Origin of the sequence: Nostoc sp. LPT (genome assembly GCF_017115165.1) — a bacterium.
In the GTDB taxonomy this organism is placed as follows: Bacteria; Cyanobacteriota; Cyanobacteriia; order Cyanobacteriales; family Nostocaceae; genus Nostoc.
The window spans coordinates 57672-115342 of the sequence record NZ_JABXKF010000130.1 but is presented as its reverse complement, the minus strand read 5'-3'; the positions used below and the strand labels follow the sequence as shown (position 1 = coordinate 115342).

At 40.5% G+C, this 57671-nt stretch carries 49 protein-coding genes (1 of these 49 only partly in view); 28 read left to right on the top strand and 21 right to left on the bottom strand.

The window, feature by feature from the left end; genetic code table 11:
* Positions 1-2689, bottom strand: the 5' end (the start) of a protein-coding gene (locus HWQ58_RS24335; RefSeq protein ID WP_292868283.1) for a non-ribosomal peptide synthetase. Its footprint begins 3266 nt before the window's first position; the window shows 2689 of its 5955 coding nt (coding positions 1-2689); the start codon lies at positions 2687-2689; its stop codon lies off the left edge, out of view.
* Between the two features lie 2072 nt (positions 2690-4761).
* Between HWQ58_RS24335 and HWQ58_RS24330 the strand changes: the two genes are divergently transcribed.
* The 6 genes from HWQ58_RS24330 to HWQ58_RS24305 all read left to right on the top strand — a co-directional run bounded on the left by HWQ58_RS24330 (position 4762) and on the right by HWQ58_RS24305 (position 14614).
* Complete coding sequence (locus HWQ58_RS24330) at positions 4762-6204, top strand: sugar transferase (protein ID WP_292868280.1); 1443 nt, start codon at positions 4762-4764, stop codon at positions 6202-6204.
* A gap of 239 nt (positions 6205-6443) precedes the next feature.
* Positions 6444-7871 (top strand): oligosaccharide flippase family protein, encoded by a 1428-nt coding sequence (locus HWQ58_RS24325; protein WP_292868277.1) that lies wholly within the window; start codon positions 6444-6446, stop codon positions 7869-7871.
* A 67-nt stretch (positions 7872-7938) separates the two neighbouring features.
* Entirely contained in the window at positions 7939-9042 is a 1104-nt protein-coding gene (locus HWQ58_RS24320; protein WP_292868274.1) for a glycosyltransferase family 4 protein, read from the top strand.
* A 52-nt stretch (positions 9043-9094) separates the two neighbouring features.
* The gene (locus HWQ58_RS24315) at positions 9095-10267 is read left to right on the top strand and encodes an O-antigen ligase family protein (protein WP_292868271.1); all 1173 of its coding nucleotides are present in this window, start codon (positions 9095-9097) and stop codon (positions 10265-10267) included.
* 287 nt (positions 10268-10554) lie between these two features.
* Positions 10555-11751 (top strand): glycosyltransferase family 4 protein, encoded by a 1197-nt coding sequence (locus HWQ58_RS24310; protein ID WP_292868268.1) that lies wholly within the window; start codon positions 10555-10557, stop codon positions 11749-11751.
* A gap of 634 nt (positions 11752-12385) precedes the next feature.
* Entirely contained in the window at positions 12386-14614 is a 2229-nt protein-coding gene (locus tag HWQ58_RS24305; RefSeq protein ID WP_292868265.1) for a polysaccharide biosynthesis tyrosine autokinase, read from the top strand.
* 772 nt (positions 14615-15386) lie between these two features.
* On the opposite strand, the gene HWQ58_RS24300 is transcribed toward HWQ58_RS24305, so the two are convergent.
* From HWQ58_RS24300 to fabI, 6 genes are all read right to left on the bottom strand, one after another.
* Positions 15387-16772, bottom strand: a complete 1386-nt coding sequence (locus HWQ58_RS24300; RefSeq protein ID WP_292868262.1) for a right-handed parallel beta-helix repeat-containing protein — start codon at positions 16770-16772, stop codon at positions 15387-15389.
* Between the two features lie 831 nt (positions 16773-17603).
* A complete protein-coding gene (locus HWQ58_RS24295) occupies positions 17604-19073 on the bottom strand; it encodes an SLBB domain-containing protein (RefSeq protein ID WP_292868259.1) in 1470 nt (489 codons plus the stop codon).
* A 497-nt stretch (positions 19074-19570) separates the two neighbouring features.
* On the bottom strand, positions 19571-20554 hold the full coding sequence (locus tag HWQ58_RS24290; RefSeq protein ID WP_292785359.1) for an ABC transporter ATP-binding protein: 984 nt from the start codon (positions 20552-20554) through the stop codon (positions 19571-19573).
* A 42-nt stretch (positions 20555-20596) separates the two neighbouring features.
* Positions 20597-20737, bottom strand: coding sequence for a hypothetical protein (locus HWQ58_RS24285; protein ID WP_292868256.1), 141 nt, complete (start codon positions 20735-20737; stop codon positions 20597-20599).
* A complete protein-coding gene (gene hisB / locus HWQ58_RS24280; protein WP_292868253.1) occupies positions 20734-21375 on the bottom strand; it encodes an imidazoleglycerol-phosphate dehydratase HisB in 642 nt (213 codons plus the stop codon). Before hisB ends, HWQ58_RS24285 begins: the two co-directional genes overlap by 4 nt.
* 74 nt (positions 21376-21449) lie before the next feature.
* Positions 21450-22226, bottom strand: a complete 777-nt coding sequence (gene fabI / locus HWQ58_RS24275) for an enoyl-ACP reductase FabI (protein ID WP_292868250.1) — start codon at positions 22224-22226, stop codon at positions 21450-21452.
* 379 nt (positions 22227-22605) lie between these two features.
* Here fabI and ntcA point away from each other — a divergent pair, with 379 nt between their 5' ends.
* The 3 genes from ntcA to ruvX all read left to right on the top strand — a co-directional run bounded on the left by ntcA (position 22606) and on the right by ruvX (position 25519).
* The gene (gene ntcA, locus HWQ58_RS24270; RefSeq protein ID WP_094347373.1) at positions 22606-23277 is read left to right on the top strand and encodes a global nitrogen regulator NtcA; all 672 of its coding nucleotides are present in this window, start codon (positions 22606-22608) and stop codon (positions 23275-23277) included.
* Positions 23278-23445: 168 nt separating this feature from the next.
* A complete protein-coding gene (locus tag HWQ58_RS24265) occupies positions 23446-24936 on the top strand; it encodes a DUF3084 domain-containing protein (protein ID WP_292868247.1) in 1491 nt (496 codons plus the stop codon).
* A 130-nt stretch (positions 24937-25066) separates the two neighbouring features.
* Positions 25067-25519 carry a Holliday junction resolvase RuvX gene (ruvX, locus tag HWQ58_RS24260; RefSeq protein WP_292868244.1) on the top strand — a complete coding sequence of 151 codons (453 nt, stop codon included), beginning with the start codon at positions 25067-25069 and terminating at the stop codon, positions 25517-25519.
* Positions 25520-25578: 59 nt separating this feature from the next.
* Here ruvX and HWQ58_RS24255 read toward each other — a convergent pair whose 3' ends face one another.
* Positions 25579-25842, bottom strand: a complete 264-nt coding sequence (locus tag HWQ58_RS24255; protein WP_069070640.1) for a DUF3146 family protein — start codon at positions 25840-25842, stop codon at positions 25579-25581.
* Between the two features lie 886 nt (positions 25843-26728).
* On the opposite strand from HWQ58_RS24255, the gene HWQ58_RS24250 reads away from it, so the two are divergent.
* The 5 genes from HWQ58_RS24250 to HWQ58_RS24230 all read left to right on the top strand — a co-directional run bounded on the left by HWQ58_RS24250 (position 26729) and on the right by HWQ58_RS24230 (position 29813).
* Positions 26729-26929, top strand: coding sequence for a heavy-metal-associated domain-containing protein (locus HWQ58_RS24250; protein WP_104908368.1), 201 nt, complete (start codon positions 26729-26731; stop codon positions 26927-26929).
* Positions 26930-27350: 421 nt separating this feature from the next.
* Entirely contained in the window at positions 27351-28217 is an 867-nt protein-coding gene (locus HWQ58_RS24245; RefSeq protein ID WP_292868238.1) for an aldo/keto reductase, read from the top strand.
* A gap of 171 nt (positions 28218-28388) precedes the next feature.
* The gene (locus HWQ58_RS24240) at positions 28389-28928 is read left to right on the top strand and encodes a GNAT family protein (RefSeq protein ID WP_292868235.1); all 540 of its coding nucleotides are present in this window, start codon (positions 28389-28391) and stop codon (positions 28926-28928) included.
* 83 nt (positions 28929-29011) lie between these two features.
* A complete protein-coding gene (locus tag HWQ58_RS24235; RefSeq protein ID WP_292868232.1) occupies positions 29012-29146 on the top strand; it encodes a hypothetical protein in 135 nt (44 codons plus the stop codon).
* A 175-nt stretch (positions 29147-29321) separates the two neighbouring features.
* Positions 29322-29813: a hypothetical protein gene (locus tag HWQ58_RS24230; RefSeq protein ID WP_292868482.1), complete on the top strand. Its 492-nt coding sequence runs from the start codon at positions 29322-29324 to the stop codon at positions 29811-29813.
* 48 nt (positions 29814-29861) lie between these two features.
* On the opposite strand, the gene HWQ58_RS24225 is transcribed toward HWQ58_RS24230, so the two are convergent.
* Positions 29862-30560: a Crp/Fnr family transcriptional regulator gene (locus HWQ58_RS24225; protein ID WP_292868229.1), complete on the bottom strand. Its 699-nt coding sequence runs from the start codon at positions 30558-30560 to the stop codon at positions 29862-29864.
* A 2-nt stretch (positions 30561-30562) separates the two neighbouring features.
* On the bottom strand, positions 30563-31966 hold the full coding sequence (locus HWQ58_RS24220) for an amidase (protein WP_292868226.1): 1404 nt from the start codon (positions 31964-31966) through the stop codon (positions 30563-30565).
* A 203-nt stretch (positions 31967-32169) separates the two neighbouring features.
* On the opposite strand from HWQ58_RS24220, the gene HWQ58_RS24215 reads away from it, so the two are divergent.
* Positions 32170-33507 carry a hypothetical protein gene (locus HWQ58_RS24215; RefSeq protein ID WP_292868223.1) on the top strand — a complete coding sequence of 446 codons (1338 nt, stop codon included), beginning with the start codon at positions 32170-32172 and terminating at the stop codon, positions 33505-33507.
* A gap of 123 nt (positions 33508-33630) precedes the next feature.
* On the opposite strand, the gene map is transcribed toward HWQ58_RS24215, so the two are convergent.
* From map to HWQ58_RS24190, 5 genes are all read right to left on the bottom strand, one after another.
* Positions 33631-34458, bottom strand: coding sequence for a type I methionyl aminopeptidase (gene map, locus HWQ58_RS24210; protein ID WP_292868220.1), 828 nt, complete (start codon positions 34456-34458; stop codon positions 33631-33633).
* A gap of 646 nt (positions 34459-35104) precedes the next feature.
* Complete coding sequence (locus HWQ58_RS24205) at positions 35105-37042, bottom strand: pitrilysin family protein (protein WP_292868217.1); 1938 nt, start codon at positions 37040-37042, stop codon at positions 35105-35107.
* Entirely contained in the window at positions 36955-37923 is a 969-nt protein-coding gene (locus tag HWQ58_RS24200) for a pitrilysin family protein (RefSeq protein ID WP_292868214.1), read from the bottom strand. Before HWQ58_RS24200 ends, HWQ58_RS24205 begins: the two co-directional genes overlap by 88 nt.
* Before the next feature lie 187 nt (positions 37924-38110).
* Positions 38111-38554 carry a VOC family protein gene (locus HWQ58_RS24195; RefSeq protein ID WP_292868211.1) on the bottom strand — a complete coding sequence of 148 codons (444 nt, stop codon included), beginning with the start codon at positions 38552-38554 and terminating at the stop codon, positions 38111-38113.
* Positions 38555-38702: 148 nt separating this feature from the next.
* Positions 38703-39215 carry a TIGR02652 family protein gene (locus HWQ58_RS24190; protein ID WP_292868208.1) on the bottom strand — a complete coding sequence of 171 codons (513 nt, stop codon included), beginning with the start codon at positions 39213-39215 and terminating at the stop codon, positions 38703-38705.
* Between the two features lie 239 nt (positions 39216-39454).
* On the opposite strand from HWQ58_RS24190, the gene HWQ58_RS24185 reads away from it, so the two are divergent.
* The 3 genes from HWQ58_RS24185 to HWQ58_RS24175 all read left to right on the top strand — a co-directional run bounded on the left by HWQ58_RS24185 (position 39455) and on the right by HWQ58_RS24175 (position 41823).
* A complete protein-coding gene (locus tag HWQ58_RS24185) occupies positions 39455-39982 on the top strand; it encodes a gamma carbonic anhydrase family protein (RefSeq protein WP_292868205.1) in 528 nt (175 codons plus the stop codon).
* Between the two features lie 294 nt (positions 39983-40276).
* Positions 40277-40402, top strand: coding sequence for a photosystem II protein Y (locus tag HWQ58_RS24180; protein ID WP_292868203.1), 126 nt, complete (start codon positions 40277-40279; stop codon positions 40400-40402).
* An 83-nt stretch (positions 40403-40485) separates the two neighbouring features.
* Entirely contained in the window at positions 40486-41823 is a 1338-nt protein-coding gene (locus HWQ58_RS24175) for a folylpolyglutamate synthase/dihydrofolate synthase family protein (protein WP_292868200.1), read from the top strand.
* Between the two features lie 69 nt (positions 41824-41892).
* Here HWQ58_RS24175 and HWQ58_RS24170 read toward each other — a convergent pair whose 3' ends face one another.
* Positions 41893-43191, bottom strand: a complete 1299-nt coding sequence (locus tag HWQ58_RS24170; RefSeq protein WP_292868197.1) for a sugar ABC transporter substrate-binding protein — start codon at positions 43189-43191, stop codon at positions 41893-41895.
* Between the two features lie 152 nt (positions 43192-43343).
* On the opposite strand from HWQ58_RS24170, the gene HWQ58_RS24165 reads away from it, so the two are divergent.
* The 6 genes from HWQ58_RS24165 to HWQ58_RS24140 all read left to right on the top strand — a co-directional run bounded on the left by HWQ58_RS24165 (position 43344) and on the right by HWQ58_RS24140 (position 49672).
* Positions 43344-44450, top strand: a complete 1107-nt coding sequence (locus tag HWQ58_RS24165; protein WP_292868194.1) for a type IV pilus biogenesis protein PilM — start codon at positions 43344-43346, stop codon at positions 44448-44450.
* A gap of 4 nt (positions 44451-44454) precedes the next feature.
* Entirely contained in the window at positions 44455-45231 is a 777-nt protein-coding gene (locus tag HWQ58_RS24160; protein WP_292868191.1) for a PilN domain-containing protein, read from the top strand.
* Positions 45228-45992: a pilus assembly protein PilO gene (locus HWQ58_RS24155; protein ID WP_292868188.1), complete on the top strand. Its 765-nt coding sequence runs from the start codon at positions 45228-45230 to the stop codon at positions 45990-45992. The genes HWQ58_RS24160 and HWQ58_RS24155 overlap by 4 nt, the downstream gene beginning before the upstream one ends.
* A gap of 279 nt (positions 45993-46271) precedes the next feature.
* On the top strand, positions 46272-48425 hold the full coding sequence (locus HWQ58_RS24150; protein ID WP_292868185.1) for an AMIN domain-containing protein: 2154 nt from the start codon (positions 46272-46274) through the stop codon (positions 48423-48425).
* A gap of 159 nt (positions 48426-48584) precedes the next feature.
* Positions 48585-48827, top strand: coding sequence for a hypothetical protein (locus tag HWQ58_RS24145; RefSeq protein WP_292868182.1), 243 nt, complete (start codon positions 48585-48587; stop codon positions 48825-48827).
* A gap of 269 nt (positions 48828-49096) precedes the next feature.
* Positions 49097-49672 carry a Uma2 family endonuclease gene (locus HWQ58_RS24140; RefSeq protein WP_292868179.1) on the top strand — a complete coding sequence of 192 codons (576 nt, stop codon included), beginning with the start codon at positions 49097-49099 and terminating at the stop codon, positions 49670-49672.
* A 260-nt stretch (positions 49673-49932) separates the two neighbouring features.
* Here the strand turns inward: HWQ58_RS24140 and HWQ58_RS24135 are convergent, their stop codons facing one another.
* A complete protein-coding gene (locus HWQ58_RS24135; protein ID WP_366838529.1) occupies positions 49933-50097 on the bottom strand; it encodes a hypothetical protein in 165 nt (54 codons plus the stop codon).
* A 315-nt stretch (positions 50098-50412) separates the two neighbouring features.
* Between HWQ58_RS24135 and HWQ58_RS24130 the strand changes: the two genes are divergently transcribed.
* Positions 50413-51054 carry a Uma2 family endonuclease gene (locus HWQ58_RS24130; RefSeq protein WP_292868176.1) on the top strand — a complete coding sequence of 214 codons (642 nt, stop codon included), beginning with the start codon at positions 50413-50415 and terminating at the stop codon, positions 51052-51054.
* Positions 51055-51121: 67 nt separating this feature from the next.
* Here HWQ58_RS24130 and HWQ58_RS24125 read toward each other — a convergent pair whose 3' ends face one another.
* Complete coding sequence (locus HWQ58_RS24125) at positions 51122-51295, bottom strand: hypothetical protein (protein ID WP_292868173.1); 174 nt, start codon at positions 51293-51295, stop codon at positions 51122-51124.
* Positions 51296-51752: 457 nt separating this feature from the next.
* Here HWQ58_RS24125 and HWQ58_RS24120 point away from each other — a divergent pair, with 457 nt between their 5' ends.
* The 3 genes from HWQ58_RS24120 (at position 51753) to HWQ58_RS24110 (ending at position 54778) form a co-directional block, all read left to right on the top strand.
* Positions 51753-52037 carry an HU family DNA-binding protein gene (locus HWQ58_RS24120; RefSeq protein WP_010998076.1) on the top strand — a complete coding sequence of 95 codons (285 nt, stop codon included), beginning with the start codon at positions 51753-51755 and terminating at the stop codon, positions 52035-52037.
* Positions 52038-52063: 26 nt separating this feature from the next.
* Positions 52064-53182 carry a threonine-phosphate decarboxylase CobD gene (cobD, locus tag HWQ58_RS24115; protein WP_292868170.1) on the top strand — a complete coding sequence of 373 codons (1119 nt, stop codon included), beginning with the start codon at positions 52064-52066 and terminating at the stop codon, positions 53180-53182.
* 144 nt (positions 53183-53326) lie between these two features.
* Positions 53327-54778, top strand: coding sequence for an NAD(P)/FAD-dependent oxidoreductase (locus HWQ58_RS24110; RefSeq protein WP_292868167.1), 1452 nt, complete (start codon positions 53327-53329; stop codon positions 54776-54778).
* Between the two features lie 482 nt (positions 54779-55260).
* Here HWQ58_RS24110 and HWQ58_RS24105 read toward each other — a convergent pair whose 3' ends face one another.
* The 3 genes from HWQ58_RS24105 to HWQ58_RS24095 form a co-directional block, all read right to left on the bottom strand.
* On the bottom strand, positions 55261-55584 hold the full coding sequence (locus tag HWQ58_RS24105) for a DUF6464 family protein (protein ID WP_292868164.1): 324 nt from the start codon (positions 55582-55584) through the stop codon (positions 55261-55263).
* Between the two features lie 225 nt (positions 55585-55809).
* Positions 55810-56304 carry a hypothetical protein gene (locus HWQ58_RS24100; RefSeq protein WP_292868161.1) on the bottom strand — a complete coding sequence of 165 codons (495 nt, stop codon included), beginning with the start codon at positions 56302-56304 and terminating at the stop codon, positions 55810-55812.
* 62 nt (positions 56305-56366) lie between these two features.
* Positions 56367-56576: a hypothetical protein gene (locus HWQ58_RS24095; RefSeq protein WP_292868158.1), complete on the bottom strand. Its 210-nt coding sequence runs from the start codon at positions 56574-56576 to the stop codon at positions 56367-56369.
* Positions 56577-57671: the final 1095 nt, after the last annotated feature.

Sequence of the window (57671 nt, the reverse complement as noted above, 5' to 3'; positions counted from 1 at the left end):
AGACCGTCAGCAATGTCATGAATAGAGTGACACCCTCCTGATGCGAGAGTTCTGTGAGTGATGCACTCAAAGTCTGTGGTAGCATCAGAGATTGGGCTGCTCCTTGGTAAGTTTGCACTGGTGACCGTGGTCGGTCTGTAGGCAATTCCAGTACAGTATTAGCACCTGCTAATTGGGTTTTCCAATAGTTAATTTGCCTGGAAAGTACTTCACCTGATAGCCATTGGTGCTGCCACACAGCAAAATCGGCATACTGAATGGGTAATTTTGCCAAGGGAGAAGGCTTACTGCTTAAAAAGGCTTCATAGAGCGCTGTTAACTGCTGCCAGAGAATACCGATTGACCAGCCATCCGAGGCGATGTGGTGCATCATTAACAAGAGTATATGCTCCTGTTCGTCTACTTGGAGCAAAGTAGCTCGCAACATCAAGTCAGATTCTAAGTTGAAGGGGCGTTGCACCTCTTGATTGAGGAAAAATTCTACTTGATCTTTTGTTACCTTAATGATTTTAAGTTCCACTGGCCGAGGCGTGCCAATTACTTGTATGGGGCTACCATCAGATGATGTAATAAAGTTGGTTCGTAATGCCTCATGATGGACAATGATCGCATCTAGTGACTGTTGCAATACACCCAGATTTAACTTGCCCGTTAAGCGCTGTGCATTGGAGACGATATACGCTGGGCTATTGGGTTCCAACTGCTCCAAAAACCAGACTCGCTGTTGGGCAAAGGATAAAGGGGCTGATTCTCGGTTGGCTATTTGGAGAATGGTCTGATTTTGGGGATCGTTTTCTGGAGTTTGGTTTTGAGCGACCGCTTGAGCTAAAGTAGCGATCGTGGGATGCTCAAATAATAGTTGCAACGGTATTTCTATCTGAAAAGCTTGGCGAACCCTAGACATCACTTGAGTCGCCAGCAGTGAATGACCTCCCAATTCAAAAAAATTGTCGTCGATGCCTATTTGTTCGAGACGCAAAACTTTTGCCCAAATGCCAGCTAAGACTTCTTCTATGGAATTCTGAGGTGGAACAAAGTTAGTTGACAGCCTAATATCAGATGTATCCGGTGCAGGTAAGGCGCGGCGGTCTATCTTACCGTTGGGATTTAATGGTAGAATGTCCAAAAATACAAAGAAACCAGGCACCATGTATTCAGGCAACCGAGTTTCCAAAAAGTGACGCAATTCAGCCTGACTAGGAATTTGCTCTGGATTAGCAACAATATATGCCACGAGTCGCTTGTCCCCAAGCACATCCTCTCTGGCTATGACTAGAGTCTGCGTCAGTGCCTGATGTTGAGCTAATATGGCTTCAATTTCTCCTAATTCAATTCGGAAGCCACGTATTTTAACTTGGTCGTCAATCCGACCAAGGAACTCGATATTACCGTCGCTCAAATAACGTGCCAAGTCCCCAGTTTTGTAAAGTCGTGCCCCAGGTTCAGAGCTAAAAGGGTTAAAAATAAACTTCTCTGTGGTCAATTCTGGACGCTTAAGATAGCCTCGCGCTAGACCAATACCGCCAATGTGCAGTTCACCTGATTCACCAATAGGCACTGGCTGCAAATTTTCATCAAGGATGTGAATCTCTGCATTGGTAATTGGACGACCAATGGGAGCAATAGCATAATTAGTCTCGCGCTGGCAAGTCCAGAAAGTGGTATCAATGGAAGCTTCTGTCGGCCCATAACAATTATGTAAAACATTGTTCAAATTCAGTTTGGCAAAGAAGCGTTCTATAAGTTCGCCAGGTAAAGCTTCACCACCACAGGTAATGTGTCTGATGAATCGGCAATTCTCAATTCCCCTCTCTTCCAATAAGACACGCAGTATGGAAGGCACTAAAGCCAGAACTGTGATTTGCTGCTCAGTAATCACTTTCACAAGGTAGGCTGTGTCTTGATGTCCACCAGGGCGAGCTATGAACAATTGCCCCCCAAAGCACAATGGCCAAAATATCTGCCATACTGAGGGATCGAAGCTAAAAGAAATAGTCAGTAAAACTTTGTCTGCGTGAGTTAATCCAAAAGTTGTTTGCTTCCAGTGGAGTTGATTGCAGATACCACGGTGAGGAATTGTTACACCCTTGGGTTGTCCTGTAGAGCCAGATGTATAGATTACGTAGATGAGATTATCAGTGGTTGTCTCATTTACAGGATTTTCTTGAATGTTTTGAATATTCCCTTGCCAGTTTGAATCCAGACAAACCACTTGCGCCTGATGCGGTGGTAGGTTCTTGACCAATTTTTCTTGGGTTAACAATACTGGTGTCTGAGTGTCTTCCAAAATGAAGGCCAAGCGTTCTGAAGGATATGCTGGATCTAAAGGCACATAAGCGCCTCCAGCTTTGAGGATTCCCAGCAGTCCTACAATCATCTCTAAGGAGCGCTCCAGGCAAATACCCACCAGAACTTCTGGGCCAACGCCTAAAGCACGTAGGTAGTGCGCTAGTTGATTCGCCCGTTGGTTTAGCTGCTGATAAGTAAGTTGTGTATTTTCACATACCACCGCAATTGCTTGGGGCGATCGCTCTACTTGCATCTCAAACATTTGATGAATGCACAGATCCTGATGATGAACTACTTGGGTGTCATTCCATTCCTGTAAAACTTGAGTGCCTATGATGGGAGTTAAGGTATCTAACGGAATATTTTTCTTATATTCTGAAGTTTGGCTATTTATCTGCATTTTTTATTTATCGGCTCCATCAGGAAATCCAATTTTTTAAATTATTATTTATTGTTATATATGTACAAATCCTATGTGAGGCTACAAATTAACGCCTTGAGGCTATGAGTATGGGAATACAAAAACAAAGCCTCTTTAGCTGTAAAATGGCAAAATGCCACTATTCTAATAAAATGTTGTCGCTTCTGCTCCTAGTATCCAGGCTAGTTATTATATAATATTTCTATGTAAAAAAAGATGTTTTTATACATTTATATAATCAATTGATTATCGCGTATAATAATTTATTTCTCCATTTGTACTCAATTTATTAACTGTTAACTAAAGATGAAAAATGTAGGCAACAATAATTTGCTTACTTTACCTTTCATTAAAAAACAATTTTTTTTGAGAGTGTATAATTGAATATACAATATCTAAAAATACTCTATACTTTTTTACGAAAGTTTGCCTAATGGGAAAATCATCATTACAGAATCTTCATTGTATTTATTGATATGTAAAAATAGTGTAAAGCTACCATCGGATTTGCTAAAAGACTTAAGTAAGCTCAACTCGGTGTAAAAAATTGTCATTAGAATCAAGAAGGGGCAAAGAGAAGTTTAATCGTTGACTTCCGACGTTGGAGCACTTTGCCCCAAGTCTCAAAAGTTCAAAAAGGCAAAAAGCTGAAAAAAATAGGATTTTAGCCTCATTCATCTTTATTTATCCTTTTTTACTTATTGTTCTTCCATGAGTTTAGGTTGAAAGGTTGATTTTTCGTTAACTGAGATGACAAAAAATCATTAATTTTCACCAAGATTGACGAAAGACCGTTATGCCGACTCAGTGAAACCATTATCAGCACGGTTTCATCTCACTATATAAAGCATACATAAAGTAAAAGTCTTGCACATAGAATTAACATTCCAAGAAGTGTGATATAAAATACATTAAAATCCTTGCTTTTTCTTAGAGGGAAAACTTATTCAAGGTTTTTGGCTATAAATAATTACTTGCAGCAAGTCAAATGTTAATTTTTTGACGGTGATATGACCGTGCCTAAACCCTCAATTTTTAATAGACAAGAATTAGAGCGGTCTAAAATCTAAATCTAGGATATATCAAAAAATTGACTCTCTCAGGAGGTGAAAATGTTTAGAATGAAGATACTGTAAGACTTACAGATATTAGACATACATTATTGAACTTAAGTTTACTTGTTAATAATTATCATTAATTGATTACTAATTCTTTTAAATGTACCCATGAAACTGACCCAAGTTAAATCACAATATTGGTTTATGTAAATTTTTGTAACGTTAATCAACTTTTTGATGCATTTCGTTATATGTTAATTGTGTAATTTTTGTTAATAAGTAATTATGCGTAAAGAAACAAAGAAGCTTTTAATCAAAACTAAAATAGTATAAGCAAACATGCTAAAGTAATTTATAAAGAAAGAGATGTAACTATATCTCTGTTATAAAGTATAAAGCGTACATCTGCGATGCGATACCTATTTTGTCACTCTAGGGAGAAAAGTACATTATGTCTATCCTAAATTTTAAGCAAAATTATAGGTTATGCGATCGCTATCTATAATTTGTTTATTTAAATAGCCTTGTTGCTAAAGTCCCTAAAAACTAAAGATTCTTCTCTGGTAAAATTGGCAAAAGAGGGTTAATTCTGCTAATACAGTCCAATTATTTTGTACACGTACATTAAAAATACTAATATTGTTTACCTGACCAAGTTGATTGTTAATGTCAGGAATGTTATTTAAACATACTAAGTTATTTACCAACAAATCCTTATCCCCTTTGCTTTAGCATCAAAGCTAGAAATTTCCGTACGAAACAGGATGGATGTTATCATGTCAACAAAAGTTAAGTCTAGAGTAGTAGTTACACTTAAATAAATTCTGGAATATGCTTTTAATAAAGAACTTATAAGTTAGTCTGAAAAAAAGTTCAATAGTAGGTTATAAAGACCAACTTTCTTTGAAATAAAAACGTGAGCGTGAGTTAGGATATCCCGATTATATAGTAGGTTTTCATAAATTTTTTAACGATACCAGGCATTACTAAACTATGAGTAATCAAAGCATTGCAACAAATAAATTGAGTGAAGTATCTTTAGATTTACGTGCATCTGCATTTGTCAGGGTACGCAAGGGTTCGTGGTGGCTAAGATTAACAACATTGTTTTTAGTAGATTATACTTTGTTGTCCTTAGCTTGGGTTTTTGCTGGATATCAATCTTCTTCTGAACATCTTTCTTGGTATGTACCGAGTCAATATTTCCCGATTTTAATAACTATTGGAATTCAAATCGGATCGCTAGCTCTCCAAGGTATTTATCGAGAAGGTCAAAAACGCTATGACTATTGGAATATTATCAAATCGTTAACTTTTGCTCATGGATTAATACTCCTTGTTTGTTCTTTGTATAAGCCAGTTGTTGATATCACAAGCTCCAGATTGATATTATTATCTTGGTTGCTAAGTATATTATTTATTTGCACTGGTAGATATGCTGTAAATGTTACTCTTGAGTATTTGCGTAAGCAGAAAAAAATCGTTCGTTCTTCTGTATTCATTATTTGCGATCCTCAAGAGCGCGAACAGATTGCTAGCTTTATAAAAAAAGAAAAGCATTATATTGTCTCTGGAACGGCAAATGCTAACTCATTAGACAGATATAAACGTCAACAAACATTGAGTCAACTTAATGAATTAGGTGTAACAGAAGTTTTTATATCTTGGGATGCTCTAAAAAATAGAATGTTTTTGTGCTGGTTATTTCAAGCATCTGGGATTCAAGTACATATCTTACCGATGGAATTAAAACCAATTTATAGAAACATAGAATTTAATAAGATAGGGGGAATGCCTTGTCTGAGTTTGGATTGCCCGATAATTACAGGTAAAGATTTTTGGATAAAGCGTATTTGTGATTTTTGTTTGGCGACTTTGTTTGTAATGTTATCATTCCCGATTTATATAGCTATAGCTATAGCTATAAAACTTGACTCTTCTGGGACAGTATTTTACAGGCAAACTCGTATAGGTTTACATGGACAACAGTTTAAAGTATGGAAATTCAGAACTATGCGGTCTGATGCAGAAACATTACAGAAGGAATTAGAAGCTTTAAATGAAACAAAAGATGGAATTATCTTTAAAATAAAAGACGACCCTCGTATTACCCGGGTTGGAAAGTTTCTCCGTCGTTACAGCTTAGATGAATTGCCTCAACTTTTTAATGTTATCCTTGGAGAAATGAGTATAGTAGGTCCTCGCCCTTTACCTACTAGAGACGTTGATAAGTTTTCTGAACATCATTTTATTCGACATGAAGTTTTGCCTGGTATTACAGGTCTTTGGCAAGTATCAGGTCGATCTGATATTTTAGATTTTGAACAAGTGATTCATCTGGATATGAGCTACATCGAAAATTGGTCACTTGCTTTAGACTTTGAAATTCTCCTTAAAACAGTTATGGTGGTTTTGAAAAAAGATGGTGCTTACTAAAAAAGAAAATCATAGCTGTACAGGTTCATGATTACAGAATCTAAGTTACGTATCGATAAAAGTATTGCAGTGCAGTCTACAGTTTAGTTGATAGCGGATTAAATTTAGATTTTTCTACCTTGCTGATTAGTTACCTGTTTGAGGAGGATCTAAAAAACTTCTTTTATTTATAAGGATCTATCCAAAAAAATCATGGTGACTCAAAATGAATAAATTAAGCTGAATTAAGAATTACAAGAATGGTAGAAAAGTTCAAATTCATAAGTAATTCCCTTTCAATGATACTCAATCGGTTAGCACAAAGCATTACAGCATTTGTATTAACCGCTTCTATTGCTCGTACTTTAGGAACTGAGGCTTTAGGGCAGTATCTACTCGCATATAGCTACTATTTGATCTTTGTGGGCATTGCCTCACAAGGGCTAAAGACATTATTTACTAGAGAACTAGCTCGTGAGCCACAAAAAACACCAGTCTATCTAATGAGTGGTACGTGGCTACAGTTAATATTTAGTTTCTTTAGTTATGCGGCATTGGTAATTGTAGTGTTTTTGCTTCCCTATAGTTCCAAGACCTCGACTGTTTGTTACATAATGGGCTTAACGATCGTTCCTTTTGCGCTTTCTAATATCACAGAGGCAATTTTTCAAGCTAAAGAAAAAATGCATCTGATAGCGATCGCTACAGTACCGATTTATATCCTACGCCTAATAATAATGATTTGGGCGATGCAACTAAAATATGGAATTGAATATTTGGGGGCGATTCAATTTTTTTCAGAAATACTAATTTTGATAATTCAATGGATTTTTATCATCCCTTTAGTAAAAATACAATGGCAGATTGATAGAAGTTTTGTCTTTAATACAATTAAAGAGGCGCGGACATTTTTTGCTATTGAAGCAATGGCTGTAGTTAGTGGCAGAATTCAAATATTGATTCTTTCATTATTAGGAAATGAACTTTTAGTAGGTCTATTTGGCGGAATAGCACAGTTACTACAACCCTTTTTGATTATTGCTAATAGTATAATTTTAGCAATATTTCCAAGATTTTCAAAGGCAGTAGAGCAAGGACGGGACAAGCAGAGGCAGATAGCTGAACATATTATCGAAATTTTATTAATCATTGCATTGCCGTTATACCTTGGAATCTTATTGTTTGGCAAAGATTTATTAGTTTTTATCTATAATACTAGCTTTGCTGAAGCAAATATAGCTCTTAGTTTAGCCGCTGCATCACTCCTTTTCTTGCCGTTTACACGCTCACTGAGTTATTTACTTGTAGCCAATGGTTTCGAGATAGTGAACCTACGTGAAGTAGTTATTACCACTACATTAGGGAGTTTGGGAGGTGTGGTATTAGTTTCGCACTATCAGTTAATAGGTGCAGCTTTAATAGCATTATTAATGACTATTTTTGGTTTTATCCAGTATATATATTTCACCTATACTCGCTTATTTTCATTAAATTTATGGCGAATATTGTGCCGTCCGTTAATAATAACCATTGTGATGCTACCTATATTAATATTATTACAAAAACTTAACTTAGATTTTATATTTACTCTAATCATTGCAACTTGTGCCTATTCTTTATTTGTGATTTATTTAGGTATTGGTGCATTTGGCGGGTTTCGTTTTTTATGGCTAAAATTTTTAAAATAGTAGTAATTGTTGAAGATAGATTTTTACCATTAACTCATCAAAATTGAGCGAGAATATAATTTTAATTATGATTAAAGTTGCTTTATTACATTTTTGCTTTGAAGATTACACTATTGAATTAGCAAACAATTTGGTTAAATATGTTGATTTAACGCTTATTCACCCGGAAAAAGTCTCAAATGTATGCAGCAATGTTCTTGATTCCAGTATCCGCGTGATTACCTTTAAAAAACCACGGATTCGCGATCCGCGTAATCTATTGTCTATGTACGCGATGATGCGTATTATCAAAGACATAAAGCCAGATATTTTGCATGTGCAAGAAACTAATGATCCTTGGTATGATTGGACACTGTTACTCAACAAAATGCCACCACTGGTGACAACTATCCATGATATATTCCGTCACCCAGGAGATAGCATGACTGTATTCGGTTCAGAGTATACCAGGCGTATTGCCTTCTACCGTTCCCAACAATTGATTGTTCATACTCATCAACTAAAAAAAATTCTAATTGAACAATTCCGTATACCTCAAGAGCGAGTCAATGTTTTACCACATGGGGAACTTGGTAGTTTGTATAAGCGTCGGGGTAATCACAATAGTCAGACTCGCGATCCAAATACATTACTATTTTTTGGACGCATCTGGCCCTATAAAGGATTGAAATATTTACTTCAGGCTATGCCTTTAATTGCTGAACGTATACCTGAAGTCAAGCTAATTATCGCTGGCCGGGGAGAAAACATAAAACAATATTTCCCTAATGGTTATGATGAGAAACGCTACGAAATTATCAATGACTTTATCCCCCTTGAAGAAGTAAGTAATCTATTTCAACGCAGTACGGTAACAGTTCTACCATACATAGAAGCCTCTCAAAGTGGTGTAGCAGCTTTATCTTATGGGATAGGAACACTGGTTGTAGCCTCTGAAGTAGGGGGATTAAGTGAGATAATTCAGCATAAAAAAGATGGGTTATTAGTTCCACCTTGTGATGTCCAATCTTTAGCTAATGCCATTATTTATTTGTTAAGCGATCGCGACTTGCAACAACGTATGCAAACTGCGGCATTAGCTCGTTGTCAGGAAGATTTAAATTGGTCAAATATTGCTGCTCAAACAGCTCAAATTTATTATCAAGAAATAAATATGCAAAATAAATATTAGTTAATTTATTATGCGGAAAATACTAATTGTTACTGAACAGGTATTCACCATTTTGAGCTTGCTGATGTATTCAGGGGCAATCTTTGTTCTCGTACTGTCAGGAGGAGCTGGACAGAGCGATTTAGTAGAAATTGATAGCTCTGGGATTCGGATTATTTATTCCTTAATCTACGCAGTTACCGTAATACTACTAGTTTTGCGTTGGAAAAAAACTCTTTATTTCCTTAGAAAAGACTTTTGGCTTTATTCTTTAATTTTATTGTCAGCTGTTTCTATTATTTGGTCTTTTGAACCATCAACAACATTAAAAAATAGTTTTTCCCTTATTAATTCCAGTTTATTTGGATTATATTTTGCTTCGCGATATAGCTTAAGACAGCAGTTACATTTACTTGCTTGGAACTTTGCAATTATTATAATACTCAGTTTTGTTTTTGCCATAGCTTTGCCTAAATACGGAATACAGAGCGATTTCGATGGCTCAAAGTGGCGTGGAGTATTCACGCACAAAAACGGTCTGGGAGCAAGAATGGTAACGAGTAGTATGACTTTTTTTATCCTTGGTTATCAAACTCAAAGACGTAATTGGCTTTTTTGGGTAGCGTTTAGCTTGTCAATAATACTCTTACGGCTTTCCGCTTCCGGTTCCTCTCTAGTTAATCTATTAATTATAATATTGGCATTTTTTATTTTTCAAATTTGGCGTTGGTCTTACCAGTTCATTGTACCAACCCTAATAATGATGGCGACTATCAGCCAAAGTTTATATTTTTGGTTGTCTAGTAACCCTGATATCCTGTTCGGTGCAATTGGTAAAGATGCGACACTGACGGGTCGAACAGAATTGTGGCCATTAGTAATTGATAAGATTTGGAAACATCCTTGGCTTGGTTACGGTTATGGTGGATTCTGGCAAGGATGGAATGGCGAATCTGCTGATATTTGGCTTGCAGCGGCATGGACGCCAAACCACCCTCACAATGGTTATCTGGCTCTTTGTCTTGATTTGGGTCTTTTAGGGTTAGGAGTCTTCTTTTTTGGATTTTGGCGCAGTTATCTGCAAGGATTTGCTTGGGTGCGTAGTAGCAAAACAGCATTTGATATTTGGCCACTTATACACATGACATATATACTTTTATCTAGCCTCACTGAGTCTAACTTGGTGGAATCAAATAGTTTAACTTGGATACTCTATGTGGCGGCATCTTTCTCAGTCAGAATGTAAAGATGAAGTAAAAATCAGATGATTAATCAATATAACTGTAACCAGCTAGTAACAGCAAAACTGAGAGCTATTATGATGTAGATATGCATACTTATTGTTTAACCCAGTTTCGCCAAGTATGAATATAGGTTCCATAAATAAGGTATATTTTAGACTTGGCAAGTGAGTGTTTTACTAAAGTAACGTTTTACATTTCCCTGCCTATCACCCATAAATTCCGGGTTTCGACCATTGTTCCGAGTGAGTGAATAATTACTTACTAAACTAATTAAAAATTAGAAATTATTATGGCATCACCGAAGAAAGTACTAATTATCGTTGAAAACCTCCCAGTTCCCTTTGATAGACGGGTATGGATGGAAGCAACTACTTTGCAAAAAGCTGGGTATGAAGTTAGTGTAATTTCACCTACAGGTAATGGCTTTGAAAAAGATTACGAAATTATTGAGCAGATTCACATTTACCGTCATCCTCTACCACCGGAAGAAAGTTCTGTCATTGGTTATCTCCGAGAGTACAGTTGGGCGATTAACTGGCAATTCCGTCTAGCTCAAAGGGTATGGCGAGAGCGTGGTTTTGATGTCATACATATTTGTAATCCGCCCGATTTACTTTTCTTGGTAGCAGCATGGTTTAAATTATTTCATGGTATATCTATTATTTTCGATCATCATGACCTCAGTCCTGAAATGTATGAAGCTAAGTACCGGCGGCGCGATATTTTTTATCATGCATTACGCTGGGCTGAACGCTTGACCTATGCGACAGCAGACATGGTAATTTCAACGAACGAGTCACACCGAGAGGTAGCTCTTAACCGTGGGCACAAGAAACCCGATAAAGTATTTGTAGTTCGTAGTGCGCCTGATCTTTCGCGCTTTCGCCGAATGCCTCCAAACCCTAATTACCGTAGAAGTAGAAACTACTTGATAGGTTACATGGGTGTCATGGGAGAACCAGAGGGTATTGATTATCTCCTAAGAATGGTATATTACATTGTCCACAAAAAAAATCGCTCTGATATTCACTTTATGCTAATTGGTAGTGGACCTATGGCAGAAAAGCTTAAGGACTTATCTAAAGAGTTAAAAGTGAATGAGTTTGTAGAATTTACAGGATTTAAGCAAGGTGAAGAGCTCTTAGAGCGGCTTTCCAGCTGCGACGTGTGTGTAGAGCCTTCTCCAACATCTGCTTATAACGAAAACTGCACCATGAATAAAATCCTTGAATATATGGCAATGGGAAAAGCAATTGTCCAGTTTGATTTGCGAGAGGGAAGACGTTCTGCACAAGAAGCATCTCTTTATGCCAAGCCTAACGATGAGGTGGAATTTGCCGAGAAAATTCTAGAACTTCTAGATTTTCCTGAACGTAGAGAAAAGCTCGGAGCCGAGGGGCGACGCAGAATGGAGGAGATTCTTGAATGGCAATATCAAGCTCCAAAACTGTTAGATGCTTACGATAAAGTTTGGCAAAGTAGGTAGCTGCTTTAACTTTCAGAATTACTATACTAAGTAACTGGATTGAGTAATGAATAGATGTTTATGGTCAAAAATTACAAACTGACTAAAAGTCGAGTTTTTTAGTTGATTTTGAAATTTTGCCTTTGGCTAAGATAGTTGCTCTAACAAAGAATATAGCCGTATAATATCCAAGTAAAAAATCAAGCCTTTGATAATTCAGAGAGAAATTTGAATATTAATGGTTAATGGCTAATGTAAAAAACTTTTAATTAAACGTCCTGTTATTAAAGGGTTGGGTTGATTTATGGGATGGCAGTTATAGTTAGGACGTAGTTAACCCACCTAAAATCCCAAAAATAACAAATTTTTTGCTGAAGAAAGGTACACATTTGCACCAAATAGGGACTAAATTTTTAACTTAAATACTCTATACTACAAGACAGTTAAGCATTTATTGCTTCTTTGTCTTTGCGTCTTTGGCGGTTCGTAAAAAAATGATTTTGATAAAGAGTTAAGCCCTAACTGAACCGTATTGGTCTATACTATATTTTATATTGTAAAATTATACATAATCAGTATTGTCAATTGCACTGGTTTGTGACTGTTCTAAGTCAATTTTTAGTTTCTTGCTTAAGACCTGTACTTGGGAAGATTTATGTCAGAAAAATCTATGGAATCTAGAGAATCTATTGATTTAGACCTTAATCGTTACTTGTTGATATTGAAACGGTGGTGGCTACCCGCTTTCAGTATATTTGTGGCGACAGTTATTCTGAGTGCAATATCTACAAAATTTCTGAAGCCAGACTATGAAGCAGAAGGAAAACTGTTATTCAGAGTTCCCAGTTTTAAAGTAGCAGGCAATAATCTTTCCCCTGGCACCTCTGAAGGAGGAGACTCAGGAGATTTGAAACCATTGGTAGCAACTCAAAATCCCATAAGCAGTCAGATAGAAGTTATTTCTTCCCCAGCTTTATTGCAACGGACAATAGACAAACTACAACTCAAAGACAACGAAGGTGAACCTCTGAAGGTGAAAGAACTACAAAAAGTCCTAAACCTAAAAATTGTTGGTGGAACAGATGTATTGCGTATTGCTTATAGAAGTCACGATCCTGAAGAAGCAGCGGCAGTAGTCAACACAATTATGAGGTTTTATTTAGAAAATGATATTCTGACAAATCGCTCTGAGGCAGGAGCAACTCGTCAGTTTATGGCTAAGCAACTTCCTACAACTCAAGCTGCTGTTAATAATGCAGAAGTAGCGCTACGTATATTTAAACAAAAGCATCAGATTGCAGATTTATCAGAGGAGACAAAGTCAGCTGTTGCGACTATTGGAAATCTAGATAATGAGATGAATACTGTCAAAGCTCAACTGGATGAGGTAAATGCCCAAACCAATCAACTACGGCAGAAAGTAGAGCTAAATTCTCAGGAAGCGATCGCTGTGAGTGCTCTTAGTCAGTCACCAGCAGTACAGGGAATTCTTACACAACTCCAAGAGACAGATCGGCAGTTAGCGGTTGAGCGCAGCCGTTTTCTAGATGATAATCCTATAATTATTAACCTAGAAGCAAGAAAAGCTAATTTAAAATCTCTCCTGCAACAACAAGTTGGTCAGACTATTGGCAATCAAACACAAGTTCCCCAAAGCCTATTGCAGATTGGAGAGCTCAGACAAAGCCTGATACAAAACTTTTTACAATCAGAAATACAACGTTTTGGCTTAACTCAAAGACTCTCCTCTCTATATAATTCTCGTGCTAGCTACGAACAGCGGGTGAAACTCATACCCCAGCTTGCACAAAACCAGCGAGAGTTGGAACGGAAAGTTGAAGTTGCAGAATCAACCTATCAAACTCTATTGAAAAAGGTTCAAGAGCTACAGTTAGTTGAAAATACAAATACACCTAGTTCCCGGATTATTGCTCAGGCTTTAGTGCCCGAAGATCCTACATTAACCAAAACAATAATTGTTTTGGTGCTAGGAGTCATGTTCGGTTTGTTTTTTGCTACCACAACTGTACTTTTTCTCGCTATGAGAGATAGATCTCTAAAAACACTTAAAGAAATTAGAGATGTATTTGGATATACTTTGTTAGGAATTGTTCCTTTGTCTGTTAAAAAGCTTCGTTCCCGTTATTCAAATGCAGAATCAATATCTCAAACAATTGCTGTAAGGGATACTCCCCACTCTTTAACGAGCGAAATGTACCGGATGATTCAAGCAAATCTGAAATTCTTAAGTTCAGATAATTTGCTCAAAACCATTGTGATTACTAGCGCAGTTCCTAAAGAAGGCAAGTCTACAGTTTCAGCTAATTTGGCAGCAGCGATCGCTCAACTAGGACGTCAAGTTTTACTAATCGATGCAGATATGCGAGTTCCTTCTCAGCATCATCTCTGGCAACTAACCAATGAAGTTGGTTTGAGCGAGGTTCTTGTAGGTCAGGCTGAATTTGACATTGCCGTATCTAAGGTAATGGACAACCTTGATGTTTTAACTGCTGGAGTTAGACCTCCCAACCCACTTGCTTTGCTTGACTCAAAACGGATGGCATCACTCATTGAGAATTTCTCGTCTCAGTATAAATATGACTTTGTAATTATTGATGCCCCTCCACTACTTTTGGCAGCCGATGCTTTGACTTTAAGCCAAATGACTGATGGTATTTTGTTAGTAGCCCGACCTGGAGTAATTGATTCCAACAGTGCTAATGCTGCTCAAGAGATATTAGAGAGATCCAACTACAACGTTTTAGGTTTAGTAGTCAACGGAGTCATTGATAAAAATGAATCTAGTAGTTATCGATATCATTCTCACGAATATTTTAAACCAAGAGAGTTGACAAAAGAGCTTAAGGGACTGGCGAAGAAATAAAGCTTCCAAAAAATTATTTTAGGAGTTACATCAAGTTCGGATAAATATTTATTAATAAAGACTGATGCAAAGACGCAAGAAGTTTTAAAGAATAAGTAATTAACCGGACTTAGAATTATATAGCGCTCCTACATCTGATAAGGTATATCTTCACTAGTATAGGAAACGCTATATTAGGAGCTATAAATAATTTTTAGGATGGTAGTCTGATTTCTTTAGGTGTTGCCACTTCAGTTTCATTGGATTCATTAGGTTTTTGCTAGCCTCGAAAGTAATATATGTAACTCAGTTTGCTCCATGCACAAAACCTTATTCATCCAAATATCTCCGGTAGCCGCACATAATTTCAGCATCTCTATTCTTCTTGTTTATCAAAATAGAATACATGCGTCAGTCGCCAGAATACAAGAAGGGTATTTTGAACGAAAGAGCGGATGAATCAAGGGGTTTAAGACCCTCACTAAATCCTCTTTTCCAGAGACGCTGCGCTTTCCTATTTAGTGGTCAACTTTGGTAGTGGCGGGTCTGAATCCCCGACTGATAGCGCAGCGGTAGCGAGTATTCGAGCGTCGCGTCTTGATTCTGACCGGAGCTTCGGAGTCTCCGGCTCCGCTTCTGAATTCAGAATAGCTGAATTCTTTTTCAAGCAGTCGTGCTATTGGGTCTTGTTTTCTCTTATGGCTCTTCCTGGCCCGTCTCCAATTGGGTTGTAGACAAAAACTCTGTATAAATCAGAACTTTATCATACAACCCAATACTATACTTTTAACTACTACCGATTCTCGTATGCTCCTCTATCGGGTGCATAACCGGACACACGAGGATTGCCTAGAAAATCGGTTGTCAAACTACTCCACTTTAAACCACTATTAATTGCCGGACTTGTTGATTTCAATCTAAAGTCACGAGCCGAGGCATTTACAAACTTTGGATCTGCAATCATATCGTGAGATCCTGTAACCTTGATCGTCGAGTTATTGGAATAAACATTGTAGTTATAACTGACGTTGACATTCTTCACATCGCTATTCACAGCATTACCAGGAGAAGCATACATGATGTTATTGAAAATTTTGACATCAGAGGAATAACCCGCATAAATTTCGCCCTTTGCCTTTTTTTTAATTTCTGGACTTTGCTGATTCAAATATGCCGTGTTGTTGATAATATCGACATGCTGACTATCATGGGAATGAATACCTGAACCGCCATTCTTGTAGGTGAGATTGTTAGCAATTAAAACTCGTCCTCTATATCCTTTTGAAACATCAACAATAATGCCATTACCGTCTGTGATCCTTTTCTGGACAATCCAAGGAACATACATTCGATTGTTGTAGCTTCTGTTATTGGTCACAAATATCTTGTATCCCTGCTTGTTGTCAGAACTCCAATTGTTAAGCATGGAAATGCCACTGCAACCATGAACTGCGTACCAAGAGTTATTGAAAACAGTGTTATTATCCACTTTCACATAATCAGCTTCCGTTGCTGAGATACCTGCTCCTCCACAATCATGCACTTTGTTGTTCAGAATATTTATGTGATGAGAACGACCTTTGTTTTTTTCTCCAATGCTTATGCAATTTCCGTTAGTAAACTTATTATCTTCGTTATCCTTCTGACTCATCGCATAATCACGGTCGATTTTAGCATTGTTCCCTATGACCTCCAGCCCGTTAATCTCGATATATGAAGCTCTGTTGGAAATCAAGATACCATTCCATGTATTGTGCTGAATTGTTGGAAAATGCCCAGGATATGCTTTATATTTAATCCATGCATTTGCTGTTCCAGAACGTTTAATATTTAGTACAGCCCCATCTTGGGGTCTATTCTTGTATTCCCCGTTCATAATCAGTACTGTATCGCCAGGATTAGTAAGGTTTGCTGCCCTTTGGAGTGTTCTAAAAGCGGATGAGGTAGAAAGCCCGCTATTTCTGTCGTTTCCATTATTACTAACATAGTATGTTGTCGCAGTTGAAATACCACTGATCAGCTTGCGGTTAGGTAGTGGTATTTCTTGAACAGTGGATGACTGCGGAACATCTTTAAATAAAGACTCTGTTATTTTCTGTCCTTGAACCAGACCTGTTAATGCCCAGGGAAGTACAAGAGATGCGCTCAAACTGAGAAAACCGAAACCATGAATCATCATAGGGAAAAAATAGGGTATGTTGCAAAAACTCAATCGTTAAAGGTCAGTAACTCTAGCCTTAGTTAATAACCCAGTATTGGATATGATCGTATCACTGCCACTTATAAGTTTATACACGGTTTTATAGGTTTAAACCTGCGCATTTTTGCGTAAATATGGCTGAACCACCTTTTGAGCTTGTGTTCTAAAAAATCGCAAACATCTGAATAAGATCACTGAATAAAAAATATCAGTATCCAGAGTTACCCTATCCATGAACACCAAGCAACCGTACAAATGGCGTCATTTCCAATTCGACATCATTCTACTGTGTATACGCGGTCTCTGTGGTTAAAATAGTATATCTGTCATCAATTAGTTAATTTACTTAAATAATTCTTATGATAATAAGAATCACTAAATGACTAAAAATAAGTTATGGACTAGTACTTACGGAATCTGCTTTCTAAAATATTCTCATTATCATAAGAAATCCGAGTACCTACAATAAAGATTGCAAAAGCCGCTCAATGCACATTAAGAATTTACGGTGAGAGTTGTAAAGTTTTCAGTATTTCTCTATAGGTAATATTACTTGAAATTATTATAATCACGGATATATAGAAGTGGTCAGATAGCTTAGAACATTGGCAAATTAGAAGAGAACGGCTGTCAGAGTATTTATAGCAGATTTGTCCTAACCAGTATCACAGCCTCTATAAAACGCAATTTGGAAGAAGCGATGCCTTGTGGAGCGTTTGTTATGCGTAACTTGCTTTTGATTAAAGGATAGTGCAATTTTAGGGACGAAGAGGGTTGGGCAACGCCCCCAATTTGCATCTATCTCTTAAACTAGAGTCCGAATAAGTTCAGAAGATTAAGGATAATACCTAAAGGTCCAGTTACAGTATTGATGGTATCGCCAGTCTTAGCGGAACCAGATCGGTTGACTAGCACAACATCATTATTACGGAGTATAGGATTAGTTTGCTCATTAATCCCAGCTGAGAAATCCACTTTTACTATCCGCTTAGTGACAGAACCATTAGGGTTGAGGCGAATCAAATCAACAGCACTGCTACTAGCTCTGGCATCATTAAATCCGCCAGCAGCGAGTATCGCTTGATTTAAAGAACTATTCGGCTGAACGTCTGTTAACCCTGGTCTTTTAACTTCGCCGACCACACCAACTTGAATGCGCGTAGGAGACAAAGTAGTGGTAGCTAATTGAGTAGCTTCTGCGGGATTAATTTCAGTTGCCGTTGGAATAACAATCGTATCTCCGTCTTGCACAATGATGTCTTGATTGGCATCACCACTCTGTAACAGTTGCCAAAGATTAATATCTATAGATTGTTCTGAGCCAGTTCTTGTAGGTCGGCGTAGCTTGAGATTACGAACATCAGCTTGTGCTGTAATTCCGCCAGCTAATTGAATTACCCGTGTCACATTTGGTAAACCAGTGGGGCTGGCAGTGCCACTGTTAGGGGTTGCGCCCACTTGGCTATCTGTATTACCTGGGGTGACAAGATACGAACCAGGACGGTTAACTTCACCAATAATTGTTACTGTACGGGGCGTGGTTTGACTGGCGGCAAAGTTAGCTGCAAATATATTGCGAGATTCTGCGACGCTGAAGTTGGTTGCTGTTGGCACAACTATAGTGTCTCCATCCCGTAAGGTAATATCCTGCGATAAGTTGCCTGTTTGAATGAGTTCCTTCAAATTGACGGTGACGGCTTGCTCTGAAGAACGTCCTATCTTACGCCGTAATTGAACTTGAGTCACATCCGCAGCTAAAGTCACCCCTTGCGCTGTTGTTAATGCGGCTAATACAGTGGGGTATTGTACACCTGGATTGTTCCCAGCGCCACCGCTCAAGCTTAGAGTGTAAGCTCCAGGACGTGTCACCTCTCCAGCAACAAAAATATTGATGGGACGAGGCGATAACAGATTGACTGAGATCAAGGGACGTTTGAGGAAGCGAGCATATCTTCTAGCTATTTCGTCAGAAGCTTGTTCAGTTGTTAGCCCTAGTACGGACACACTGCCAATTAAAGGTAGGTTGATTGCTCCACCTGGGGGAATTTGGTATTCACCTGTATATTCAGGTACTTCAAATACATTTACACGGATGAGATCGCCGCCTCCTAATGAATAATTAGTATCTAATTGTGTTTGTGTGATTGGTGGTTGTGTAGTTGGTGGTAATGGTTGTCCCTGAGCTAGACTGGCAGATGACACAGCGGCATTGACAGCAGTTAACAAAGCCATACCTACAGCTGGCTGAATTAGGAATTTAGACAAACTTTTGTTAAGCATATTTACCTGAGACTCTGAAACTACAATCAATAAAGTACTGTCTAAACATTTTTATTTTGACTATACCTAAATATTCAAGTTCCCCGACACTCTTATTTTCCTAGAAAAGTGTGATTTTCCGGAGGAAATTTGTTTATTGAACTTAAATTTTTAGTGAAGTTAGCTTAAAGTTAATGTTGCTTGAATAGAGCAATATCAAAAAATATAGGATTTACGCAACTAAACCCAGTTTTGACAAGAAATTGTCTGTTAGCCAACAATCAAGTAGTCACGAATAAAGTTTTCTTGTCAAAGTTAATTTGATGATATTTAAAATCTGCGATGAGTAGTAAAAAACTACTAAAATTAGGAACAAGTTCATTAAATAAATACAAATAACCTTGAAAAAATGTCGGAATTTTATTTTTTGTGGGTTGCGTTGGCAAAGAGAACTTAAAAAGGCAGAATTTGGGTTTTGTTCTTCAAGCCAGTCGACAATTTACTATTTGGCAACAAGACTAATTCAATGAGTTGTTTTTTCTTTGGATCTGTTGAATAAAAAATTCTTCTAGGGAGTGACGTGATAAGTTAATGGCGATAATTTTACCTTCCATGAGACGAAGACTGGCAAGAAAATCATAGTAATCATCTTGTAGTGTACCGTGCCAGGAACCATCAGGCTCAAATATGAGAGTGGGTATCCATTTTTTGAGAATTTCCCAGTCACCACCTTGACCTTTGACGTGATATGTGTTGCCTACGCCTAAGAGTTCATTGAGGGAACCAGAGCAAATTAGTTCACCTTGAGCGAGGATAGCAATGCGATCGCAAATCTGTTCTACTTCACTCAGAACGTGGCTATTGAAAAAAATCGTCTTACCAGCGGCTTTGAGCGCCAGGATAATTTCCCGCATTTGGTAGCGTCCCACTGGATCTAGACCAGACATAGGTTCATCCAGAAAAACTAAATCTGGCTCATTAATTAATGCCTGTGCCATGCCAACACGCTGTAGCATTCCTTTGGAATAGCGACGCAGCAGCTTTTTACGAGCATCGGCTTGCGATAAACCCACTAATTCCAGCAGTTGGGGAATACGTTGGCGTTGGACACTTTGGGGAATTTGGAATAGCCCAGCAGCTAGCTGCAAAAATTCCCAGCCAGTGAGATAGTCATACAAATAGGGATTTTCTGGTAGATAGCCGATATGTTGCTTAACACTGCGATCGCCTATTGGTTTACCTAACAACGATCCCCGTCCAGAGGTGGGATGAATAATTCCCAGCAATAATTTTAAAAGAGTGGTTTTACCAGCACCGTTTGGCCCCAGCAACCCAAAGGTTTCGCCTTTGTAAACTGTTAAAGAACAGTTTTTGAGAGATACGACTTTTTGATTTAGCCAAAAACCAGTGCGATAGACTTTTCGCAACTCAGAAGTTAGGACTACTGGCGGAGTGTCTGTCGTATTAAGTTGAGAATTAGGGTCATCTGCAACAGACTTCATCTCGGTTAAATCACTATTTATCAGCTTGGTATTAATTAAAAATTACCCGGTAGGCTGATAATAACCATCACCAAGCTGTGTGTCAATTATCGGGAACTGAGGACTGGGGACTGGCGAAGACAAGGGTAGAGTTTTACCGATGCCCAATGCCCAATATCCAATATCCAATTTGACTCCCTTCATAGAACTCCCTTAGAACTGGGAATTATGCCAGCACGTCGAGGGTCAATTTCCACCGCCAGCCGTGTTGCTCTTGCAAAAGCTTTAAATGTCGCTTCAATGATGTGATGGGAATTAATGCCATCCAGTTGCCGAATGTGCAGTGTCATCTGGCTATGGTTCACCAAAGCCACAAAAAATTCTCGCACTAACTGGGTATCATAGGTTCCTACCCGCTGAGTAGGAATTTGCAAACCGTAGCTAAGGTGAGGCCGTCCAGAAAAGTCTAGCGCTACCTGAACTAAGGCTTCGTCCAGTGGTGCAAGAAAATTACCAAAGCGGACAATACCTTTTCTGTCGCCTAGTGCTTGGTTAAAAGCTTGCCCTAAAGTAATGCCTACATCTTCGTTGGTGTGATGATCGTCAATTTCCCAGTCTCCCTTTGCTTGGACATCTATATCAATCAGCCCGTGGGAGGCAATTTGATGCAACATGTGATCCAAAAACGGAATACCTGTTGCTGCTGTGCAAGTTCCTCTACCATCCAGGTTGATGGTAACTTGCACATTAGTTTCACCAGTGGTGCGGTGAACAGTGGCAATCCGAGGGGTTTGGGTTAAGCGATCGTAGTTTGAATTAACTTGGCGATTGGTTGTTTGCATGGGGAGTAGAAAGAGTTAGAAGTTAGGAGTTATGAATTTTTAACTCTTAACTCCTAACTCCTAACTTTATCGCGTCACATTCCCATAATTTCATATCCTGCATCTACATAGAGAATTTGTCCGGTAATGCCGCTAGACAAATCACTACACAAGAAAGCCGCAGCGTTGCCTACTTCTAGCTGACTGACGGTGCGTCGTAGGGGTGCTACTTCTTCTACATGATGAATCATATCCAAAATCCCACCCACTGCTGAAGATGCCAAAGTGCGGATGGGGCCTGCGGAGATGGCATTCACGCGGATATTTTGTGGTCCTAGTTCAGCAGCCAGGTAACGCACACTCATTTCTAACCCCGCCTTAGCAATTCCCATAACGTTGTAGTTGGGGATTGCTCTGACACCACCTAAATATGTCAGAGTGACGATGCTACCTCCCTCTGTCATTAAAGGTTTGGCTGCACCACTTAACTGCACCAACGAGTAAGTACTAATTTCTAAGGCGGTGTTGAAGCCAGAACGAGAAGTTTGGCTAAAATCTCCAGTTAAATCGTCTTTACTAGCAAAGGCCAGACAATGGATGAGGATATCTAGCTTTCCCCAGTGATCGCGGATTGTCTCAAAGGTAGATTTAATTTGTTCGTCATCTTGGACATTACAGGGAAGAAATAAGCTGGGGTTAAGAGGTTCTACCAACTCCGCGACTTTTTTCTCCATCTTGCCGCGTTCATCCGGCAGGTAAGTAATACCCAGGTTTGCTCCGGCTTTGTGCAGCTGTTGGGCGATGCCCCAAGCGATCGAGCGGTTATTGGCAATACCTGTAACAAGGGCATTTTTTCCAGTCAGATTTAGCATAGAAATTGTTAATGCGATCGATCATTAGGAGCATACTAGAATCTGAGGCACGTTTTGTCTTTGTTTTATACAGGATTGACAAAAATGAATATTGCTAACGGTGTTTCCTGTGAGAAAAATCTTGATTTTTTATAAAGATATTCTCAAGATATCTTTATTTGTTCTTCAAAAAACCTTTTGAATACAGCTATTGGAACTACTTATCAACAATTAGTAGCTGAAAGGATCAACAATTATGTATCATTATAAACAAAGAGTTATGAAGAGATTAGTTTGAGTATAGGAAAGTACAGAAAGGTTGACGGTGCTTTATTCATTTTTCGGGTGTATTCTTAGGTAATCAGTTTTTGTTTTTCCGGCATTGGGTAGGGGAAGGGAGATGATCGTGACACAAGATAAAGCCCTAGCAAATGTTTTTCGTCAGATGGCGACCGGGGCGTTTCCGCCAGTTGTGGAAACGTTTGAACGCAATAAAACGATCTTTTTTCCTGGCGATCCTGCCGAACGAGTTTATTTTCTTTTGAAAGGTGCTGTTAAACTTTCCAGGGTGTACGAGGCAGGAGAGGAAATAACGGTAGCGTTGCTGCGGGAAAATAGTGTTTTTGGTGTATTGTCATTGCTGACAGGAAATAAGTCGGATCGGTTTTACCATGCGGTTGCATTTACTCCTGTGGAATTACTGTCGGCACCAATTGAACAGGTAGAGCTAGCACTCAAGGAAAATCCAGAATTATCAATGTTAATGCTGCGAGGTCTGTCTTCGCGAATTTTACAAACGGAGATGATGATTGAAACTCTCGCTCACCGAGATATGGGTTCTAGGTTAGTGAGTTTTTTGTTAATTCTTTGTCGAGATTTTGGCGTTCCTTGTGCGGATGGGATCACAATTGATTTGAAGTTATCTCATCAAGCGATCGCAGAGGCAATTGGTTCAACCCGTGTTACCGTTACTAGGCTACTGGGAGATTTGCGTGAGAAAAAGATGATTTCTATCCACAAAAAGAAGATTACTGTGCATAAACCTGTTACCTTAAGTAGGCAGTTCACATAAAAACAATTGGAGAAAGGGGAATCGGCGCGTGTTGTATTTTGAAAAATGACACTAATAGCTAGAGGTAAATCTAAAATTGAATAATTTCAGCTATTGCCAATTTCCACTTCTTTCCAGACAATGCTTAAAAGTAGTAGGCTGTATCTGGAAGGATTTCGGTAGCTAAAGATGACCACCGGATACATCCTTATCGCTGCAATTTTGATTCTGGGAGGCGTAATTGCCACCGTGGGCGATCGCATCGGCACACGAGTTGGCAAAGCCCGCCTCTCACTTTTTAAGCTTCGTCCGAAAAACACTGCTGTATTAGTAACAATTTTTACTGGTGGTTTGATTTCAGCATCAACTTTAGGGATTTTATTCGCTGCCGACGAAGGCTTGCGAAAAGGAGTCTTTGAGTTAGAGGATATTCAAACAGACCTTAGACAGAAGCGGGAACAGCTAAAAACTGCAGAAACTCAGAAAAGTCAGGTAGAGGGTGAATTAAACCAAGCAAGAATTGCCCAAGCAAAGGCACAACAAGACTTGCAGGCAATTAATCAATCCTTGCAGGCAGCAAATGCCAAACAGAGGGAAACGCAAGCCCAGCTGAACCGCACAATTAGTCAACAAGCCCAAACCCAAACTCAACTCCAACGCACTCAAGGTCAGCTAGATCGGGTTGTAACTCAATACCAAAAAGCCATAGCTGAATTGCAAAGTGTTTACAACCAGAGAAAGGAACTACAGGCGGCAGTTGAACTACTGAAGACAGAACGTCAACGGCTTTATGCAGAAGCGAAAAAAGCCATTGACGAAGCCAAAACAGCAATTGAAAAACGCGATCGCGAACTTGCTAACCGTCAAGAAGCTATACAAGTGCGCGATCAAAAAATTTCTCAACTGGATCAACTAATTCAAAAGCGTAATCTAGAAATTACAGCGCGAGAGCAAGTAATTGCCAAACGGGAATCGCGCCTCAAAGAATTGGAAGCACAACAGGAGGAACTAGAACAGGAAGTTGCCAGACTGGAAAAATATTATCAGTCCTACCGCGACCTGCGTTTGGGTAAGCTGGCCTTAGTTCGTGGTCAAGTTCTGTCCGCTGCTGTAATTCGTGTTACTCAACCTGCTGCTGCTCATCAGGCAGTGGTACAACTTTTACAAGAAGCCAATCGCAACGCTAATCTTGAATTAAGCGAGCCTGGTGCAAATCCTGCAAATGTAGAGCTACTGCGTGTGACCCAGGATAGGGTCGATCAATTGAGTAAGCAGATTAGCGATGGTCAAGAATACGTCGTGCGAATTTTCTCTGCTGGTAATTACGTCAGGGGAGAAAAGCAGATAGAATTTTTCGCGGATACAGCCCAGAATCAACTAGTTTTTTCAGGAGGCGCGGTGCTAGCTACGACTACTGCTGATTCCAAAACCATGACATCTTATCAGTTACAGCAGCGGCTAGAAATACTGATTTCTGCTTCCCAATTTCGTGCCCGTAATGCCGGAATTGTCGAAAATGTCCAAGTAGAAGGGACTTTTCTGCGCTTTGTCAGCCAACTAAGACAGTATAATCAACCCTTGGAGATCAAAGCGATCGCAGCAGACGACACTTATACAGCCGGGCCCTTGAGAGTAAAATTAGTGGCAATAGTTAACGGAAAAATTATTTTTAGTACTTAAAAAATTATTTGTACGCTGTTATTAGTAAGATTTAAACATATTGAACAGCAGCCAAAATAGTTGCTGTAACTGCATTTTTTATTTAGCAGACACTACGCGAACATTTCTAATTTTTAATTTTTAATTTATTATGAATTTCCGTGAATTTTCACCAACACAACCAGTCATCTTGGGGTTTGATCCAGGTCGAGATAAATGTGGTTTAGCGGTGATGGGACTGGATCGGCAACTGCATTATCATCAGGTCGTGCTAGCAAAAGAGGCGATCGCTACCATTGAGACACTGCGTCAAAGGTTTCCGATCTCTTTGATGGTCATGGGCGACCAAACTACAGCTAAACAGTGGAGAGAGAAATTATATCAAGAATTGACAGAACCCCTGAGCATTATTTTAGTGGATGAGCGCTACACAACCTTAGAAGCACGCGATCGCTATTGGCAAATGTACCCGCCCAAAGGGCTAATAAAGCTATTGCCACAGGGTCTGCGACAGCCACCAAGACCCATAGATGACATTGTTGCCATCCTTTTAATCGAAAGATACTTAAATCGCCTCACTGAATCAGCAGCCAGCCAATTTTAGATTTTTTCTTCAATCTAAAATCTAAAATCCAAAATCCAAAATTAAATAACTCCTAAGTTTTAAAGTTCCGCCCGAATCGTAAAAGCATAGTCTCCTCCAGGCTCTAGCTGGTAATCTTGTTGCTCCAAGAATCGACCAAGGGGTTCTTTGATCAAGGCGCGACCTTGGGAAGGCTTGACGGCAAGTTCTCCCCGGCGAAAATGCCACTGGAAATGCCACTCAAACTCACCCGCACTCACTTCGCCCTCAAGGAAGCCATGTTGCCAGGATTGGCGGGTAATTCTGACATGGGCAATGGTTTCTGGCAGACGTTTTGCACTCACAATGCTTTATGTCAAGTGTGGAATAACAGCCGATGATCTAGGCTATTTATTTTATTTACCAAACATATCTTAATTAAACAAACTGACAAAGTGGGTATTTGTAGTTGACTAGGTTATGTTTATGAGCAAAACTACTTCAGTATCCTGAAGCCGCGCCACCGATAGCGTAAGCAAGCTGTCTCCTAGAGAAGCGTTAGCGAGTCTTCCTTCGAGGGTCACAGCTAGTCGTAGAGATTGGAAAATAAATCAAACGAGAAATGCTAATTTTTTCGTTGCTTGTAGCGATCGCACTTCAACTACTGGCACATTTGAGTTTCCATTTGCAACGTGAAGGAGTCTCTACCGTCAATACCCAAATTAGCAGTGTCCAGCACTTGTACTATAATTGCGTCACTGAAAGTCTTTGCTGCGAAATCCACAGTATATCTATGCCGCAAGATAGCTGTTTTTTGAATCTATATGTATTCTAAAAATTTGGCAAAAGTACTTGAAGTATACAATCAATTAAAAACTATAGATAAAAAAGTTTCGTGATTTACGCATAGACGCTTGTACAATTGGGCAGTGCTGCGAGAACAACTATGTCAAACACCAACGCCTAAAAAAGCAGGAGGGATGTCTTGTGGAGTCTTCAGAACAAACAAAAAAAGCGGTTTTTTATAAGTTAGTAGTACTAAGTGTATTTTCATAAATTACTTTATATACTTTGGCCTTTTATTTTATTTTACTGTCCAAATAATTTGTCAATAATGATTTAGGTATAACTATTGTTTATTACTATTTCTGTAATGCTCAATTCCCTAACTCTAGTAAGATGTACGCTCATTCTAAAAATCGATATTATATTGATTAAATGTAAATTACAGTTTGCGTAATGAGGTAAGTAATGGCAATTAAATTGAAAGTTCCGGATATTAAAGGTGATGAGTGCGCCAAGAAGATAACTAAATCTATTCTGACTATGGAATCTGATGCCAAAGTAGACGTGAACGTTGATACTAAAACTGTAACTGTAGATGCTGCGGCTTCTGAAGAGTCAATTAAACAGATGGTTCAATCTGCCGGTTATACTATAGAGGGCTATTAATTAAATTTCTAAATTTTCTAATAAATTTAGATGAAATGATTTAGCCAGCACAATTGCTTAATGATATTTACGTCCGTTTGACGGACGTAGATATTAATAAGTTACTCTACTTAATCGCAAATATTCTTCCTTTGACAGTAGGGCAAACGGATCTAAATATTGGCAAACCTGAATAAAAGTTAAATTCGCCAAGACGCAATCGAATATAACTTTCAGAAAATTAAATGCTAACTCTCGTATTAATAATCATTATTAGGTAAAAGTTAGAGGCAACCGACGGTTGTCTGTCAAATAACGTGGTATTCCCACGCCTAGCAAAAAAATAATTATATTCACTTATCCTCAAGTCTAAGTACTAGGGAGGATTTATTATGAATAACTAATTGATAAATAGTTAGGGCAGAAAGCTATAGCTAGAAACATGGAAACCAAACAGCTAGGAAAAACTGGTATCTTTGTGAGTGCGATTGGTTTGGGTGGTATGCCGATGTCAATTTCTAATCGCCCTCCCGAATCGCAATCAATCCAAGTTATTCATCGGGCTTTGGATCTGGGTATTACATTTATTGACACAGCCGATTCTTACTGCAAAGATGAGTCAGATAAGCACCACAATGAGCGGCTAATTCACAAAGCACTTAGTAGTTATAAAAGCGATGTTAGCCAAGTGATTGTAGCAACTAAGGGCGGGTTAATGCGTCCCAATGGCAACTGGACAAGCAACGGCAACCCAGAACATTTGCGCCAAACAATTCGAGACAGTTTTGAGGCGTTAGGTGGTGCTAAACCCATCGATGTTTGGCAATATCATTCTCCCGATACTAATTACACCATTGAAGAATCCCTTACACCAGTTAAAGAAGCAATAGAGGCTGGTTTGATTCAGTTTGTGGGAGTTTCTAACTTTTCTGTTGAACAAATTAAGCGGGCGCGGGATGTGGTGGATATTGTCTCGGTGCAGAATCAATACAGCCCTTGGCAACGACAGCCAGAAAATGACGGCGTATTGAAGTATTGCGAACAGCAAGGATTGACCTTTTTACCTTGGAGTCCCTTTGGTGGTAGGCGTCGCCATCAGGACTTGCAAGATATTTCTGTGATCGCTAAGTTAGCTAAAGAAAAAGGCGTATCGGTGTATAATATCGTTCTAGCGTGGTTGCGTTCCAAGTCGCCTGCTATTTTGCCAATTCCTGGTGCTAGCAAAGTTTCGAGCATTGAAGATTCAGCAAAAGCTATCAATGTGAAACTATCTGACGAAGAAGTGCAAAAAATTGATCGGGCAACTTAATCATTCGGCGTTGCTAATTCAATGTATAAATCTGGGTGTAAAGACGTTGCAATGTAACGTTTTTATAAAAATTTTTAAATCACGCAAAATCATTTTCATACCTGAATTTAGTAACGCCAATTATTCCACTGGCTAACGTAGATGTGGTAAAAGTTGCCTATAAAAAAAGACATGATATTAGAAACACACCGCTTGCTAATGCGTGATTTTGTAGAGACAGACTGGCAAGCGGTTTTTGCCTATCAATCAAATCCTTTGTACTTGCGTTACAACTACTGGACACGCCGTACACAGAAGGATGTTTGCGAGTTTATCCAGATGTTTATCGATCAACAAAAAGAGCAACCAAGAACAAAATTTCAGTTAGCTATTATCCTTAAAGAAGAAAATCGGCTTATTGGCAATTGTGGCATCCGTGTAAATGACCTGGAAATGCGAGAAGCAAATATCGGCTATGAACTAAACACTCAATATTGGGGACAAGGTTATGCAACAGAAGCAGCACAAGCCATTTTAAAGTTTGGTTTTGAAGAACTGGAAATGCATCGGATCTGGTCTTGGTGTGTTTCAGAGAATGTTGCTTCTGTAAAGGTATTAGAAAAAATTGGTATGCGTCGTGAAGGTCATCTGCAAGAAAAAGAGTTAATCAAAGGTAGATGGTACGACAACTTTCTTTACGCTATCCTTGACCACGAGTGGAAAGCAAACTAATACTGCTTCTATGAGCTACCTCAGAGACAATATCATAAATTTTTGAGAAATTGAGGATAAGACAAGTTCAGAGGGTCGCAGACATGACCAACACTATCCTCAATTTCCAAACAGCTACCGGACACAAAATATTAGCAGCAGCGGGTAAAAAATATCTGCGTTCTAGTGGACGAATAGCTACAGATAAATTATTTCAAAGGGCAAACCTTTCAGCCTAGAGGATTATCAGCCTTTCTTTACGGTTCCTAATCCCAAAATCCTATAAACTGGTGTTTTTTTTTGATGTTTGTTAATACACCTGATGCTTTAAAAGCTGAAGAAAACCTGACTTTTTTGCTTACCATCTCTGAGAAAGTCGTAGAGAATAATTAGTTATTTATGGAGTCTGAAAAAATGCGATCGCTACTTTTAACTTTTGCTCAAAATTTAAATTTATCTGAAACTCAGTTGAAAGAAATACTTTCACAACCTTTAACTGAAGTTCTCACTTTAGCTGAATTGCAACAAGAATTAAACAGCTTAGATACCAATTTACTTAAGAAAACCTTGCCAACAGCAGGAGGAGTTTTAGCTAAAGAATTACCACCTTTTTATAACTGGCTGAAAAATGAGTTGGGAGTCATGCAGGTTCCTGATAGTCCTAATCACACAACAACATGGGTAATTGGTTTCCTCCATAATCAAAAAAGTTTAACTCATTTAGTTGAATTACACCGTCCAGTACCTCGTCTGGCTTTAGAAGCTTCTATTCCCCGCTTGGTAGGGATATTTGAAGGCGTTGAAGATATGCAAGTTCGGCAGGAATGGCAAAAAGCGATCGCGGCTCTATGTCTAGTTTTAGTTGTTGCTGCACGCGAACAGGATAGAGTAGTTGTGACAGTCTGAATTGCTGTCCCTCGCGTGTAAGGGCGCACAACTAGCTGTGCGCCACTATTAATCTATATCTCCCGAAGCGATCGCATCTAATTTATCAGCATCAAGTATTATAATCGTCCCACCACGGCGATAAGCAATTACCGACTTGAGACTTTTAATTAATCGCACGCATTCTTCGTAAGTAATACCACTAGTTCGAGCCATTCGATAATAAGATAATTTGACTTTTAAACATTCGCCTTGGCAAGTAGATTCAGTTCCAGATTCGGCAGCAAAATATTGTATTAATCTGGCAAGGCGAACAATAGCTCTTTCAGAAACTAATCCGTGGACTGTTTCATGTAATTGCTGAATCCGACTGTTAAAAACCATCAGCATTCGTAAGGCAATTTCAGGATTTTGACCAATAGCTTTTAATAAAGCATCTCGCTTTACAGTGAGAATTTCACAATCAGATTCAGCAGTGACAGTTGCCGGAGAAATTCCATTTCCCAACAAAGCCGGAGCCGCAAAAATTTCCCCAGCAGCTAAGACGCGGAGAATTGTTTCTTTTCCGGTTGTTGCTGTTTTGGTAACTTGAATTGATCCACTAACAACGGCGTAGAGTTTTGCTGGTAAGCGATCGCCTTCATGAAGAATAATCTCCCCTTTGCGATAGCCTTGTACCTGAGTGTCAGGTTGCAAACCGATCTTCTCTGCTGTTTCTAAACCCGCAAACACGATAATTTGCGAAAGTTGTTCTAGAGATGCCTGCATGATTAGCCCGATATTGCCCAAGCTGGACGACGATCAATCCAAGGGTTAGCCGCTTCTAATTGTGCTGCTAGGCTGATAATTGTGGCTTCAGCGGCAGGTTTACCAATTAGCTGCACGCTTATGGGTAAACCCTTACTGTCAAAGCCCACAGGAATTGCGATCGCAGGTTGTCCAGTTGCATTCGCAGGCGGACAAGGGGCAACCCACTCAATAATATTTTGGAATGTTTCTTCTGGACTCAGCGAAGCCCATTCCCCAACGCGGATGGGTGAATGTAGATAAACCGGCAATACCAGCACATCCACGGTATCGAAAAACGCCACAATCTGACATGCCACTACCTGCATTTGGGAAACTGCTTGCAGGTACTGGGCAACAGAACCTGTACGTGCAAATAGCCAGCGATTCAATGGCTGTAAAGCTTCAACAGGAAGTCCTGATGCAGCTACCCCAGCTTGCCAAACGATTTGAAATGGTTCAACTAAACCGCTAAAATCTGGGGATTTCTGTTCAACGTGGTGGCCGAGTTGTTCTAATAACTGGACTGTTTGGCGAACACCTTGTTGACAGTTTGCGTCAGCTTCTCCCAAAGGAGAAATGCTAGTGTCAAAGGCAATTCGCAAAGCACCAAGTTTTGTCTTAGTAGCAGCGAGAAATGATGGTTCGGGATCGGGCAACCAGTAAGGATCGCCTGTCATGTACCCAGATATGGCATCCAAAAGGGCAGCAGCATCAGCAACAGTGCGGGCGATTGGCCCGTTGACGGCAATTCCAGCGAGGCGTTCGCCTACGGGTGCTTTACTTACCCTGCCCCTAGATGGTTTAATTCCCACCAAACCACAACAAGCCGCAGGCCCCCGAATTGAACCACCGCCATCAGAACCTTGAGCGATCGCACACAATCCCGCTGCTACTGCGGCCGCTGCGCCACCACTGGAACCGCCAGGCGTGTATTCTAAATTCCACGGATTTCTGGCTGGGGGAAAACCCGCAGGTTCACTGTATGGGAATGAACCTAATTCAGAAGTGGCTGTTTTTCCCAGAATAGTAAATCCAGCTTGCTTAATCCGTGTTACAACGCCATCATCATAGTTAGGGATATTGTTCAGTAATGCCGGATTTCCATAAGTACAAGTAACACCCGCTACTGCGTTGAGGTCTTTAATGGAAATCGGCACGCCAAAAAATGGTGGTAGTTCTGAGCTAGTTGTCAATAATTCTGTTTTGGCTTTGGCATCTGCGATCGCTAATTCTGCCGTCACCGTAAAATAACTTCCTAATTGAGGATTTAATTGCCCAATCCGTTCTAAATATATTTCTACCAACTCTAGCGGTGATATTTCCCGGCGACGAATTAATTGCGCCAACTCTAGTGCTGGGGTAAATGCTAAATCAACTTCATTCATAGGTTAGTGAATGGGTAATTTTGTCTTTCTCTGGGATTTTTAAACTGAAATTGTTACTTTAGCAGGATTTCCGGGAACTATACATTTTATAGCTCCTAAGATTTGTGACTCATTTAGGATGCTCAGATGCAATAGGCGTGGTTCTTACTCAAGCCATTTTAATTGTTTCGTATAAACTTTCGACAAATCCCTAAGAGGTATTTATGGCTAACCTAGAAATACTTGTTAGTGAATTGCCAACATTAATTCAGAGTCTAAAACTGACTATTGGCGATTCTAATGAAATCATCGAACAAATTATCCCGATTAATAATGCTCAGGAAAAACTCCGAAATATTAAAAAATTAATTGCTCAGGAATTGAGATTTGAGAACGTCAAAAATTCGGCGATCGCTACACTTCCTCGATTAATCACAGGAGCTACTTTATTTATACCTAGTGTTGGATTAGTAGATCCAGTCCTCGCAGAAAAATTTGGCAACTCAGAAACTAAAATTTCATTAACTGATTTACAATCCAAAATTGATTCTTGGATTGAATGGGGTTATTTTTTGCAAGCAATAGCGGCTGATATTCTCAGTGATATTCAATTAGCCAATCAAATAAATTCTGATATTAATCATCTCAGCCTAACCGCCAATTTTCAGTTAATTTCTGAAAGCTTAAAGCTTAACTTAGATTTTGGTAACTCTAATCTTTTAGAGTGTCAAATTCAAAAAATTAGCAATTATCAAAATGATTTATTACAATTACAACATAAGTTAAATTATATTTTTATTACCATTAAAAATAGTCGTAGCTTATTAAATATTTTATTAGGTGTGTCTGTTTTTTATGGTAAATCTGGCTTCACTTTAGAGTGGTTAGATGATGACCACGAATTAATTATATCAAGTGAAGGAAAATTTCAAGAATTGACAGATATTCTCAATGATTGTGATTATTTCCAAGAACAAATTGCTGCTGTAATTATTCAGGGTGATACTTTAAGGAAACAGGCAGAACAAGCCCTAAAAAAGATTGAACAGGAAAGTAGTAAAGAACCAATTATTAGCCAGCATGTAGAAATAGTACCATTTTCGACACAAAAAATAGTACGTTCGGCTTTGGTCATAGTCTCAAGTTTATTAATCTTAGGTTTTGGTGATTGGAAAATTAAAGAGCAAAGTTCACAATTGCAGCAGATGAGCCTAAGTTTAACTCAAGAAGAGAGTGCGATCGCCAACTTTAAATCTGCTCAAAAACTCGGTATGGAGGCTGCTTCTCTGGTTCAAAATCCGCCGCATCCTCTACAAGTCTGGCAAGAAGCAGAAACTAAATGGCATCAGGCAATAATCTTGTTAGATAGTATTCCTAATGAAACATCAGTTTCTGAGCGAGCAAAAAAGAAATTGGCTTACTATCGAATTAACTATAAATCTATAAGTCAAAGAGTGTTAATTGAAAAGAAAACCTTAGCAAACTTAGAGTCAACCCAAAACCTAGCAATAGAAGCTAATTTATTTGTACAAAATTCGCCTCATTCACTATTAGTTCGGTAGGAAGCGCAAGATAAATGGCAAAGTCACGAATCCAAGCCTTTCGATTTTCGTAAAAAAATAAAGAGGTAAATCGCTCTGTTTCGACGCTTTACCTCTTTAACAACAGATAATTACAACTACTAATTACACCTTTGAACGGTCGGTTAAAATCTCATAACCAGTCTCCGTTACCAAAACTGTATGCTCAAATTGAGCCGACAAAGAATTATCCATTGTGACTGCTGTCCAACGGTCAGATAATGTTCGTGTGTGTCTGGAACCCGCATTTAAAATTGGCTCAATTGCCAGCGTCATCCCCGCCCGAAGTTTAACATTTGGCATCTCGCGGGTACGATAGTTAAATACTGAAGGTTCTTCATGCAGGTTACGACCGACACCGTGTCCAGTGAATTCTTCGACTATACTAAAACCATTAGATTTCACATGATCTTCAATTGCTCCAGCTAAATCGAGCAGGTAGACACCAGCCTTAACTTGCTCAATGCCTTTATATAAAGCTTCTTCTGCTACGCGAATTAATTTAGCAGCTTCTTGCGTCACTTCACCCACAGCAATTGAAATGCAAGAATCACCATGAAAGCCTTGGTAATAAGCACCCGTATCTACTTTTAATACATCCCCGACGCGAATCACTTTCTTGGGGCTAGGAATGCCATGTACTGCTTCATTGTTAATGCTGGAACAGATAGAACCTGGAAAACCGTGATATCCTTTAAAACTCGGTGTTGCACCCATTTCGCAGATGCGTTTTTCTGCATAAGCATCTAAATCAGCTGTTGTCATTCCTGGCTTTACTAGCTTGGAAATTTCTTTTAGTACAGTTGCTACAATTGTCGATGATTGTCGCATGATTTCAATTTCACGCGGCGATTTAATTTCAATTCCTCGGCGCTGTTTTTTCGCAGGTGCAGGTTGAGTCGCTTGAGAAAGTAAGTTACTGAAAATGTTCATGGGAAATTAATAATTACTGGTGGCTCTGACGCTGAAGTATCAATGCTTTCTCTGGGTTGATTGAGAAATAATATCTATAATTTAAGTTATTTTAATCCTTGATAGGGATTCTTTTGTTTTGGACGCTAATGTATATAGAATAACATATTTACATACTCCTAATGTGTTGGGTTTGAATCAAAAATGCCCTAAGTTATTTTTCACAACGCACTATGGGAGTTGGTACAGTTTTGTCTAAAATGAGGGTTGAAATTTAAACGCAGAGGGTCACGAAGGTAAGCGCAAAGGTACGCAGAGAATTTAATGAAATGTTGTATTTAGCTCAATAGCTGAATTACCCAAGCTAACTGTAATTTCTGTAGGTGGTTACTTGAGCAAATCTCTAAACAAATTCGCCGCTATTGCTGGAGTAGCAGCGATGAAATTTAGAGCTAGGAGCAACGTTAATATCACGTAGTTACGCCGTAATATTTGTACCCAAGTAGGAATTGTGAAACTAAGGGATTTAATTACAATTTCGTAAAAACAGTTATAAATTTTCATCACTAATTCTTAAAAGGCAATGTTGATGAGCAGGAATAATTAGGGCTTGTGGGAAAAACCACTTTACCTATTCTTTATATTATCCATGCCTAGTGCCTTATCTCTACCTAATACTTTTCTCTGCTAACACAGATGGCCCAGCAGTAACGACTACGATTCCATCTGGGTGGAGTAACTCACGAGCCGCTTGATTAACTTGGGCAAGGGTGACTTTCTGGATTTTATCAGTGAAAGAGTGCAATTCTACTTTATCTAGTCCGTACACTTCATTCATCAGAATTCTATCTGTTAATTCCTCTGGATTTGCCAAGGAAACGTTGTAGTTGCTGATGACAGTGCGTTTAGCTGTGTCTACTTCCAGTGCAGTTACACCTTGTTGATGGATTTGCTGTAGTATTTGGCGAGTACTAGCGATCGCTTTACTGCTATCTTCAGGACTAGTCTGCATCTCAATCAAAAATGTCCCTACATTCTTCCCGGCTTGGAAGGAGCTATAAATTCCATAGCTCAAACCTTGGCGATCGCGCACTTCTGCACCTAGTCTACTAGATAAGGTATCGCCTCCCAATATCTGGTTCAATACTAAGGCTGCATGAAATCGAGGATCGTAACGGTTAATGCCTGTGTAACCCATATAAGTTACAGCTTGGGCTTTATCTGGTAAAACTGGGTTAACACTGACGATTTTCTCCGGCATTGCCACCGGGGGATATTTTAATATGGGTGCTTTTCCGCTAACTTCCCAGTCTCCAAACTTATTTTTTATCAGCGATCGCACTTTGTCTAGATCAAAATCTCCCACCAGCGCTAGCACTGTAGTGTCTGGACGATAATGTTTAGTTTTGAAATCAATCAGATCCTGGCGCTGAATCTGCTGTAAACTCTCCTCTGTGGGAAAGGTATGTAAGGGGTGTTTTTTCGGATAAATTGACTGAACAAATACTCTTCTGGCTACTTCTGATGGCTCATCTAATTCCTGTTGCAAATCAGTTATGGTTTGTTGGCGATGCAGTTCCAACTCTTTGGTTGGAAAAGTACTATTTTTAACAACATCTGCCAATATTTCCAGGAGTATCGGCAAATCATCTGCTAAACTATCACCTTCGATATGTACACCTTCGCGGTAGGTTTGAAAGTCTAGACTTGCCCCTCGTTCTCCTAAGACTTTAGCAATAGTTAAAACATCCTTGCTCTTAGTGCCATTTAGCAAATTATCTGCTACAAAAGCAGCTAATCCAGCTTTATTCTCTGGATCGAATTCCGTCCCAGCTTGAATATAGCCGCTCAAGGTAACGGTGGGAGTACTCCCATCGGGCAACAATAATATCCGCAATCCGTTGGGAAATTTAAATTCATCTGGTAAGACTTGGGGAATCGCATCTGTAGCCAAATCCACAGGCGGTAAGTACTTTATCACCTCAGAAAAAAGCACGGGTGCGCCAGGAGAGAAATTTTCTGTAGTTTGGGCTGAGTCTGGTTTGTCAGCAACTTCTGTTATCAACTTCTGGGTTGGCTCAAAAAAACCTACTGTCCGCGCTTCTTTTGTCAGATATTTGCTAATCACAGCAACAACATCCGTTGGCTTTACCAAACGAACAGCTGCCAAATAGCGGTCTGTGTAGCGATAATCACCAACAGTTGTTTCATCAGTGCCCAATCGCATTGCTTGAGAGGTGATATCACGGTTACTCAAAATTACATCTGCTGTTAATTGAGTTTTGGCTCGTTCTACTTCCTCAGATGTTACGCCTTTTTCTGCTACATTGGCGATCGCGCTACTCAACATTAAGTCAATTTTTTTCAAATCTTGTTTAGAACCAGCCGTTACCAACACTTCATACCAACCAGATTCTCGCAAACTGGTAACGGATGCTGTAACTTCACTAGCTAAACCTGACTCCACCAATGCCTGATAAAGTCTAGAATTCCGTCCTTCTGTCAAAATGTAATCCATCACATCCAGCGCCGGGACATCCGGTTGATTTGCATCTGGTAGCGGATACACAACTTGTAACAGCCGCCCTGCTCCCGGTTCTTGCAATACGATGGGAGTGCTGAGTGCTGAGTGCTGAGTGCTGAGTGCTGAGTGCTGAGTGATAGAGAAATAACTCCTGCCTCCTGCTCCCTGCCCCCTGCTTCCTGCCTCGCTACTTTGCCAAACTCCTCTTTAATTGTTTCGAGGGCATTTGCAGTTTGAAAATCTCCAACAATTACTAAGACGGCATTATCGGGACTGTAAAAATTGCGGTAATATTTTTCTACCTGCTCAACTTCAAACTTCTCGACATCAGCTTTTGTGCCACCTACAGGCAACCCATAAGCATGATTGGGAAACACCGCTTGCATGACAGCACGGTTGAGGCGATATTCTGGACTATTTTCGTAACCCTGCAACTCCGAAATTACTACGCGCTTTTCACTCGCTAATTGCTCTGGCTCAATCTGGGAATTTTGCATTCTGTCAGCTTCCAGCACTAAGAGCGCTTTCAGCTTGTTTCGTTCCACAGTACCGTAATATGCAGTTTGATCGTAGCTGGTGAAAGCATTGGAATCACTACCTAAAGCACTAAACAAACGTCCAAATTGAATTGGATGATTTCGAGTGCCTTTAAACATCATGTGTTCTAGCTGGTGGGCAATGCCATTCATACCCGGTTCTTCGTTGCGTGAGCCAACCTTGTACCACACCTGCACCGTCACCACTGGCGCAGTATGCACTTCCTTTGTCAGGACAGTTAGACCATTCTCTAGTACTGTCTTGCGGACATTTTCTGTCAGTGTTGAGGGCATTATTCTTTTTGCTAGCAAGGTTGACTGATATTTTTCTTTGTTAGTAAATATAACTGGATCTTGGCTATGAGCAGGTCGATCGCTCAACAAAAAAACAGCTACTAGCCATAAACTTAAAAGTAATAACGGCAAAGGATATTTATAAAATTTAGAATAAAATTTGGAAAATCCATACATGTATTTAGCAGATATATCTGTAAATTAAGTTACATAGTTATTTTCGAGAGAGACTACACTTTAATCTGGCAAAAAAATCTGTGACTTCGGTAACAATACAGAAAAACAAAATATTAGCAACAAAGATAATAAAAAAGCTAAATTATGAAAGTTTTGCTAAAACCCGAATGAATTCCAGAGGTAAGCCATCAGTATCGGCGATGAAAGCCACTTCGTAAATGCGATCGCCTATTTGCTGTTGTGTTGGTTCTAAAAGTACCTTCAACGGTTCTAATCCTTCGGTTTGACTCTCAGCAGCTAGCAAAACACACTTTTGCAAATTTGTCAACCAGCTAGGTAAATCTGGTGTAATCTCAGTTAAATCGAACGAGAGATGATAATACCCTACATAATGCTCATCAGCAAAAGCATCTGGGGCTGGTTTTGGTTCGGGAATTTGGATCAGTTCAATTCTGCCGCCAAATCCTTCCATCCAGCAAGCTAGGGTGTAGCCTGTGGTAAAGCGTTCTGAGATTGTAAACCCTAAAAGTTCGTAGAAAGCGATCGCTCGATGAATATTCGCAGTCCGAATAGAAGCGTGGTGCATAATACAGTAGTGCTGAGTGCTGAGTAGCGAGTGCTGAGTAAGACCTTACACTTAAATCCTAAGCATTAAAAACTTTTTAATTGAGTGCAATTAAAACTTCTTCTCCCTCAGAACTCAGGACTCATAACTCAGCACTAATTACTGACCATTACTCAAACAACCTGAAATAAGGGTAGCGTACAGGGACACCAGGCTCTTTTTCCAAGTCAAAATTAATCACTTCCCAACAGGCATCATCTGAAGTATCGGGGCTAAACTCCACGGGTAAACCGTACAATCGCGCAGCAGTAGCTTCTGGTTGTCCAGAACGCCAAGGGGTGCTGCGTTCCAAGTAGCCACTCATCAATTCCTGATAGCGTCGAGCAATAATCACTCGTGTTGCTCGAAAGCCTTGGGTATAGAGCTTATCTAATGCTTCGTGAATTTCAAAGCGAATACCATCAGGATGAGTATGTTGTCTATACCATTCATTATTCCACCTCCGCCAATGACGCCCCGATTGCAAATGGATTAACTCTCCATTTTTAGGATTAGCTTCAAACGCGCCATGACGAGGACACAAATAGGTATCTGTTAGTGTCAGCGCCGGAATAGTCTGGCGACAATGGGGACACTGTATTTCCGGCCCAAACATCGGGTACTGCAAACCTGGATTCATCATGAAGTGCGTACAAACATAATTTTGTCTTCACCAGCACTAGTGGGTTGAATTATACACTTCGGCTCAACCACTTTGGGTTACTTGCTCGCTCCTGCATAGACACGGTGTTGCGGCAGGAACATTGTTCACTAGTGTTTTCCTCAGCGTAGAGGCTTGACGCTGTGATATCCTGGTTGTGCAACCAGTCTCAAAGGTTGGAGTTTCTCCAGTGTTCCTGGGTACCATATTCATATTCTATCGTGTCTACCGCTTCTTACTGGACATCTCCTGATTTTTCTCAAGCTGCCTTCATTGCGGGCAATGCTGTTGTTATGGGTTCGGTAAATATAGCAGCAGGAGTAAGCATTTGGTATGGAGCAGTGGTTAGGGCAGATGTAGAACGGATTGAAATTGGCGAATGCACAAATATTCAGGATGGTGCAATTTTACATGGTGATGCTGGTTTTCCAACAATCTTAGAAGATCATGTTACCGTAGGGCATCGCGCTGTAATACATTCTGCTTACATTGAGCGTGGAAGTTTGATTGGCATTGGCGCAGTGATTTTAGATGGGGTACGAGTGGGTACTGGTAGCATTATTGGTGCTGGCGCAGTGGTAACTAAAAATGTACCGCCTTTGTCCCTAGTTGTCGGTATTCCTGGGAAAGTGTTACGCCAAGTAACAGACGTTGAAGCCGCAGAACTGATTGAACACGCTAAACGTTACCATAAGTTAGCTTTAGTTCATGCTGGTAAGGGTACTGATATTGGCTTTAGCAAGTCTTAGGGAATAGGGCATGGGGCATTGGGGATTGGACACTTGTACTGAGCCTACGTTGCCCGTAGTGCTACCATTCGCGCAGCGTCTAGTAGATAAGAAAAGGACTGGGGAAGATGAGAAAGTAAGAAAGAAGAGTTTTCCGCCTCTGCTTCTTTTCAATGCCCAATGCCCAATGCCCAATGCCCTATAAATTAAACATTCTTTACATTTGTATTTGGAAAAATTGCCCACTTCAGCTAAAAATAAAAATGAGAGCAGTTGACAAAACTTTAATTTCTACATAAGAGAGGGGTTCTAGATATGGATATCGATTTCCGTATAGCGATCGTTTTAGCACCAATTGTTATTGCTGCCAGCTGGGCAGTGTTTAATATTGGCGCTGCGGCTTTAAGACAAATTCAAGGCTTTTTTGATCGGGAAGCCTAAATTGATTAATCGGGCATGGGGCATTGGGCATTTCCTCCCTGCTCCTCTGCTTCCTCATCTCCCTACTCCCCACTACCCCTTCCTTGGATATTGATTCTTTAATACAACCGCTGCAACGCTTTGGCGTCCATCTGGGACTTGATCGCATTGTCAATTTATTGGCAAATCTTGGCAATCCTCATCACCAAGTCCCAGTAATTCATATTGCTGGCACTAATGGCAAAGGTTCAGTTTGTGCCTATCTTTCCTCCGTACTCACTGAGGCTGGTTATCGTACAGGACGCTACACTTCCCCCCATTTAGTTGATTGGACGGAACGTATTTGTCTGAATGAACAGCAAATTTCCTCTGAGGAATTGAGTCAATTATTAGAAAAAGTCCAAGCGGTTATTCGCCCTGATGACGAATCGGCAACTCAGTTTGAAGTAATTACGGCTGCCGCTTGGTTATATTTTGCCCAGCAGCAAGTTGATGTGGCTGTGGTAGAAGTCGGACTAGGAGGGCGCTTAGATGCTACCAATGTCTGTTTGGAACCTCTGGTTACGCTGATTACTTCCATTAGCCGGGAACACTGGCAGCAACTTGGCCCTACCATCGCTGATATTGCTAGAGAAAAAGCAGGTATTCTCAAACCTGGATGTCCTGTTGTGGTTGGGCCATTACCACCAGAGGCAGACAAAGTGGTGCGATCGCGTGCTTTAGAATTACAATGCCCGATTTTTACACCTCAACCTGCCCGTGAAATCACTACAGGATGGGCAGAGTATGAAACAATTCAAAATTCAAGTTGCGCTTCTAGCGCACCAAAGGTGCGACTCAAAATTCAAAATTTAAAATTAATTAAATACCCTTTGCCGTTAGCGGGACAAATTCAGTTAACTAATTCAGCTTTGGCAATAGCAGCTTTAGAAATTCTCCAACAACAAGGTTGGCAGATTTCTGAAGAAGCCATAATTAACGGTATGGCAAAAACTAAATGGCCAGGGCGGATGCAATGGACTACTTGGAAAAACCATAAATTATTACTTGATGGCGCTCATAATGCCGCCGCCGCCGAAGTTCTCCGCCAGTATGTTGATAGTTTAGACGCAGTTAACCACAAACCCGTCAATTGGGTTATGGGAATGTTTGCCGATAAGGATCATACTGATATTTTTACCGCTTTACTGCGACCAGGCGATCGCCTTTATTTAGTGCCAATACCAGTAGAACCTTGGCCCGGTAGAACTTCCGCTGACCTAGACTACTTATCAAACCTAGCTTACAGCCTCTGTCCCCAATTAAGCGATCGCCAAATACATCCAGATTTATTCACAGCACTAGAAGCCGTAATCTCAACCAAAACCACAGACGATTTAATCGTTTTGTGTGGTTCCCTTTATTTAGTAGGCGATTTTTTACAAATGGGAAATAGGGAATAGGGAGATGAGGGAGATGAGGAGGCAGCGGAAAATAACCAATGCCCCATGCCCAATGCTCAATGCCCAAATTTACCTCTGGTTCCACTGCTGCACCGCATCTTCTACGGCTTTATCTACCGTCTTTTGCCCTAACATTGCGGCTTGCAAGTTTTCGTAAACTGCCTTTTGCAGTTTGTTAGAATCCTTCAAAGTAGGGGTTAATATTTCTGCCTGTTGCAGTTGTTGGGCAGTAATAACTCGCGCTTTTTCTATTGTTGAAGCATTAGCTGGAACATCTTTAAAGTAAGTATCAGACAATGCTTTGATTGTAGAAGGTAGAACATTTGCAGCTTTAGCAAAGGCTAACTGATTTTCATCATTGGTGACAAATAAAGCAAACTTAACAGAAGCGTCTGGTTGTTTGCTATCACGGGGAATAACCATGTTCATCACCGCGACATTTTTCTTACCTGTGTCACCAGTCAGTTGAGGTGCTATTCCCGAAGCTTGAGCAATTTTCGGGGCATTATTCGCGATCGTTTTCAGGAACTCTGGCCCAGAAGCTAGAAACGCCGTCTCTCCAGATTGGTATAAATCGATCGCGTGGCGATGTCCTTGGGTTAAAGCTTCTTTAGGAAGCAACCCTTTTTTATACAAGTCTACCCAATACTGAAACGCGGCTTTCCCTGGTGCTGAATTAAACGCCGCTTTACCCTCAGCATCTATTAAGGTGACTCCCATTTGCACAAAAGATTCCAGCACTTCACCAGAATCTTGCGGTACGAAAGTTACAAAAAAGGCATATTTCCCCGTCTTATCTTTAATTTGTTGCGCGGCTTGTGCCAATTCTGCGTAGGTTGCAGGGACTTTATTGATACCTGCCTGTTTTAATAAATCAGTGTTATAAATGGTTAGCCGTGTGGTGAGATACCAGGGAATCCCAAAACTCTTGCCATTAAGCGTACAAGATTCCCAGATATTCGGCAGATAGGAGGAACGTACATCATTTGGGACTTTCGTATCTAAATCTAACCAAGCATTTCGTCCGGCAAGTTGGGAAGCAAAACCCGGATTCAAGTTAACTACATCAGGTGGCGTTTTTGCGGAGACAGCTGTTAATATTTTGTTCTCCATTGCCGCCCAAGGTACATCAACCCAGTTAATCTTTATACCTGGATTTTGCGATTCAAAATTCGCAATTAGGCCTTTGAAGTAGTCGGTAAATTGAGGTTGGAGTTGCATTGTCCAAAACTCAACAGTTCCCACTCCTGAAGTAGCTTGTTTTGTACTTGTATTAACATTACCTGTGCTGCAACTTACAACCCAACTGGTTATTAAGCCAAGCAGTACCAAAGCAACAAGTTGTTTAAATTTTCGCAATTGAATCATTTTCCCAGTATTTTTACGCTTGATCGGTGTGAAAAGCTTAGACAGAATTGTTGAGATTATAGGCTAAATAAATTACCCGTAAAGACGTAATATATAACGCCTTTACTGCAACAAATTTAAATTTTCAATTTAGCAGTCCAGCGGGCACAACTGTGGTAAAAAGCTTCAATAGTCTGTTTGGCAAATCGAAAAAAGGAGTAGGCATTGAGCTTGCTCCCGAACGGGTGAATGTAGTTCAGCTACGCAAGCAGGGTCAAGGCTTGAAATTAGAAATCTGTACATCGGTAGCAGTTCCAGAAGGGATAGTTATCGATGGTCAAATCAGCGACCCTCCAGCAATGGCGCAATTAATCCAGCAAGCGCTAGCTGAGAGCAAAATCAAAACTTCTCGCGTTGCCACTGGTGTACCAGGACGAGATTCTATCGTTCGGATTATACCAGTGCCAGCAGAGTTAGATGATAAAGAGCTGCGAGAAATGGTGCTGAACCATGAAGCAGGTTTGTATTTACCCTATCCTCGTGAAGAGGCTGATGTAGATTATCAGAAACTTGGGTACTTTGTAGATGAAGATGGCATTGAAAAAGTACACGTACTCCTAGTTGCCACCCGCAAGGAGATAACGGATACCTATATAAGTACCTTCGAGCAGGCAGGATTACAAATTGATGTTTTAGAAATTAACAGTTTTGCTCTGATTCGGACTATTCGCGAACAACTGCGACAATTTGGGCCGCAAGAAGCAGCAGTACTAGTTGATATCGAGTTTGACAGTACAGAAATCGCCATCATCGTTAACGGAGTGCCGCAATTTTCGCGCACAGTCCCAATCGGGACTTATCAAATGCAAACTGCCTTAGCAAGGGCAATGAGCTTACCTACATCACGAGATATGGAACTGTTACACGGAATGGTTATTCCTGCAACTCCTATAGACGGTGGCAAAACTGGCGTTACCGAACTCGATCCTGGTATGGCTGCCATATTGAGAGTCTTGGGAGAACTAACGGATGAATTGCGCCGTTCCATCGATTTTTACCTGAATCAAAGTGAAAATTTGGAGGTAGCGCAGATTTTATTAGCTGGCCCAAGAGGTGGACTTCAACAGCTAGATGAATTTTTTACCCAACGATTGAGCTTGCCAACTACCCAAATAGATCCAATCGGGTCTTTATCTTTGGAAGTGGACACTGATAAATATCCACAGGTACAACGCTCTGGCTTGGCGATTGTACTCGGTCTAGGAATGCGGGAGGTGTAACAAAATGTACAGCCTAGATGTTAACTTTCTTAAAGACCGCCCAGCATACCAGAAAAAGCCAGAGAGAAAAGGAGGAATAGCCCTAAAATTTCCTACGGGGGATTTGACACCAGTGTATGTGGGAGTTGCACTAGGTGTAGGACTTCCAGCTTTATTGGGAGTTGGTTGGTGGTTGTTGCAAGGAAAGATTGTTGAGTTAGATGGGCAAATTGCACAATTAGACCAAGAAAGCAAGAGGTTAGATACAGAAATAGGAAATCTGAACAATATCAAAGCCGAGACGAACGCAGTTAAAGGGGAAACCCAAGCTTTAGTAACTGTATTTGACCAGATTCGTCCTTGGTCAGCAATGCTGCAAGATTTGCGCGATCGCATCCCAACGGCAGTGCAAATCGAGAATATCAAGCAAATCCCACCCATTGCGGTAGCGGCAGGTCAGCCACCAAATAATCCGGCAGGGGGATTAGAAATTAACGGATTGGCTCGTTCCTTTAATGATGTCAATGATTTCTTATTGAGTTTACAACAGTCTCAGTTTTTGAAGTCCACAGAAACCAGAATTCTGACAGCAACGTTAGTAGATGCTCCCTTAACATCAGGTGTGGGTCAATCTTCTACTGGCGTAATAATTAAGCCACCCCAAGTAGTTAAATACACTATTCAATCGAGCATGAACGACGTTCCAGCGTCGGAATTAATCAGGGAGTTGGAAAAAAAAGGCACAGTGGGGTTAGTAACTCGAATTCGTAATATGCAACAAACAGGAGTCATTTCAAAATGACGCTGAGTGATGATTTAAATTTTGCCGAACAAGGTGGGGAATTCGACCAGGCAACGCCAGCCTCACCTGTAGTATTTGGTATTGCCTTCACACCAAAAATTATTGGGATCTTGGTGGGGGTAATTGGTTTAGCGGGAGCAGGTTATATATTGTTAAACCTGCTGATGCCAGCTTGGGAAAGCTATCAGCAGCAGCAAGCCAAAAGCTCGGAACTGCAAGCGCAAATTGAGCAAAAAAAAGCCAATATCAAACAGATTGACAAAGTTAAAGACGAACTAGCACAGGCAAAGCAGCAAAAAATTCAGGTTTTAAGTTTATTTGCTAACGAAAAAACCTTAGATACATTGCTATTGGATTTGAACCGCTTAATTGAGTCTGGCAATACTGCAACTTCTATTAATGCAGTAAGAGCCAAACTGAAGAAATTTGTGCCGATTTCCCAAAAACCAGAACCGATTACCGATGGAAGTCTGGGACTAGAAGTTAACGGCAAGCTGCAACGCAGTATTATCAATGCCGAGATTACAGCAACTTATGAACAAACACAATCGATAATTCGTAACATTGAGCGGTTACAGCCTTTGTTAATAGTTAAAGATTATCAAGCAACTTTGGCTCCAGCAGAGACAAGATCCCCATTAGATAAAACACCAATGCAGGTAGGCCCAGCAGCGATTAATACATCATTCCAGTTACAGGTATTGATGCCACTTAGTCCAGAAGAAATAGCCGCAGCAGCTAAAGCTGCTCCGAAAAAGTAGTCAAATTAGAGCCGGGACGAATAGAATTCGCGGCTATACAAGCGTAGATAAAGCCTTCCCGCAGACTAAGGAAAAATTGAGGGTTTTGAAACTCACGTTCGCCCTTGGCGTTCTGGCAGGGTAGGTGGGTAAAGTCTCGTGTAGTCAAGCCAGCGCGGTCTTCTCCAAAAAGGAGAGGCTAGCGGCAATGGGGTTTTCCCATAAGCAATTGGCGTGTGGTTTCTAACCGCCTACTCAAAATTGTATGTAAACAAAGTTTTATAAGGTGAGGAATGAACTGTGAAACAGCTTCACGGTAATAGTTTTATTTTAGGTACTGCCGCTTTTGTATTTTTGACAGCTCAACCAGTTTGGGCACAAATTACTCAAGTTACTGGTGTCCAGTTAAATCCTGTTAATGGTGGAATTAGCGTTGCTTTGAAAACTTCTTCTGGGTCGCGCCCCCAAGTTTTCACTACAAAAAGAGGCAAGGCTTTAGTCGCCGATGTTATCAACACTCAATTACGATTACCACAAGGTAATAGTTTTCGTCAAGATAACCCAGCACCAGGAATTGCGTCTGTTGAGGTTAATCAGCTTGATGCCAATAGCGTTCGGGTAACGGTAACTGGGAGCAACAATGCACCTGGCAGTCAACCTGTAGTGCGATCGCCAAATGGAATTACACTCAGCTTTAGCCCTTCGGCAGGCACTACAGCATCAGCCCCAACATCCACAGCACCACCTGTTACTACTCCAGTCCAACCGGGTCAAAATCCAGGTGTTCTCGTTCCTAACCCGGAAGTCACCATTGACGGACAACCTGCACAAGCAGCTGGGCCAGGTCAACCTGTGAGTCAGGCTCCACCGTTCTTACCTCGAGCCGTCGCCCCACCTGTGGGAGATATTGCTATTTTCGCTACCGATGCTTCTCCTAGCACAGTTGACTTGGGAACTCAGGAACGTGTACCCCGCCTAGTACTGCGAGATGCCCCGGTGCGCGAGGTTTTGTCATTGCTTGCCCGTGCTGCTGGCTTGAATCTGGCTTATGTGGGAGGTGAGCAAGCTGGTGGAGGTCAGCCAGGTGCCGGTGCCAATGCACCAGCAGTTTCTCAAACTATTTCTTTAGATATAGAAAATGAGCCAGTGCAAGATGTGTTTAACTACGTTTTGCGCCTGAGTGGTTTAGAAGCTAACCGTAGTGGTCGTACAGTTTTTGTCGGGGCTAAACTACCTAATGCAACTCGTGACATGGTTATGCGTAGTATGCGACTCAATCAGGTAACGGTGGGAACCGCCTTGAACTTTTTGGTTGGCTTAGGAGCAGAAAGTGCCGTCAGCCGCGAACGACAAGTTACCAGTGTTAGTGCCGTAGCCGTGGGTAATACGGCTGCTCCCATCACCCAAACTCAGACAACCACGGAAACCAGACTAGAAACCCAACGCGCTAATTTTCAAGACTCTAGTCCATTACTAAGAGGTTTACAGGCATTAGGAGACGAGCGCACCAATTCCCTAACCTTAATTGGCCCTCCTAGACTGATTGAGATTGCGATGGCTCAACTAACTCAGCTTGATATCCGCCGTCGTCAAGTGGTAGTCAACGTTAAGATTATTGATGTCAACCTCTCAAACATTCAGGACTACAACACTAGCTTTTCTTTTGGGGTTGGTAACAACTACTTTAGCAATGATGGTGGCGTCGCATCTCTGAATTTTGGCGGTGCCAGACCAGCTACTAGTGATGAAGCAAGAAATAGCTTGACTAGTACACTGATAATCAATAATGTCACTAGCACTATTACATCACCATATCGGTTTACCAAAAGTCTTCTCGCTAGTTTGAGGGCTCAGGTTACAAATGGCAATGCCAAGATTTTGACCGACCCAACCTTAATTGTGCAAGAAGGTCAGCAGGCTCTGGTGAATCTGACTCAAGAAGTAGTGGGAAATATAACCCTCGAAACAACGGATACTTCTGGTGGTTCTAGGACAGAAAGAACAATTGAGAAACAAAAAGTTGGCTTAACCTTGAGTTTAAAAATTGAGCGAATTGACGATAATGGGTTCGTTTCTCTATCGGTTGCTCCTACTGTCAGCGCTCCTTCCGCCCCAGCAGATACAGGAAATGGACAAATTATTTTAGTGTCTGAGCGCTCCCTTACTTCTGGCTTAATTCGCTTACGAGATGGTCAGACACTAGTCCTGAGTGGTATAATTCAAGACCAAGACCGGACAGCTGTCACCAAAATTCCTATCTTAGGCGATCTTCCACTGATTGGTTCGTTATTTAGAAGTACAAACCGACAGAACCAGCGTCAAGAGGTAATTGTGTTGCTCACACCTCAGATTATGGATGACTCAGAGAACTCCTCCTACGGCTATAACTACGCCCCTAGCCCAGAAGTGCGGCAAATCCTTGAGCGTCGTGGGTTGAAGGTTCCTGGTAGGTAATAAAGATAATAAGTAGGTGAGTTATCTCTGCCAAAGGCTCAGATCCCCGACTTTAAGAAGTCGGGGATCTTCTTGTTCACAAGTAGGATTAAGTTTAAATGTCATTCTAGAATAAAAATACCCAATCACAATAGAAGTAACAGTAGTGGGTAAATACTAATGAGTTCAGAACAAGAGTTATTAACAAAGTGGCATTCTCTTCCACAAGACAAACAAGAGGAAGTTTTAGATTTTGTTGAATTTATTGGTTTGAAAAACTCTGCAAATAAAATCCCATTGGGAGAACGTTTGCAGCAAATTCGCACTAGGATTGTTGCTTCTGGTAAACATTTATTAGATGAAGATGAAATCGAAAAAGAACTCGCCAGTCGCAGAGGTGGGCTACAGGGTAGAGAAGAATGAAAATAACTTATATTGATTCTGGGGTATTACTCAGCGCAACAGATGGTGTTGGTAGAATTGCTGAGAAAGCCATTGAAATATTAGGATATTCCCAACGGGAATTTATTTGCTTGTAGTGAGTTTGTCAATTGGAGGTAAGTCCCAAAGCGGTTTTTAAACTGTAATACGAACACGACGATTTATCGCGTCTTTGTGATTTATAATTTTTATTAAAAAACTTTAACTCAAGGTTTGTAGCCAGTCAGCTAACAAAAACGGGAAATACTTTTATGACAGCACTAACATTAAACCTCAATTCTGTAATTAAACTGACAAGAGAGCAGTTTTATCAATTGTGTGAAGAAAACCCCGATTTAAAATTAGAACGCAATGCCCAAGGACAGTTGATTATAATGCCACCTACGGGAGGAGAAACAGGAAAAAGTAATTCTACTATTAACGCTCAAATATGGTTCTGGAACGACCAAAATCAATTGGGCGAAGTTTTTGATTCATCAACTGGATTTACTTTACCTTCAGGGGCTGACCGTTCTCCAGATGTTTCTTGGGTAGAAAAATCTCGTTGGGATGCTTTGATTAAAGAACAAAAAGAAAAGTTTATTCCCCTATGTCCTGATTTTGTGATCGAGATACTTTCGCCTAATGACAGCTTGAAAAAAACTCAGAATAAGATGCAAGAGTATATCGAAAATGGTTGTCGTCTAGGTTGGTTGATCAACCGAAAAAAACAGGAAGTAGAAATTTATCGTCCAGGACAAGATGTAGAAGTTTTAAAATTTCCTCAAAATATTTCCGGGGAAAATATCTTACCTGGTTTTGTACTCAATATACAACGAATTTGGTAAAAGCTTCGGTGTGTGAATTTCAGTTCTCATATACTATAAAAAGATTTGAAAAAATATGATTTTTCAGCTTGTAAACCAAGATTCAATAGATAATGTTCTTACTTTTTGAATACGTTAGACCTCTTGCAATAGTCCCTAACACCCCACCCCCAACCCTTCCCCTTACCAAGCTACGGTGTACACACAAGTCGAATTACCCCTTAATATATTGACATTACCTAAAATAGCTAGACTACAGTGATTTGTATCGATTAGGTACATTATTCAAAAGGATTATCTTCATTAAACTCTGCTTGACCACGGCTAGCAATTACTAGCTTCAGACACTTCTTTAAGTCATCGCCTTCCCAAGTAACTATAGTTTTCAGATGTTCTAGAAGTGAGCTTCCTGTGGAATTAACAGTAGTATGTTGTGTTGGTTGCACTTGAGTTTCCTTTGTTTTCAAAAAACGTAAGAAATTAAGTGTTTCAGTCAAAAGTGCATCTGGTGCTGATTCAATTTATTTGATAAGTTGTTCTTTTATTTTCATATTCACGCCTTTTGAACTGACATTTTTTAGTAGTATAAAACAGCAAATGGGGTTGTGGCTATGTTCGTAGACCTCCAGCTTGAAAAACCTGTTCCGCTGTTAAATTCAATTTCATACCGCTTCTTTGCCTTGGCTTGATTCACCATTCAACCTTAACTGTAATATTAATGGGTACAGTACTGGAAAAGGTTTGTTGCAAAGAACTGAACTATGGTGGCAATAACAACATCCGCAGAAAATAGGGTTTTACTTCAAAATATCAGCTGGCAAACTTTTAAAACCATGCTGGCTGAAATGGGTTCAGATCGTAACTCCCGACTGGCTTATGACAATGGAACCGTAGAAATTATGACCCCACAAATGCCGCACGAGAACTCAAACCGTGTAATTGAAGGTTTTGTTGTTGTCTTGTGTGAAGAGTTGGGTTGGGAAATTAGACGCGCTGGTTCATTAACTTTAACGCGGGATGATTTGCAGCGGGGAGCCGAGCCAGATAGTAGCTACTACATGCAAAATGAAGCATTAGTTCGAGATAAAGAAAATATTGACCTCGCCACCGACCCGCCCTCTGACTTGGTGCTGGAAGTGGAATATTCCAGGTCTGCAATAGACAAGCTAAGACTTTATGCTGCAATGGGAGTCCCTGAATTTTGGCGTTATAACGGCAGTGTGTTGCGAGTTTACACGCTTGCAAGTGGGCAATACTCAGAAGTCGAAACCAGTCTTACTTTTGCGCCTGTGTCAGTGAAGGAGATTCCTCAATTTATCCAAGAAGCGAAGAAGAATGGGGAAATTGCTACTACTCGTGCTTTTCGGGCTTGGGTGCAACAAAAAACTTCTACTAAGGATTGACTCACTCCAGCATTTTTTTTATAAGGGACTTGCAAAAAATAAATAATCCTAAAGTACATGGAGACAGTTAGAGGCGTAACGGATGCACCAGAAAAAGTTGTTGCAGCGATCGCCCCACAAATGTTAAGAAAGATGTGACTAATGGATAGCCTTGTAGGGGAGAGGCTTTAATTTTTCCCCTTTCCCTACTAAAGAAGCTTGCTATGGGGTTAAATTTCGCCTGGGATTTTCCAGAAGACATGAAAAGTGAGCAAAATCCCTGACTTTTTAGAGAAATCGGGAATCTGAGCCTTCAATTTCCATAAAAATTGCTTAATCTCAGCAATAACTCTTCAACATTGGTAATGAATGCCAACAAACATTGACCATTTCCCACCTCTCCACTCCCCTGTTTTCTTGGCGATTGCGGGATTTATTAGGTATTTTTTCCTACTTTTGGGGTAGTTTTTAGTGAAATAAGTACCCTAAAATTACAAAAAATCCTGAAATCTATATAAATTAATGGTTTCATCTATCCACATCAGGCTACAACGCCTTAGAATGATTCATTGAAAAGTCGAGCCGATGGGATGTACAGCCGTTTTGAGAAAAAATACTCCCAAAGGATGATTTTTGTATTTCCGCGAACAAATATTTCAGTATGAATGTATTAATGTGCATCCGTACTGAAATCTCAAGTAAACCTTCAGGAGTTTGACATGAACAAAGGTGAATTAGTTGATGCCGTAGCTGAAAAGGCTAGTGTTACCAAGAAACAAGCGGATGCAGTCTTAACTGCGGCTTTGGAAACGATTATTGAAGCGGTTTCCTCTGGTGATAAGGTAACGTTGGTGGGATTTGGCTCATTTGAATCACGGGAACGTAAAGCCCGTGAAGGTCGTAACCCGAAAACAAATGAAAAGATGGAAATTCCAGCGACGAGGGTTCCTGCCTTCTCGGCAGGAAAACTGTTTAGAGAAAAGGTAGCACCCCCAAAAGCATAGGTTCTGTCTTCGGGAACCCTTTTTTAATGCGGCAACCTGCTCACGGGGGAAATTTAGCCTGGGCAGCAGTACTGGCTGGCTGTCCCCCTGATGCTATTCTGGATTTTTCTGCTAGCATCAGCCCGTTGGGGCCTCCAAATAGCGCGATCGCTGCTATTAAGTCCCAAATTGGTAATCTTAAGCACTATCCAGACCCAAACTACAGTGAACTGAGATTAGCTCTCAGTCACTTCCATCAACTGCCGTTTGAGTGTATTCTGCCGGGTAACGGCTCCGCAGAATTACTCACTTTAATCGGTAGGGAATTAGCTCAATTAGCCGCAACAATTTTAATCACTCCAGCCTTTGGCGACTACTACCGAACCTTGGCAGCGTACAACGCTAAAGTGCTGGAGTGTCCTTTGTCATTGGTCATTGGTCATTGGTCATTGGTCATTGACAAAGGACATAGACGCCCCAACGGCTTCCCGCAGGGTAAGACAAAGGACAAAGGACTATTGCTGAATAATCCCCACAACCCAACCGGAAAGTTATTTTCGCGGGAGTCTATTTTGCCCTACCTGGAGCAATTTGCTTTGGTTGTGGTGGATGAAGCATTTATGGATTTTGTGTCGCCCAATGAGGAACAAAGCCTGATTCCGGTGGTGCAAGAATATCCAAATTTAGTAGTATTGCGATCGCTGACCAAATTTTACAGTCTCCCAGGACTGCGATTAGGATATGCGATCGCACATCCTGACTGCCTAGCTAAATGGCAGCTATGGCGCGATCCTTGGCCCGTAAACACGCTAGCTGTAGCGGCGGCAATTGCGGCACTCCAAGATACGGAGTTTCAGCAGCAAACTTGGGCATGGCTACCACCTGCACGAAACCAACTGTTTCAGGGTTTAAATGAAATCCCAGGATTGCAACCCCAAGCAAGTGCTGCTAACTTTTTACTGGTTGAGTCCCAAGAATCGACTTCCCAGTTACAGCAACAATTACTTAAGTATCACCAGATTTTAATTCGCGATTGCCTTAGTTTTAAAGAACTAGGCGATCGCTTTTTCCGGGTTGCTGTACGTGAAGAGTCCGATAACCAACGCTTACTAACAGCGCTAAACTCAGTGCTGAGTGGGCAGTGGGGAGTAGAGGGTGGGGAGTAAGGGAGATGAGGGAGATGAGGGAGATGAGGGAGATGAAAAAGCAAGGGAGCAGGGAGCAGGGAGCTAGGGAGAATTTTCCCCCTGCCTCCCGCACCCCGCCCCTCTGCCTCTTCTCCATGCCCAATGACAAATGACAAATGACAAATGACAATTGACTACGATGTTGTAATTATTGGCGGCAGTCTTGCTGGATACTATGCTGCTCTTGCTGCAACCCAACTACGTGCTACAGTTGCCTTGGTACAACCCAAAGTAGACTATGGGTTTACTGATCACCATGCTCTTAGCGAAATTGGTAAACTAGCGCAGAAGTTTAAGGATGCAGCTGGTTTTGGTATTCATGCCACACACACTGATACCTCAGAAGAATGCCACATATCTATAGCGTGGCAAGAAGCGATGCTGTATGCTCAATGCGTCGCCTCAAATCTCCAAGAACAGCATTCCCCTGCCATCCTAGCCGCGCAGGGAGTCGATGCGATCGTTGGCAGTGGTCAATTTCAATCTTCACCCCAATTGGCTTTTGCCGTTAACAATCGCCTACTACGCGCCCGTACTTATTTGCTGGCCAGTGGTTCGCTTCCAGAAATTCCTGAGATTGAAGGATTGCAAGCCACTGGCTATCTAACCCTTTCTAATATTTGGCAATCCTTACAGGGAGGGACATTACCCAAAAATTGGGTAATTATCGGTGGAATTCCCCAAAGCATTGAAATCGCTCAAACTTTAGCAAGGTTTGGTTGCAGTGTGACGCTGGTAGTCAAGCATCCTTATGTTCTTCCATATCTAGACCCTGAGATAGCTATATTGCTTCAGGCGCAGTTGGAGGTCGAAGGTGTACGCGTCCTCACCAAAAAACCAGTAACTCAGGTGAGGCTAATTGAGAATAAAAAGTGGATTCAAGCAGGAGATAAGGCCATTGAAACCGATGAAATTTTAGTGGCGACTGGACAACAGCCGAATCTTGAATCTTTAAATCTGGCAGCAGTAGGTGTGAAATGGCATCGGCGTAGCTTAGTTGTGAATGATAAGCTGCAAACCACTAACCACCGTATTTATGCTTGTGGTGATGTAATTGGTGGTTACGACTTTGCCAATATCGCTAATTATGAAGCAAAAATTGCGCTAAACAATGCACTCTTTTTCCCCAGGTTACGAGTAGATTATCGCTCTATTCCTTGGGCAATGTTTTCTGTGCCGATGGTGGCGCAAGTGGGTTTGACAGAGGCACAGGCAAAACGCCTATTTAGCCAAGATGAAATTTTAGTTTTACGACAATATTTTAAAACAGTGGCAGCAGCCCAACTTCGGAACGAAACCACTGGTATGTGTAAATTAATTGTGCTATACAACGGCGAAATTTTGGGAGCTTCGATATTGGGGGCAGAAGCTGGCGAATTAATTAATTTAATTGCCTTAGCAATATCACAAAAAATTAAAGTCAAACATCTAGCAAATTTATCTCCTGCCTATCCCAGTTTTTCAGAAATTCTGGAACGAACTGCAAGAGAGTGGAGTAAGCAAAAGTTAAATACCAACATTCCTTTGCAAGAGTTTTTAGAAGGCTTTTTCCATTTCTGCCGCAATTGGAATTAGCACTGAAGCATGGAGTTGTCATTATCATAACTTCAGGAAAGTATTGATATCATTACCGACTTCCACAAGGGTACTGACTTTGCAGTTTTCACTACCTTTGCCAATATTGTTGGTTTATCGCGAATTACAAATGATGAAATAGCTACTTGTGCTGGTGCTTTCTTTACTTCACCTTTGAAAGCTAAAGGCACAAGCCTAAATTGCTTTTGAGTATTAGGGTGTATGCCCGGAGACTTTTAACCAGATGTTAGAGGTAGTGCGATCGCCAAGCCTTGCAAAACAAAAAATAGGACGGCCAAGTAAACTCAGCTTGGAAGACCAATTGTTGATGGGAAACTATTAAGCACGGTTTTGAAGACCAGCGAGTTTCGTGAGGAACTCGCTGAGTTTACTAGAGGTCAAAAGTATTGCACGATATTGTGTTAGGCTATCTCGGCAAAAACTAGACAACCTCTTTTTTTGGCGAAGGTATTGCATTTTTATTAAGACCTTTTTTCACTACCAGCTAATTCCTTAGGTTCGTAGTGACGGCAACCATTACATGGACCTTCGGGATTGATAGCACAGCGGATGTAGCCAGATCGGGCATTAAATTTGCAGCTAATATCGCCAATTAAATAACCTACCCCTTCTAAATAATAGCGATCGCCTTCCACAGGTCTAAGGTTTTGCCGTCCCTGTACCACTGGAAAATTTATGGCTGCTTGCCTCATCCGCAAGCGCGATCGCTGGGTTCTACGCATCATCCACAGAGAAAACAGGGACGGTAAAAAACCAATGGCAATCACTAAAAGTGTCTTTAACACCTTCTTTTTACCTCTTCTGGGCGCTGATTGATTGTCCCTGATGTTACACTCTGGTTTTACGGAAGTGCAAATATTAGGGCAGCTTTTCTTTGTCAGCAACTATGGTTGCAAAGAAATAATGGCAGTGTGGTATCTAGTAATTTTGAGGAAGAAGTTCCTTCTGCCACTTCAATTAGCATAACTGTTACAACCTCAGGGGTGATCTGCCGTTGAATGTTGATAATTTTAAGATTTGTTGACTAATACCTTTTTGAAGAAGCGTTTTGTGTCAGCTTCAGCCGCATTCTTGTTTTTTCTTTGTCGCTGCGATGCTAATCTTTTTTTGGTTTGCTGACGAAGTTGCTGTGCTAGCAGTGCAGCTTCCCTTTCGGCTCGGAATAAATCAACTTTTCGCGTTGTCAAAATAAATGATTCGTCAGACTTTCGTTTCACCCAAGGGATGCTAACTGCGAAATACTGACAAATATTTTTGCATAGCTCCTTTATCAAGAGTGGGTAACGTTTTTGAGTATTTATTGTGTTAGCGATCGCTTTCAACTCTAATATCGCTGCTTCTAACTCTCCCGCGATCTGATTGATGCGTTCGACTTGTGTTATAAAACGCTCCCGTTCACTGATGATTTTTTTTTCTTGGGGTTGCAGTGGCACTATAGCAGTAGTTACAAATGTAGGCTGGAACAGCAAAATGGGCTTTTTGTCTGTGTCTGGAATTTTTTTCATACTACCTCAAGCAAGGCTAGCTGACTTTTAAAGCATTTTAGCAGCTAGTTAGTATTTTTGTACTATATAATGATCATGCCTAAGAGAATAAACGTAACCAAAAAAGTCATGGTGCCGGTAACAGCTTTGGGTGAACCAATTAATAAATGTTTAATCCGTTCTCTTCTGGGTGATGAGTCTTGGAAAGATGAATGGAAAGGAGGTACGTCACTGCCTTGTGTGCCGAGAAACTGGGCTGGTTGTGATTTGGCGAACTTTTTTGATTGTGCCATGATAATATTTGACTCCGATTTTGGGGTTAAAAGAAGGCGGTTGCAGACTCTTGCGCGAGGGCGATCGCCTTTCTTATGCTTTTATATTAAAGTAAATTTTTATACTTATAAAATATTTTTCTAAATATTATTACATAGGTTAAGCATGAGTAATCAGGGCGATCGCAGGGAATCTTCATCAGTGAAGCGAGATAAAGGCGCACCGAGCTTCGCAAAAATTAAATAGGAGTTCGATATTGCAATCAAGCGAGAAGCGCGATATTGAATTCGGGCGGTCGTTTATTAAATTCGGGCAGTCGTTTATTGAATTCGGGCGGTCGTTTATTGAATTCGGGCGGTCGTTTATTGAATTCGGGCGGTCGTTTATTGAATTCGGGCGGTCGTTTATTGAATTCGGGCAGTCGTTTATTGAATTCGGGCAGTCGTTTATTGAATTCGGAAACTTTCACTAAATTTACGTAAATAATTTAGTATTTTTGTATAAAATACTTTAATAAATACTGAACAACACGGGTGTTAATCACCCCAATTTTATTTATTCTAATGGTGTAAAAACAAGGATATAAGTCAGTTTTTATCCTAGTGCATGATTAAAAAAAGGAAGGTTATTTATGTCACGCCCAAAACGTGGGTCTAAAGTACTTGATAGAGCCCAGCGTCGGATTGCGGGTTTGAAATCGATTAGTCCCACCTTAGATTTAGGTAATGGAGTCACTATTGACAATCGCTTGAGTTTTAGAGAAATATTGCTTAGACGCATAGCGGTTTGTCTTTAGACATCGCTGGGCGTTAAACCAGAGGTTTAGGTCTTTGGCTGATTGGTATGAGAAAAACCCCGATTGATTTGTACCGTATGGGAAATGCGATTTCTTCGAGAATAGATAATATTTGATCGCAAGATATTGAAACTTACAAAGAAGATGGTGATATTTGGGTTGTTGCAGGCTCAGGCGGAATTTCGACGTTTGCAGTTCAGGGGGTTGGAAAAAATTGGTGGAAGCTGGATAGAGGAACTGATATTCCTAACGAACTTCGATTGGTGAATGATTACGGTAATCACTGGCTGTGGGAACCAAGCTACACTATGAGAATAGA

What these genes read in the sequence shown, in the direction of transcription:
- HWQ58_RS24265 (WP_292868247.1), top strand. Translation starts at nt 23,446, where the DNA reads ATGACCACCGGATACATCCTTATCGCTGCAATTTTGATTCTGGGAGGC.
- HWQ58_RS24245 (WP_292868238.1), top strand. Translation starts at nt 27,351, where the DNA reads ATGGAAACCAAACAGCTAGGAAAAACTGGTATCTTTGTGAGTGCGATT.
- ruvX (WP_292868244.1), top strand. Translation starts at nt 25,067, where the DNA reads ATGAATTTCCGTGAATTTTCACCAACACAACCAGTCATCTTGGGGTTT.
- HWQ58_RS24215 (WP_292868223.1), top strand. Translation starts at nt 32,170, where the DNA reads ATGGCTAACCTAGAAATACTTGTTAGTGAATTGCCAACATTAATTCAG.
- HWQ58_RS24240 (WP_292868235.1), top strand. Translation starts at nt 28,389, where the DNA reads ATGATATTAGAAACACACCGCTTGCTAATGCGTGATTTTGTAGAGACA.
- HWQ58_RS24295 (WP_292868259.1), bottom strand. Translation starts at nt 19,073, where the DNA reads ATGCTTAACAAAAGTTTGTCTAAATTCCTAATTCAGCCAGCTGTAGGT.
- HWQ58_RS24220 (WP_292868226.1), bottom strand. Translation starts at nt 31,966, where the DNA reads ATGAATGAAGTTGATTTAGCATTTACCCCAGCACTAGAGTTGGCGCAA.
- HWQ58_RS24310 (WP_292868268.1), top strand. Translation starts at nt 10,555, where the DNA reads ATGGCATCACCGAAGAAAGTACTAATTATCGTTGAAAACCTCCCAGTT.
- HWQ58_RS24170 (WP_292868197.1), bottom strand. Translation starts at nt 43,191, where the DNA reads ATGATTCAATTGCGAAAATTTAAACAACTTGTTGCTTTGGTACTGCTT.
- HWQ58_RS24160 (WP_292868191.1), top strand. Translation starts at nt 44,455, where the DNA reads ATGTACAGCCTAGATGTTAACTTTCTTAAAGACCGCCCAGCATACCAG.
- HWQ58_RS24320 (WP_292868274.1), top strand. Translation starts at nt 7,939, where the DNA reads ATGATTAAAGTTGCTTTATTACATTTTTGCTTTGAAGATTACACTATT.
- cobD (WP_292868170.1), top strand. Translation starts at nt 52,064, where the DNA reads ATGCGGCAACCTGCTCACGGGGGAAATTTAGCCTGGGCAGCAGTACTG.
- HWQ58_RS24190 (WP_292868208.1), bottom strand. Translation starts at nt 39,215, where the DNA reads ATGATGAATCCAGGTTTGCAGTACCCGATGTTTGGGCCGGAAATACAG.
- HWQ58_RS24325 (WP_292868277.1), top strand. Translation starts at nt 6,444, where the DNA reads ATGGTAGAAAAGTTCAAATTCATAAGTAATTCCCTTTCAATGATACTC.
- HWQ58_RS24235 (WP_292868232.1), top strand. Translation starts at nt 29,012, where the DNA reads ATGACCAACACTATCCTCAATTTCCAAACAGCTACCGGACACAAAATA.
- HWQ58_RS24145 (WP_292868182.1), top strand. Translation starts at nt 48,585, where the DNA reads ATGAGTTCAGAACAAGAGTTATTAACAAAGTGGCATTCTCTTCCACAA.
- fabI (WP_292868250.1), bottom strand. Translation starts at nt 22,226, where the DNA reads ATGCTAAATCTGACTGGAAAAAATGCCCTTGTTACAGGTATTGCCAAT.
- HWQ58_RS24230 (WP_292868482.1), top strand. Translation starts at nt 29,322, where the DNA reads ATGCGATCGCTACTTTTAACTTTTGCTCAAAATTTAAATTTATCTGAA.
- hisB (WP_292868253.1), bottom strand. Translation starts at nt 21,375, where the DNA reads ATGCAAACAACCAATCGCCAAGTTAATTCAAACTACGATCGCTTAACC.
- HWQ58_RS24155 (WP_292868188.1), top strand. Translation starts at nt 45,228, where the DNA reads ATGACGCTGAGTGATGATTTAAATTTTGCCGAACAAGGTGGGGAATTC.
- HWQ58_RS24180 (WP_292868203.1), top strand. Translation starts at nt 40,277, where the DNA reads ATGGATATCGATTTCCGTATAGCGATCGTTTTAGCACCAATTGTTATT.
- HWQ58_RS24250 (WP_104908368.1), top strand. Translation starts at nt 26,729, where the DNA reads ATGGCAATTAAATTGAAAGTTCCGGATATTAAAGGTGATGAGTGCGCC.
- HWQ58_RS24305 (WP_292868265.1), top strand. Translation starts at nt 12,386, where the DNA reads ATGTCAGAAAAATCTATGGAATCTAGAGAATCTATTGATTTAGACCTT.
- HWQ58_RS24285 (WP_292868256.1), bottom strand. Translation starts at nt 20,737, where the DNA reads ATGAAGGGAGTCAAATTGGATATTGGATATTGGGCATTGGGCATCGGT.
- HWQ58_RS24130 (WP_292868176.1), top strand. Translation starts at nt 50,413, where the DNA reads ATGGTGGCAATAACAACATCCGCAGAAAATAGGGTTTTACTTCAAAAT.
- HWQ58_RS24100 (WP_292868161.1), bottom strand. Translation starts at nt 56,304, where the DNA reads ATGAAAAAAATTCCAGACACAGACAAAAAGCCCATTTTGCTGTTCCAG.
- HWQ58_RS24140 (WP_292868179.1), top strand. Translation starts at nt 49,097, where the DNA reads ATGACAGCACTAACATTAAACCTCAATTCTGTAATTAAACTGACAAGA.
- HWQ58_RS24290 (WP_292785359.1), bottom strand. Translation starts at nt 20,554, where the DNA reads ATGAAGTCTGTTGCAGATGACCCTAATTCTCAACTTAATACGACAGAC.
- HWQ58_RS24110 (WP_292868167.1), top strand. Translation starts at nt 53,327, where the DNA reads ATGACAATTGACTACGATGTTGTAATTATTGGCGGCAGTCTTGCTGGA.
- HWQ58_RS24120 (WP_010998076.1), top strand. Translation starts at nt 51,753, where the DNA reads ATGAACAAAGGTGAATTAGTTGATGCCGTAGCTGAAAAGGCTAGTGTT.
- HWQ58_RS24195 (WP_292868211.1), bottom strand. Translation starts at nt 38,554, where the DNA reads ATGCACCACGCTTCTATTCGGACTGCGAATATTCATCGAGCGATCGCT.
- HWQ58_RS24225 (WP_292868229.1), bottom strand. Translation starts at nt 30,560, where the DNA reads ATGCAGGCATCTCTAGAACAACTTTCGCAAATTATCGTGTTTGCGGGT.
- HWQ58_RS24300 (WP_292868262.1), bottom strand. Translation starts at nt 16,772, where the DNA reads ATGATGATTCATGGTTTCGGTTTTCTCAGTTTGAGCGCATCTCTTGTA.
- HWQ58_RS24095 (WP_292868158.1), bottom strand. Translation starts at nt 56,576, where the DNA reads ATGGCACAATCAAAAAAGTTCGCCAAATCACAACCAGCCCAGTTTCTC.
- ntcA (WP_094347373.1), top strand. Translation starts at nt 22,606, where the DNA reads ATGATCGTGACACAAGATAAAGCCCTAGCAAATGTTTTTCGTCAGATG.
- map (WP_292868220.1), bottom strand. Translation starts at nt 34,458, where the DNA reads ATGAACATTTTCAGTAACTTACTTTCTCAAGCGACTCAACCTGCACCT.
- HWQ58_RS24330 (WP_292868280.1), top strand. Translation starts at nt 4,762, where the DNA reads ATGAGTAATCAAAGCATTGCAACAAATAAATTGAGTGAAGTATCTTTA.
- HWQ58_RS24125 (WP_292868173.1), bottom strand. Translation starts at nt 51,295, where the DNA reads ATGTCTTCTGGAAAATCCCAGGCGAAATTTAACCCCATAGCAAGCTTC.